The sequence below is a fragment of the Rhodanobacter sp. OK091 genome (assembly GCF_900142825.1).
Taxonomy (GTDB): domain Bacteria; phylum Pseudomonadota; class Gammaproteobacteria; order Xanthomonadales; family Rhodanobacteraceae; genus Rhodanobacter.
Window position 1 is genome coordinate 1,079,975 of sequence record NZ_FRCH01000001.1, and the last position, 57,671, is coordinate 1,137,645.

Consider the following 57,671-nt stretch of genomic DNA (forward strand, 5'->3'; position numbering starts at 1 on the left):
TCGTGGGCGCGCCGAGTTCAAATGCTCCGCGCTTGTGATCGTCGATGTAGTAGCGAACGCCGCTGATCAGATCGATCGGCAAGCCGCCCAGGCGTGCGGACTTCATGAATAGCCAGGCGGGCGTCGGCAGGACTTTGACCGATCGACCTACGGCCCGGCCAATCGCCTGTGCCATGTCCTTGGCATCGAGGAGTTCGGGCCCGGTGGGGTGATAGCTCTTCCCGGCGTGCCGTGCAGGGTCCATCAATGCCGCAACGGCTACCCGCGCGATGTCCTCGTTGGAGGCAGGCGCATTGCGGCTATCGCCGTAAACCCACGGAAATACACCGAGGTTTGCCGCATATCCCGTCAGCATCAAATACGAATCTGCGAAAAAACCCGGATTGACGATCGTATGCGCTATGCCGGGCGTCATGGCGAACAATTGATTCACCAGCCAGAGCTGGCGGGTCATGAGTGACGGATGCGAGGGGCTCGCCAGCCACTGAGTCAGTCCGACGATGTGTTCCAGTCGGGCCTCTCTGGCGGCAACTGCGAAAGCTACGGCGCCCTGGATCATGTACGGATCGAAAGGCGGGCAGAAATACGCCCCCTGGGCGTCCTTCAGTGCGTCGCCGACGCGCTCGACATCGCTCATGTCGGCGACAACGACTTCCGCGCCTTGCGCCCGCAGTCCCGCGCTGCGGCCATCTTCGCCGTGGACCATGGCGCGGACGCGATAGCCGGCCTTCAGCAATTCGGCAGCCACCACGCTACCCGTCTTCCCGGTCGCACCGGTCACGAAGATTCTGGGCTTGGTCGTCATCGTTTCCTCCTTAACAGGCTTGGCTGTTTTTGGTACGGTGGACCAATCAACCATTGGTACCGTTTGGTACCAAACAGCATGGTACCGCTTGGTACCAATGTCAAGAGGAACGAAATGACTACTCCATCGAGGTCGAAACGACCCCAACAAAGCGGCGATGAGGCCGCGGTACGCGGACGTATCCTCGAGGCCGCCTTCGCGGCATTCATGAAAAATGGCTACGCGGCGGCCAGCACGAACGAAATCGCCACACATGCGCGAGTTTCGAAGCGCGAGCTTTATGCACTGGTCGGCAACAAGCAGGAAATGCTGATCGCTTGCATCAGCGAGAGGGCCAAGCGATTGCAGGTACCCGCTGAGCTGCCGGTACCGCACGATCGTGAGACTCTCGCGCGCATTCTGTCTGCCTTCGGCACGCAGCTGGTTCGCGAAATTAGCGACCCGACGGTCATCGCGGTTTTTCGACTGGCAATCGCTGAAACGACACAAGCACCCGAAGTGGCGCGTACGCTCGATGCCATAGGAGGGGGAACCAGCCGTGCCGCCTTGCGTAAAATCATGACTCAGGCGCAAAAAGCGGGACTGCTCGATAGCCGTCCCACTGAGCTCGTCGAGCAGTTCTATGGGCTGCTTATGGGAAACCTGATGACGGGCCTGCTGCTAGGCGTCGTTGAGCGACCAAAGCCGCGGGAGATCGCCCTACGCGCTCGTCATGCGACGGATGCTTTCCTTCAACTCCATCCGGGCGCCAATAACGCCCCAGTTTGAATTCCGACTTTAGGGTGGAACCCGACATGGTCAGTGCGATCGAAAAGGTGCACACCGAGACGAACGATCGATGCCAAAAGCAAGGTGAAAGCGACCAGCTCGACGTCGGTGCCGACAAACCGGAACGTGACGCACCAATTGCCATTAACCCCATACATGCCGGTGGCTTTTCAGCACCCCGTTGAGGGGGTGAGGCTTGTAGCCAGGTTGGTGCAGTTCCCCCGGCGACATCGCTGCATCGGGCGCCGCCAAAATGCGGCCGGGCCTGGCAGCCAACTCGCCGCCAGATCCATCAGCGGTGCTGGTCAGCAATGGTTATTTCCAATCGGTGATCTGGTTGGGATGCCAAGGGGAAAATGTTCCTTGTCATAGTCCGATCCAATTCAACGGTGGGTTCTGCCATGGATGAAAAATAGCGAGTCAGCTTGAGTCAGCCCGAGTTTGCATGAACCGGCAACCACTGATTTCGGGGGTACTGTTCACGTTGCCGAGGTGCCTAAGATAGCTCAGCCTTCCTTGACCGGTGTCCGTCGCCCGGCCGCAAGGCGACCCATGCCCAGAGGCGCATATGAATGCTGTCGTCGCAAATCCAGAGGTCGCGCTGCTGTCTGCCTTCTTGCGCGAGAAACAAGTCGAGTCGATAGAGCCGATCCTGTTGGCCCAAGAGATTACTTCACTCAAGGCGCTGCAGGATCTCCTGGCGGACAAGTCGATGAAGAATGGCGTCATCAAGGAATGGCTGGGTGAGAAACCCACCTTCGGACGCAAGCTGCAAGCCGAGCGTTTCAGAAAACTCAAGGTCGACGATGTCGCAACCGCGATCATGGTCGCTCAGCAGAAGGCGGAAGATGCGGCCGAGGTCGCAAAGCGGGAAGCCGCAGCGGCGAACGAGCCTGAGAATGTAACGTCGAAGGCCAACGACGAGCTTAAGGCCTATCTGCAAAAAGAGGGCGTCCCACCCAGCCATGTCCCGGTATACGAGAAGCACGGCGTCACTTCGATGCAGGCCCTGCAAAGCCTGTGCAAGAAGCCGAACGCCCGCAAGAGCCTCGTCGACGACCTGCGTAACGGCTGTGTAATTGGCAAAAAGCGCTACCCGTCCGCACCGGCCAGCGCCGAGCAAGTCGAGAATCTTTCGCCACGCGATCTGCGCGATGCGATCAAAAACCAACAGCTGACCGAGAAAAATGGGCCGCTATCGGACGAATTCAAGCAACGGGAAGGTAAGTTGAAGGAAGCCGTCAGGCAGGTGGAGGAATTGCGCGCGACGTGTGCCAAGGACGCCAGCGCCAATGCCGAGGCCGTGCTGAAGCAGGCCATGACAAATCTGGAAACGGTGCTCAAGGAGAGCGACTCGGAGCCGGTGCTGAAAAAGCTCAAGGGCAGCTATTCCGACATCAAGAGCCTGGATGATGCGCTGGCCAACGCCAGCAAAGAGCTGAACGGAAAGGTCGCGCAGGAACTGGTGGCTTCGCTCAAGGACGTCAAGGAACTCGATGCCGCGCAGCTTGCCGATGCCAACGATCTATTCCGCGGTGTGCTGTGGAAGGCGGGCGAGATCGCCGACGTCAGCGGCTCTGATCTGGTCAGCCATACCTGCAAGCTGACCAAAGAACACACCAGGAAAGAAGACACCTTTTCATACGCGAGCCAGGAATCCTATGAATACGCGAGCAAGACCGTCGATCGTTCTGCTTCCACATTCAGCACTTCGAACAAGCTCAGCGGCGCCACGTTTCTTGGCAGCGGGATAGGCGCGATCAGCGCAGCCGGGGGACACGCACGGGCGAAATTGGACTATAACGCCACCGAGAAGGCCGCGAGCAGCAGCTCCGCCTGCCGCATCAAGTCACACAAGATATGGATGACCCGCGGATGCATAACCATTCCCAGGGACCAGGTACGGCTGAGCCACGAGGCGAGCGAAGCGCTGCATTTCATCGCAACGGCCGATGCCAGCGAGCAAGAGACGTACGCCCTCGCGTTCCTGGTTAACTTCGGCAGCCATTTCTACGCGAAGGCGTTACTTGGCGGTCGTTATGAGCTCATCGCGACGGCCACGGCAACCACCAGCGAACAACTGGAGGGCATCGACTCTGCAGTCAGTACGGTGTCGAACTGGCAGGTCTCTGCGGCCGGCAGTTATGTCGGGCTAGGCGGCATGTTTTCCGGTTCATCGGCCAACCAGGGTGGCCGCGATGCCGCCAGCGGCAGGTCTACCACCGAGCGGAAGTCGATGCGCACCGAAGACGTCCGCACCAGCACCGAAGTCTTCGGCGGCCTGGACCAGCTCTCCGTGGATCACTGGAAACAGAGCCTGGAGAAAAACACGCTCTGGCACGTCATCGACCGCGATGATCCCATGGCGGTTTGGTCCTTGCTGGCATTATCAACGCTCAGGGACGTGGCGCCGGATGCGAAAGCCGTGCTGACCAAACTGCTGGAGCGCGTGTGGGTGCAGCAGGTCTTCGTACCTTCGCTGGAGGACATCAATCCGCAGCTGCCCAAGGTGCCGGCGCTCGCCAAGGCCACTACGGTGCTGGAACTGGAACAGGCCCTGGCGGCGATCTGGGCACCGCCGGCGATGCAGGTGGCCTGCTTCCGCGAGCGATTCTCGCCGGCGAGTCATTTCCGCAAAACTTTTACGCTGCCGCAGGGCTATAAGATCCTATCCGGCGGCGTCACTTCGCTGAACCAGCACAAGGGTAACTTCCTTGTTTGCAGTTACCCCATCTACGAACCATCATCCAAGACCTGGTTCTGGCGCGCGGACATGAAAGACATCGACCATGTTTCCGCCGAAGAGCACGAAATTGCGGTGCTCGCCGTCTACGACCCGGATGATCGATGGGATGTGTGTCTTTTTGAGACCTCCAGCTCGCGGGCGGAAACCGCACACACGCTGGTGGCCGGCGAACGCACGGGCTACCTGATCACCGGCGGCGGGGCCAAGGTCGACGATTTCAGCAACGTCGTGATCACCGCGTGCGGTTTCGTCGCCGCATCCGCCGCCAAGGCCGGCGCTACGGCCCAACCGACGCCACGCGATGGCTTTCTGGCCAGCTCCGGCAGCTGTCGGACAAACAAGGCGCACGTGCTCACCGCCATCGCGATCGGCATACGGGCACGCGACGGCTCGCTCATCGAGCCAACCTATCTCACCAAGCTTCTGCCAAAGGGTGGGCATCAGGACGCCACGCTTACCGCCGGCGAGGGTGTCATTGGTGGGGGTGCTTGCCTCAGAGAGAGTGTGGCGAACTTCCTGACTGGCTCATGTCCCGTCATCGACGCCCGCGGCACGGCGATCGGCTGGATGGCCTCCAGCAAAGACCATATAGAAGCTTGCCACGCGGAAATGGAAATCGTCGCTGTGAAACTGAAAAACGTGAAGACGACTTACGTCAAGCCCATGCAGCCCGCGGTGGCGCAATAGCAGCGCCCGGCCGCCCGGTCACCGCACTGAACCATTAACCCGACAGCCACACGTTAACCCGACAACCACGGATACCTATCATGCCTACTCCTCTGCGCAATCTTCTCGAAGGATACGAAGGCAAACCGACTATGGGCCTCCAACACGCCGGCGATAGCCTGCTTAAAGTCGCGGTGGTGGCGGGCCGAGTCGACGACATCGAGGTCGCGAAAAGCTACTTCGATGAGGACGGCAAACCGCTGACAACCATTGTCAAAAGCATTCACGACTACTGGGGCAAGACCCACGGCAGCCTGAAAGGGCCAGTGCAAAACGGCAAGAACGCATTGGAGCCTTGGCTGACAGGCGCCATCATCGAGCGCTACAACCTGAGCAACGACAAGGTGGTCAGAAGTCTTGCCGATTTCGTCCTCAGTGTGGTCACGGACGGATTCGTCGGCAAGGACACCACCGGAACCCAAATGGGCAACTTCACCGAAAAATGGCGAGGTGGCGGCTTTGGCTAGTAAGCGTTCGCTCAGACCGACTTCAGACGGCGGCGCGGATAGCGACGCACCGGCCGCGGTATTTCGACCGAGTAGAGCTTTCCATCACCGAACTTGACGGACCGTATGACGAGCTTCTCGGGCTTCGTGATGCTTCCTGCTGGACTAAGTCGAGACAAAAGACGACGGTAGACAAACCCTTGTAAACCTCCAGCAAAAATTGCAACACCGGAACACAAGAAAAGCCCGCCAAATGGCGGGCTCTTTGGAAAAACGCAACACTACTTCTGACGGTGTTTCCTAGAACGGAATCTCGTCGTCCGCGAAGCCGCTGTCGGCCGGTGCCGGCGACGGCCGCGAACCACCACGGTCATCGTTGCCGCGCGACGGGCTGCCGTAGTTGCCGCCGCCCTGGCGCTGACCGCCAGCGCTGCTCGGCGGGCGCTCACGCTGTCCACCACCACCGCCACCACCGCCGCCTTCATTGCCACCGAGCATCTGCATCTCGCTGGCGATGATGTCGGTCGAATATTTCTCGACACCGCTCTTGTCGGTGTACTTGTCGGTGCGCAGCGAGCCTTCGATGTAGACCTGCCGGCCCTTCTTCAGGTACTCGCCGGCGATCTCGGCCAGCCGGCCGAACATCTTCACGCGGTGCCACTCGGTGCGCTCCTGCTTCTCGCCGCTCTGCTTGTCGGTCCAGCTTTCCGACGTGGCGATGCTCAGCGAGGCAATTGCCGTACCGCTGGTGGTGTAACGCACCTCGGGATCGTTGCCGAGGTTGCCGACCAGAATCACTTTGTTGATGCCGCGTGCCATGGGATGTCCTCTGTTGAGCCGGCCGTACGTAAGGGGTGGTTACGGCCGGAGTGGTGAATCTGGCTGACTATCATAACCTCGCCGGCCACCGAATCCACCTGCGGAAACCCCGCCCCGGCGTGGGCCGACTCCGACGCGGACCGTCTGCGCCGCAAGGCAGGTGCTGCAAGGATTCCGGCCACCGCCGGCGGCGGCCCCGGCCGCTTCAGGTGACGATGAAACGGTGGCCGACCCCCGGCTCGGTCTTCAGCCAGCGCGGATTGGCCGGGTCGTCGCCCAGTTTCTGGCGCAGCTTGCCGATCACGATGCGCAGATACTGGCTGTCGCTAGTGTGGGTCGGACCCCACACTTCGCGCAGCAGTTGCTGCTGGGTGACCACGCGGCCGGCGTGGCGCAGCAGCATCGCCAGCACAGCGAATTCCTTGCGCGTCAGCGCCAGCGGCGCGCCGTCCAGGCTCACTTCGCGGCGGGCCAGGTCGATGCTCAGCCGACCATCGTCGTAGCGCGGCGGCACCTCCGGTTCGCCCGACCGGTTGCGCAACAACGCGCGCAGCCGCGCCATCAGCTCCTGGATGCCGAACGGTTTGGTCATGTAGTCGTTGGCGCCGCGATCGAGCGCCCGCACCTTCTCGCTCTCGGCATCGCGCACCGACAGCATCAGCACCGGCAGCTGGCTCCACTGGCGCAGCTCGGCCAGCACGGCATGGCCTTCCATGTCGGGCAGGCCGATATCGAGGATGATCAGATCCGGTGTGCGCGTAGCCGCCAGCGCCAGGCCCTCGGCAGCCGTCGCCGCCAGCAGTACCTCATAGCCCTCGGCGCGCAGTCCGATGTCGAGGAAACGGCGGATCTGCGCCTCGTCGTCGATCACCAGGATGCGCGCAGCGGCTGAGGTCATAGGGGTGGCGTCATGGGATAGGCGTCAGGAGTTTGGCGTCACTGCTCGACATCGGGCGGCGGCGGCAACGGCAGGCTGATGCGGATGGTGGTGCCGATGCCGTCGCCGGGCAAGGCCTCCACGCTGCCGCCGTGCGCGCCGATCATGCCGCGGCAGATCGCCAGCCCCAGCCCGGTGCCCTGCGGTGCGCGGTCGCCGCGCGACACCGAGTAGAACATGTCGAAGATGCGCACCCGCTCATCCTCCGGAATGCCGGGGCCGCGGTCCTTCACGTCGATCAGCAGGCGTTCGCCGCTGCTGTGCACGGTCACCCGCACTGCTTCGCCTGGCGGTGAGAACCGCGCGGCGTTCTCCAGGATATTGAACAGCGCCTGCTCGATCAGCGCGGGATGCACGTAGAGAAGCACGGTATCCGGCGGACTTATCGTCTCCACCCGCAGCTCTGGGAACAGCTTGCGCAGGCGGGTCACTGCGGCGGCGACGATCTCGGCGCTGTCGGTCCAGTCGCGGTTGAGTTTCAGCGTGCCATGGCCGAGCCGGGTCATGTCGAGCAGGTTCTGGATGTAGCGATCCAGCCGCTGACCCTCGCCGAGGATGGCCTGCAACAGATCGCGACGTTCTTGCGGTGGAAGTTTTTCTTCGTAGCTGATCAAGGTGCCGGCGGCGCCGATCATCGAGGCCAGCGGCGAGCGCAGGTCGTGTGACACCGACGACAGCAGCGCGTTGCGCAGGCGTTCGGTCTCGCCCTGCACCCGTGCCCCTTCGAGTTCGTCGGACAGTTGTGCGCGTTCCAGCGCCTGACCGATGTCCTGCGTCATCGCCAGCGCGAGGCTGCGCCGGTCGGGATCGGGCTCACTCATCGCCGGATCGAAACGCAACGCCACCGCGCCCAGCGGACGGCTTTCGCTGCCCAGCGGCAGCACCCAGTAGGGCGCTGCGTTCAAGGTGTCGGTGAAACGGCCGGCCTGCTCGCCATGCCGGTCGCTCCAATCGGCCGCGGCCAGGTCCTGGGCTGACAACGCGCGTTCCGGTGGCGCGCTGGCCACCACCCTCAGCACCTGCTCCGCATCGCGGGCGAGGATAGCCGCCTCGCAGCGCAGCGCGTGCGCCAGCGCCTTGCTTCCGGCATCGCGGATGCCGTCGGCGTCGGTACTGGCAGTCAGCTGCTGACCGAGCACAAGTAGTGCACGCGCCTGCACGTGCGCACCACGCAATGATTCCACCTGGCTGGCCAGCCGCGTGGCCAGACGGCTGCAGACCAGTGCCGCCAGCAGGAACAATGTCACCGTCAGCACATCGTCGGGGCTGCTGATCTCCAGCGTGTAACGCGGCGGCGCAAAGAAAAAATTGTCGCCGAGAAAGCACAGAACAGCCGTATAGACGGCCACGGCCATGCGCGTGCGCACCGCCACCACCAATACCGCGGTGAGAAAGATCAACGACAGGTTAGCCACTGACAGGTAGCGGTCGGCGATGAATGCCAGACCGAACGCGATCAAGGTGGCAAGCGTGGCGTAGACGTATTCGCCACGCGAACCGCGCGTAGACAGCAGGCGCAACCGGCGGCGAGCTTTCGCCCGCTCGGTCGGTGTGGCGATGATGGTCAGCTCCATGTGTGCGCCACGGCGCAGCAGCAACTGGGTCAGCGAGCGACCCAGCATGCGCGCCACCACCCGTTCCCGGGTACGGCCAATGATGATCTGACCAACGCCTTCGCGGTCCGCGTGCGCCAATAGTTCGTCAGCGATTGCATGGCCGCGCAGGATGATCGTCTGGCCGCCGAGCCGGCGCGCGAGACGCATGGCCGCGTCCAGCTGTTCGCGCCGTGCAGGATCCATCCGGGCTCCGGTATCGACGTAGGCCACACTCCACGGCGCACCACGCCGCTCTGCAATGCGCCTTGCCACGCGCACCAGATACTCGCTCTGGCCATGCCCATCGATCGCCGCCAGCACCCGGCGGCGCACCGTCATCGCGCTGCCACGCGCCAGCATGTGCTCACGCAGATCGCTGTCTACGTGGCCGGCGATGGTCTCCAGCGCAAGCTCGCGCAAGGCGGCCAGATTGGTCGGCGAGAAGAACGCGTCGAGCGCGGCGGCGGCCGTCTCCGGCACATACACCTTGCCCTGCTTGAGGCGGCCGATCAGCTCTCGCGGCGGCAGGTCGACCAGTACGATGTCGCGCGCGCGGTCGAGGAACGCATCCGGCACCGTCTCGCGCACGGTGATGCCGGTGATACGCCGCACCTGGTCGTTGAGGCTTTCCAGATGCTGCACGTTGAGCGCGGTATACACCTCGATGCCGGCATCGAGCAGCTCCGCGATGTCCTGCCAACGCCGCTCATGGCGACCGCCCGGCAGGTTGCGATGGGCCAGCTCGTCGACCAGCAGCACGGCCGGCTTGCGCGCCAGCGCGGCATCGAGGTCGAACTCGGTGAAGTCGCGGTCGTGGTAACGCACGGGCCGGCGCGGCAGCACTTCCATGCCGTCCAGCAAGGCCGCGGTTTCGGCGCGGCCGTGCGTCTCGACTAGGCCGACCACCACGTCCACGCCTTGCCGCTTCAGCTCGCGCGCGGCGGACAGCATCGCGTAGGTCTTGCCGACACCGGGCGCGGCGCCGAGAAAGATCTTCAGTCGATGGTTGCGCTCACCGAGCCCGGTGCTCAGCAGGGCATCGGCACGCGCTTCGCGGGAAGGTTCGGTCATGTGCTGGCAGGTCCGGTGGATGGCGCTACGTTAGCGCGATCAGCTGCCGTGCGTGCGCGGCATATCCAGCGCGAGGTTGAGTCGCAGCACGTTGACGCGCGGCTCTCCCAGTATGCCGAGCTGGCGTCCGCTGGTGTATTCGTTCACCAGCGCCTGCACCTGCGCGCTGCTCAGCCCACGTGCCCTGGCGACGCGATCCAGCTGGTACTGCGCTGCCGCCTGGCTGATCTCCGGGTCGAGTCCGCTGCCCGAGGCGGTGACCAGATCCACCGGCACCGGCGCGGTGTTGCCCGGATCCGCAGCACGCAGCGCGGTGACGCGCTGCTTCACCGCATCGGCGAGGGCCGAATGGGTCGGACCTTGATTGGATCCGGATGACGCATTGGCGTTGTAAGGGTTCGGCGTGGTGGCCGACGGACGGCCCCAGAAATATTTCGGGTCGGTGAACGACTGGCCGATAAGCGCGGAGCCGACCGGCTTGCCGTCCCTCTCGATCAGGCTGCCGTTGGCCTGGTGGGGGAAAACCAGCTGGGACAGCCCGGTGGCGGCCAGCGGGTACAGCACGCCGGTGATCACGGTCAACACCAGCAACAGCATGAAGGATTGGCGCAACAGTTTGAACATGGGATTGCTCCGGTCAGAACGTGCCTTGCAGCATCACGAAACCGCGGGTACCGCCGACATTGCGGGTGTCGTTGGCGTTGAGGAAGCTGGACGTACGGCGGTAGAAGTCTGCGTTGGTGGCCCGGGTGATACCGCCGCTCAACGACCAGTGGCCATTCCACTGGTACTTCAAGGTGGCGCCGAAGTCGCTGTAGCTCGGGTTGCGCGCACCGTCGGCCAGTGGCACCGCCAGCGTGGTGGTGTAATGCGTGTGGCCCGCATGCAGGGCTACGCTCCACACGTCGTTCAACGGAATCGCGGCATCCAGCTGCAGATAGTCCGTACCCTTCGAATCGCCGGTATAGCCCTGCTCGGTATCGACGCCGAAGTAATCGGTGAGCGCACGGTTGTATTTCAGCGTGAACTGTTTCCAGGTCAGCGCGGCATTCGCCTCCAGCGTATTCAGCGAGCGCGCGGCCAGACCGGCCTGATCCAGATTGGCGCCCGGATACACATAGCCGTAGAGACCTGCGCGCCACGACCAATCGTTGTCGATGGACTGGCCGTAGCTCGCATACAGATCCAGCTCCATGGCGCCGCCGGGATAGCTCCGCTCACTGATGCTGGAACCCCAGAAACCGGCCGCGAAGCCGTTCGGGTTGGTGTAGTCGGCACCGCCCTGGATCGCCGGTCGGCCCCAGGTCTGGGTGAGGCCGCGGAACATGTAGTCGCTGGTCACCGCGACATTGCCGGTGACCGGACTGGCCGGCGCACCGTCAGCCTGTGCCGCCGTGATGCCGGCGAAGGAGAAAAGGGCTGCCGCAGCAACGAGGGAACGCAACTTCATCGTGATAACTCCGGCGTCTAACCCGCGGTGGGCGGCGCTCATCGTGGTAAAGGAAAACGGCATCAGATACCGGCGTAGCCGCCGAGGGTGTAGTCGTCGTCGCATGCGACGACGTCATCGACCACGGCACGCGGCAGTTGCACCACGTGCGCTGCGTGCGTTGCCTGCATCGGCAGCACGATCACCACGTCGCAGTCGGCATCGTTGGCACATAGACGCAGCTGCATCTCGGGATGGGTGTCGTCGGGGAGAGAGACGGATACTTTGAGGGTCCGCATGACTTGGCTTTCCGAAAGGGGGTTTCGCGCGGCCGACGCCCGCCGGCCACGCGATGGATCTACGCTCAGGCCAGGTGCAACACCACCAGCAGCAAGTCGATGAGCTTGATGCCGAGGAACGGCACCAGCACGCCGCCGAGTCCGTACACCAGCAGGTTGCGGCGCAGCAGCGCGCCGGCGCCGAGCGCGCGGTACTTCACGCCCTTGAGCGCGAGCGGGATCAGAAAAATGATGATCAGCGCGTTGAAGATCACCGCCGAGAGAATCGCGCTCTGCGGTGTGGCCAGATGCATTACGTTGAGCGCGTTCAACGCCGGATAGGTGGTGGCGAACGCGGCCGGGATGATCGCGAAATACTTGGCGATGTCGTTCGCGATCGAGAACGTGGTCAGCGAGCCGCGGGTGATCAGCATCTGCTTGCCGATCTCGACCACTTCGATCAGCTTGGTCGGGTTGGAATCGAGGTCGACCATGTTGCCGGCCTCTTTCGCTGCCTGCGTGCCGGTGTTCATCGCCACCGCCACATCGGCCTGCGCCAGCGCCGGTGCGTCGTTGGTGCCGTCGCCGCACATCGCTACCAGGCGGTTCTCGGCCTGGATGTCGCGGATCAGCTTGAGCTTGGCTTCCGGCGTGGCCTCGGCCAGGAAATCATCGACGCCGGCCTCGGCCGCAATTGCCGCGGCGGTGAGCGGGTTGTCGCCGGTGATCATGATGGTCTTGATGCCCATCTTGCGCATCTCGGCGAAACGCTCCTTGATGCCGCCCTTGACGATGTCCTTCAGCTCGATCACGCCCAGCGCAGTCGTGCCTTCGGTAACGATCAGCGGGGTGGCGCCGCGACGTGCGATGTCCTCGGCCGACCGCTTGATCAACGGCGGCAGGTGGCTCCCGATGGATGTCAGGTAACGCTCCACTGCGTCCAACGCACCCTTGCGGATCTGTCGGCCGTCCACGTCCACGCCGCTCATGCGGGTTTGTGCAGTGAATGGCACGAAGTGCGCGTGAAGCGCTTCGAGCTGGCGCTCACGCAGGCCGAACCTATCTTTCGCCAGCACCACCACGCTGCGGCCTTCAGGCGTTTCGTCGGCAAGCGAGGCAAGCTGCGCGGCCTCGGCCAGGACACTCTCCTCCACACCCGGCGCCGGATGGAAGGCCGTCGCCTGGCGGTTGCCCAAGGTGATCGTGCCGGTCTTGTCCAGCAGCAGCACGTCGACGTCGCCGGCCGCTTCCACTGCACGGCCGGAAGTGGCGATCACGTTGGCACGGATCATCCGGTCCATGCCGGCGATGCCGATCGCCGACAACAGCGCGCCGATGGTGGTGGGGATCAGGCATACCAGCAGCGCGATCAGCACGGTAAGCGTGATCGGGTTGCCGGCACCGGCCGCCTGCACGCTGTAGATCGAATACGGCAACAAGGTCGCGCAGGCCAGCAGGAAGATCAGGGTGAACTTGGCCAGCAGGATCGTCAACGCGATCTCATTCGGCGTCTTGCGGCGCTTGGAACCTTCCACCATCGCGATCATGCGGTCGAGAAAACTCTCGCCCGGATTGCTGGTGATGCGCACCACCAGCCAGTCGGACAGCAGCTGGGTGCCCCCGGTGACCGCACTGCGGTCGCCGCCGGATTCGCGGATCACCGGCGCGGACTCGCCGGTGATCGCGCTCTCGTTGACGCTGGCCGCGCCCACCACCACCTCACCGTCGCCGGGGATCTGCTCGCCGGCCTCGACCAGCACATGGTGGCCGGTACGCAGCTCGCTGGACGGCACGAAGGTGATCGCGGCATCGCGCTCGGGACTGGCCAGCTTCTTGGCGACCACATCCTTGCGCGAGCTGCGCAATGCATCGGCCTGCGCCTTGCCGCGCCCCTCGGCCAGCGCCTCGGCGAAGTTGGCGAACAGCAAGGTGAACCACAGCCACAGGCTGACCCAAAAGATGAAGCCGGTCGGCGCCTCGCCGTGACCGGCGAGTGCCTGCGCCCACAGCGCCGTGGTAAGCACGCTGCAGACGAACACCACGAACATCACCGGATTGCGGAACTGCATCCGCGGGGAAAGCTTGCGGAACGAATCGGCGACGGCCTTGAGCACCAGCTCGCGATGGAAGCCGCTAGCCGCTTGAGTATGCGAAGTCATGGATCAATGTCCCAGCGAAATCGAATGAACCGACATGAGTTGCTCGGCGATCGGCCCCAGCGCCAGCGCGGGCAGGAAGGTCAGCGCACCCACAACGATCACCACGCAAGCCAGCAGCGTGACGAACAGCGGCGTATGCGTGGGCAGCGTGCCGGCGGACTCCGGCACATGGCGCTTGGCGGCCAGCGCGCCGGCCATGGCCAGCATCGCCACGATCAGCGGGAAACGCGCCAGGAACATGCAAATGCCCAGCAGCACGTTCCAGAACGGCGTGTTGGCGGATAGCCCGGCAAACGCGCTGCCGTTGTTGTTGGAAGCCGAGCTGACCGCGTACAGCATCTCGCTGAAGCCGTGCGCACCGGGGTTGGCGATGCCTGCAACACCCGCCGGCGCCATCACCGCAATGGCCGTGCCGATCACCACCAGCGCGCACGGCAGCAGCACCGCGAGGCTGGCCATCTTCATTTCGTAGGCTTCGATCTTCTTGCCCAGGTATTCCGGCGTGCGGCCCACCATCAGGCCGGCGATGAACACCGCCACCACGGCGAAGGCGAGCATGCCGTAGAGACCCGAACCGACACCACCGAAGATCACCTCGCCCAGTTGCATCAGCCACATCGGCACCAGCCCGCCGATCGGGGTGAACGAGTCGTGCATCGCGTTCACCGAGCCGTTCGAGGCGGCGGTGGTGGCGGTGGCCCAGATCGTGGAATTGACGATGCCGAAGCGGGTCTCCTTGCCTTCCATGTTGCCGCCGGCCTGCAGCGCCGAGGCATGCTGGTCGACACCGAGATGGGCGAGCAGCGGATTGCCGGCCTGCTCGGCTGCCGTGCAGGCCAGCAGCAGCGGTATGAAGATCACCAGCATCACCGCCAGCAGCGACCAGCCCTGGCGACGGTCGCCGACCATCTGGCCGAAGGTGTAGCAGAGCGCGGCCGGGATCAGCAGGATCGCCAGCAGCTCGGCGAAGTTGCTCAGCGGCGTGGGATTCTCGAACGGGTGCGCCGAGTTCACATTGAAGAAGCCGCCACCGTTGGTGCCCAACTGCTTGATCGCGATCTGCGAGGCCGCAGGCCCCATCGGCAAGGTCTGCGTGCCGACCTGCACCGGTTTCATCAACGCGTTGCCGGCGGCATCCTTTTCCGGGTTGCCCGCCGCATCCAGCGCCGGCTCGCTGACCGTGGTGGCCTGCAACGCCGACACATCGAGATACGGCTTGAAGTTCTGCACCACACCCTGCGATACCAGCAACAGCGTCAGCAGCAGCGACAACGGCAATAGCAGGTAAAGCGTGCTGCGCGTCAGGTCGACCCAGAAGTTGCCGAGACCCGCCGCACTGCGGCGGCTGAAGCCGCGAATCACCGCGATCAGCACCGCGATGCCGGTGGCTGCGGAAACGAAGTTCTGCACCGCCAGACCCAGCATCTGGGTCAGGTAGCTCATCGTCGATTCGCCGCCGTAGCCCTGCCAATTGGTATTGGTGGCGAAGCTGATCGCCGTGTTCATCGACGAATCCGCCGACACCGCACCAAAGTGCTGCGGATTCAGCGGCAGCCACGGCTGCAGACGTTGCAGCGCGTATACCACCAGAACCCCGAGAATATTGAATAGCAGCACGGCCAGCGCATAGCGCTTCCAGCCCATGTCCTCGTCGGCTCGAATGCCGCAAAGGCGATAGATGAAACGCTCGCTGCCGGCGCCGATGCGGGTGACGCGGTTGGGCGTGTCGGAAAACAGCGCGGCGATGTAGCCGCCCAGCGGCTTCACCAGCAATACCAGCACGGCCAGATAGAGACCCATCTGGAGATAGTCGTTGGTAGTCATTCGAACCACTCCGGCTTGAGCAAGGCCACGCACAGATAGCCGGTCAGCGCCAGCGCGATCAGCGCGGCGAACACGTAAAGGACATTCATGGGCGGAAACTCACGCGGGAATGGCAGGAAGGAAAAGGCGCGGCAATCATTTGCGCGGGCCCAGCCGATCGCAGATCAGCGCAAAACCCAGCGTGGCCGCGCACAGCACCAGCAGGAACAGCAGATAGACGAAATCCATCGACGTCGACTCCGGAAGAGAACGACGCGCACTGTAGGAAGTGCCGTATAAGAACGGGGTATCGCGGCGGCGTCTACGCGTATAGAACGCGTAAAGTTTTTTGGACGCCGGGTTAGCCTGTGGATCAGGCGGTCATGTTCAGACGGCGATGTGCAGCCCGTCACCGCCGTCCGTCGTGGACTCCGACGGCAGCCGCTCGATCGCATAGCCGGCCGAATCCCACGCATCGAGCCCACCCAGCAACGGGCGCACGCGCCGGTAGCCGATCGCCATCAGCATCTGGGCGGCCTTCGCAGCGGAAACTTCGTTCGGGCAGCTGCAGTAGATCACCAGCTCGTGATCCGACGGGATGCCGCTCAAGACCTGATCGACGCTGTCCAGATCGGCCAGCAAGGCGCCGGGGATGATACGCGTGTCGAGCAGGCGCGCGGCCTGCGAACGCACGTCGACCACAATGGGAGTCTGGCCCGCGGCAATGGACTCGTTCAACTCGTCCACCGTGATGCGCGCCATGCGCAAGGCGATCAACAGGCGGCGGCGCTGCCACCATTTGGCGGCGATATAGAGCCCAAGCAAAACCAGCAGCAACTCGAACGCCAGCGTGCCGGCGCTTGCCAGCGCCGCCAGCACCACGTCGATCTGCGCGGCAAACGCGTAGCCCAGCCCCACCGCAAGGCCTGCCCACAACAGCGAGCCAAGCCCGTCCAGCAGCAGAAACGTAGGGACGCGCAGGCCCATCGCGCCCACCAGCGGCGGTGCCACCGTGGACAGACCCGGCACGAACTTGGCGACCAGCAGCACCCGTCCCCGCCAGCGCTGGAAGCGCAGCTCGGACTGCTTCACGCAGGAGTCGGGCGACAGCGAGATGCGGCAGAGCGTACGCATCACGCCGGCCCCGAAACGCCTCCCGGCCCAGTACCAGGCCAGGTCGCTGAGCAGGCATGCCAGTACCGCGGCCAGCACCACGGCAGACACCGGCAACTTGTCGTTGGCCGCCAGCGCGCCGGCCACAATCATGGTGGGCACCGCCGGTACGGGTACGCCGGCCTGCTCCACCAGCACGTTGAAGAACACCAGCAGCAAGCCGTATTGGGCGATCAACGCGATGATTTCATGGGCCATCGGAGCGGTACTCGATGCGTGTTCGCTAACTGCAGGACACTGATGATTGGGCCGGCGAATGGCTATTGCAAACCCCTGGCGAGACCGCCGCCGCGTTTGCGGCGACATACCGGGGCGCAATTTTTCGCACGGCCCTATAATCGCTACGATACGCCGCCTTGAAGCCCCCATGACCCTGATGCCCGCCGCCGCCAGCCGCCCTGCCGACTTCGCCCATGTGCGTGACCTCGCCGCTGCCGACATGCAACGCGTCGATGCACTGATCCGCCAGCGGCTGTCTTCCCACGTGGTGCTGATCAACCAGATCGCCGACCACATCATCGCCAGCGGCGGCAAGCGGCTGCGCCCGATGCTGCACGTGCTGGCCGCCGGTGCCGCAGGCTACACCGGCGAACAGCAGATCAAGCTGGCGGCGGTGATCGAGTTCATCCACACCTCGACCCTGCTGCACGACGACGTGGTCGACGAGTCCGACCTGCGCCGCGGCCGCAAGACGGCGAACGCGCTGTGGGGCAACGCTGCCAGCGTGCTGGTCGGCGATTTCCTGTATTCGCGCTCGTTCCAGCTGATGGTGGAACTGGACGATATGCGGATCATGCGCATCCTCGCCGACACCACCAACACGATCGCCGAGGGCGAGGTGCTGCAGCTGCTCAACATCGGTAACGCCGACGTCGGCGAAGCGGCTTATCTGGCGGTGATCGAGCGCAAGACCGCGGTGCTGTTTGCCGCCGCCACCGAACTCGGCGGCATCCTCGGCGGCCTGCCGGAAACCCAGGTGGCCGCACTGCGCCGCTACGGCATGGAGCTCGGCTACGCGTTCCAGATCGCCGACGACCTGCTCGACTACCTCAGCGATGCCGGCACCCTGGGCAAGAACATCGGCGACGACCTCGCCGAGGGCAAGCCGACGCTGCCGCTGATCTACGCGCTGGAAAAGGCGAATCCCGAACAGGCGCAGTCGCTGCGCCATGCGATCGAACACGGCGGGCTCGACTCGCTCGACCGCATCATCGCCTCGATCCGCGATTCCGGCGCGCTGGAGCGCACGCGCGACCGTGCGCTGCTCCACGCACAGGCCGCACGCGAGGCGCTGTCGGCACTGCCCGCTTCGGCCTACCGCGACGCGCTGGCCACGCTGACCGACTATTCGGTGCAGCGCACGTTCTGACCGCCGGAACGCGTTAAGGCGTACCCGCGAACGCCGCGCGCAGCCAGTCGTGCATCAGCCGGTAGCTGCGTGTGGCGGCGCGTTCGTCGTACCGGCAACCCGGCGAGTTCTCGCCCACCTCGGTGAAGCAGTGCACGGCATTGCCGATCACCACGAACTGCCAGTCGGCCGGGCTGGCGCGCATCTCATCCATGAATTTGTCCGCATCCGGCATGGTGCCCTTGTCGTCGGCACCGTTCATCGCCAGCACGCGGGCCTTGATGTGCTTCGCCAACGCCGGATCGTCGGTGGTCAGGCCGCCGTGGAACGACACCACCGCGGCGATGTCCGCGCCGCTGCGCGCGAGATCCAGCACCGCCGAACCGCCAAAGCAGAAACCGATCGCGCCCAGCTTGCCGGCATCGATCGGCGCACTGGCGGCCTGCGCCTTCAGCTGGGCCAGCGCTTCGTTGATACGTTTGCGCATCAGCGCACGATCGCCGTACAGCGGCTTCACTGCCGCCTGCGCCTGGTCGGCGTTGCCCTGCTGCGGACGCACGTCGGCTCCATACATATCGGTGAGCAGGATCACGTAATCCTTGCCCGCGATCATCTCGGCCTTTCGCACTGCCTCGTCGTTGATGCCGTACCAGTTCGGCACCATCACCAGGCCGGGCCGCTTCGCGGTGGCCGCCCCGTCGTAGACCAGCACACTGTGGAAGCGCATGCCGTCCAGGGTCCATTCCACCGGCCGGTGCACCATCTTCGCCTGGGCAGCGAAACTGGTGCCGGCAAACAACAGCAAACAGCAAAGTCGGGCGATGTGCATGATGAATCCTCCGATGAATCTGTGGGGTCTTCCCTGCCGCAGGGAAGAGGGGAAATTCAGAATCCGGCAGCGTGCTCCGAAAGGCGCCGCTTCAACGGCGCGAGGTGGTCGAGCAGGCGTACGCCGAATCCGCGAGCGGCGACCAGCGCCGGCGATTGCCACGCGTAGATGCGCGCCAGTGCATCGAAGCCCAGCGCATCCAACGTGTCGGCGCTGCGCCGACGGCGCGCGTAGCGGCGCAGCACATGCGCGGCGCCGATATCGCGGCCTGCAATGCGTGCGGCAACCAGCGTATCGCGCAGCTCAGTCACGTCGCGCAGCCCCAGATTGACACCTTGCCCGGCCAGCGGATGTACCGCGTGGGCGGCATCGCCCAGCAATACGAAGCGATCGGCCTGATAGCGTTCGGCCAGCTGCAGTTTCAACGGAAACGCCGCACGCTTTGTGCTGCCGACGATCCTTCCCAGTCGGAAATCGCTGGCGATGCCGAGTTCGTCGAGGAAAGCCTGGTCGTCCAACGCCAATACGCGTTGAGCTGCGGCCTCGGGCAGTGACCACACCAGCGAGCTGCGGCCGTCGGCCAGCGGCAGCAATGCGAGCGGCCCGCTAGACAAGAAGCGCTGCCAGGCCGTGTTCTCGTGCGGCCGTTCGGTGCGGACATGCGCGACCACCGCCCGCTGTGCGTAGTCGCGACCGCGTGTACCGATACCGGCCAGCTGGCGCAGCGGCGAAGCGGCGCCATCGGCGGCCACCAGCAACCGGGCAGCCAGCGTTTCGCCATCCGCCAGTTGGAGCTGGATGCGATCCTCGCGCGCCTCGAAACCCTTCACTTCGGCCGGGCACAGGCGGCGCACGCCGCACACGGATGTGGCCCTGGAGCCGCCGCCAGCCGCTTCCAGCGCCTGCCACAGCGTCCACTGCACCAGATTGTTCTCGACGATGTAGCCAAGCAGGTCGCGCCCCTCGCTGGCCGCATCGAAATCGATCGCCGCGCCGCTCTCGGCATCCCATACATGCATGTGCGCATACGGGCCGGCGCGTGCATCGCGAATGGACGTCCAGACGCCCAGATCGTCCAGCAGCGCCAGCGACGACGGCGCCAGGCCGACCACGCGCAAATCCACTTCGTCGCTCACATGCCACGCCGTCGGTGCACGCGCCTCCAGCAAGGCGGTGCTGAAACCGGCACGCGCCAGCGCCAGCGCAACGGCCGCACCGACCATGCCGCCACCGACCACAGCGACATCCAGTGCCGGCGCACGACGGCGGATCGAAACCTCTTGTGTCGTTGTGTTCATGGCAACCGCTCCAACACGGCGTGCGGCGGCTCGCCGCGAAAACCCATGCCGCGCCGCGCCAGTGCGCGCTGCAACGGCGGCATGCGATCGCAGGCCAGCAAGGCCAGCGAGCGCAAGGGCGCCAGCAGCGGTTGCCGCAGGCAGGCCAGCCGCACCAGGCCATGGCTCATCGCCATGGTGCCTTCGCGATCCGGCGCACGTCGTGCGGCGTAGCGTTCCAGCAGCTCGGCGGCACCCGGGTCGGGAGAGGCTGCCACCAGCTCGGCCAGCGTCAACGCATCGCGCAGACCCAGGTTGAAGCCTTGCGCACCGATCGGATGCACGGTCTGCGCGGCATTGCCCACCAGCACGGCGCGCGACCCGATCACCTGCCCGGCGGCAACGCGATGGATGGCGTATGGATGCCGTTTGCCGGGCCGGCTCAGTCGGCCCAGCCGCCAACCGAAGCGCCGTTGCGCCAGTTCGATGAAGGCCGCATCGCCAAGCGCGGCGACCGCCTCCGCCTCGTCGGACACCACGGTGAGCACCAGCCCGCAGCGGCGTTCGGCCAGCGGCAGCAGCGCGATCGGACCGTCGTCGGCGAAACGCTCGTAGGCACGGTTCGCATGATGGCGTTCCGGGGTGATCGTGCAGACGAACAACGTCTGCCGGTAATCGTGGTGTTCGGCCGCGATGCCGAGCTGCGTACGCACGAACGAGCCGGTGCCGTCGGCACCGACCAGCAGCGGCGTATCGAGACTGCGCTGGCCATCCGGCGTGTCGATCTGCGCACGCCAGCCGTCTGCAAGCGGCTCCAACGCAGCCAGGGTGGCCGGCGCAAACCTAGTGAGCCGGGTACATTCGTCGAGCCGGCGCAGCAAGGCCGTGCCCAGTTCGCGCGCGGGCAACGTCCAGCCCAATGCATCGACACCTTGCTTGTCCGCGTCGATGCGGGCACTGCCGAATTCGCCGGCGCGGCTGACATGGATATGCCGGATCGGGGTGGCTTGCGCGGCGGCATGGCGCCACACGCCGATCGCATCGAGACCGTTGACGGTAGCGCGCGCCAACGCCAGGTTGCGTTCGTCGTAACTGGGCTGGGCGTCGGCGCGCGGCGCGGCGGTTTCGACCAGGGTGGCGGCGATGCCGGCCGCATCCAGCGCGATCGCCAGACTGGCGCCGACCAGGCCACCGCCGACGATCAGGACACCGGATGGGTTCGAGGCGCGGGATGCGGGCACATTCATGCGCCGATGATACGCGGTGAGGCTGCCTGCGTTGCAGTGCATTGGGCTAGACTAGCGGTCTGTCCGGACACTTCCTATGGAACCCCTCATGGTCAAGACACTGGCCCAACGCCTCGGCATCCTTCTTGCGCTCGCCGTGGTGATGGCGGCCACCCGCATGCATCATTCGCTGCTGCATCATTTCGATGCATTGCCGGATGCGTCCTGGGGCATTTTCTTCCTCGCCGGCTTCTGGCTGCGCGGCGCCGGTCGCTGGGCGTTCCCGCTGCTAATGGCCGAGGCGGTGCTGATCGACTACCTGGTGATCAACGGCCAGGGCATCGACTTCTGGAGCCACTACTGCGTGTCGATCGCCTACTGGTTCCTGATCCCGTCGTACTTCAGCCTGTGGTTGGGCGGCAGCTGGCTGGCGAAGCATCAGGCCGGCCTGCGCCTGCAGACCTTGTTGATGGGAGCAGTGGCGCTGCTGGTGAGCTGGGCTGCCTGCTATCTGGTTTCCAACGGCAGCTTCTACTGGCTGAGCAACAGCGTGCCGCTGCCGCGCAGCTTCGCGGCATGGTTCGCCAATCTGGGCGACTGGTACCTGCCGTTCCTGCAGACCACCGCCTTGTATGTCGCTGTCGGCGCCGTGCTGCATGTGCTTGCGGTCCAGCTGACGCGGACCCTGAAGCACACCGGGCAAGCCAACCTGCCGCGCTGAACCGGCGCGCCGAATCGCGATGGGCAACCGTCTCTCGAAGATCTACACACGCACCGGCGACGACGGCAGCACAGGCCTCGGCGACGGCTCGCGCGTGGGCAAGGACTCGTTGCGGGTCAACGCCTACGGCACGGTGGACGAACTCAACAGCACGATCGGCATGATGCTGGCGGCCGATGGCGTCACTGACGACGTGCGCGAAGCGTTGACCCAGGTCCAGCACGACCTGTTCGACCTGGGCGGCGAGTTGTGCATCCCCGGCATGGCGATGGTCGAGGACAGCGACATCGACCGGCTGGAAAACATCCTGGACCGCCTCAACGAACCGCTGCCGCCGCTGAAGGAATTCATCCTGCCCGGTGGCGGCATGGCCGCGGCCTGCGGACACCTGGCGCGCACGGTATGCCGACGTGCCGAGCGCGAAGTGATTGCGCTGGCACGAATCGAAGACATCCGCAGCCAGCCGCAGCGCTATTTGAACCGGTTGTCCGATCTGCTGTTCGTGATCTCGCGCGTACTGGCGCGCGCCAGCGGCCATGGCGAAGTGCTGTGGCAGCATGAGCGCCGCCGCAAGCCCCAGGCTGCCGGGTAAGCCGCTGCATGCTGCGGCTATACACCCATTCCGCCTGCCTGCAGCACGATCCTGGCCAGGGACATGCCGAGCGCCCGGCGCGGCTGCGTGCCGTGCTGCAGGCGCTGGACCACGACCGCCATGCCGCACTGGACCGGGTCGAGGCGCCGCGCGCCACTCGCGAGCAACTGCTGCGGGTGCACAGCAGTGCCCACGTCGAACACATCCTGGGTAGTGCCCCGCCGGAAGATGGCACGTATCGGCTGGACGAGGACACCGTGATGTCGCCCGGCTCCGTCGAGGCCGCCCTGCGCGCCGCCGGCGCCACGGTGGCCGCCGTGGATGCCGTACTGTCCGGCGCGGTCCAGCGCGCGTTCTGCGCGGTGAGGCCGCCGGGGCATCACGCCACCCGCGATCAGGCCATGGGCTTCTGCCTGTTCAACAACATCGCGGTGGCTGCCGCCCACGCGCTGGCCGCGCACGGGCTGAAGCGGGTCGCGATCGCCGACTTCGACGTGCACCATGGCAACGGCACGCAAGCCATCTTCGAGCGCGAACCCCGCGTGCTGTTCCTTTCCAGCCACGAGTCGCCGCTGTATCCGGGCAGCGGACGCGAGGACGAGCGCGGTGTCGGCAACATCGTCAACGGCACTTTGTCGCCCGGCGCCGGCTCGGACGAGTTCCGTGCACTGTGGGATGACGTATTGCTGCCCCGCCTGCATGCGTTCAAGCCGCAACTGGTGCTGGTTTCGGCCGGTTTCGACGCACACCGCAACGATCCGCTGGCGAATATCCGGCTGGGCCAGGAAGACTATGCCTGGATCACCGAACGGCTGGTGGCCCTGGCCAACACGCACGCCGAAGGCCGACTGGTTTCCACCCTGGAAGGCGGCTACGACCTCGCCGCGCTGGCCGCCAGCGCGGCAGCCCATGTCCATTCGCTGATGGCCTAGTTTTTTGATGACCCGGGCTTTTTGGCCACGCCTTCGCGCGCCATTCTGGTCAATTTCTGCCCAACCACGCTGAACCTTTGCCCCGACCTGCAACGTTTGCCTGCCGTATCACGGGTCTTTCTGCTAGCTTAACGAGCCTTCAAAGTCGGCAGATTTCCATAGTGATGCCCAAGCTACCTCCACGCCGCCTGTTGGCGGTTGCCGCAGCACTTGCCCTGATCAGCGGCCAGGCCGACGCCAAGGGTGGCCACAGCCATCCCAAAACCTCGCTCGACGGCGCCGAACAGGCGTGTCCGCTGGGCTCGTTTCACTGCGCGCCGCGGCCGTACAACTACGCGATGTGCCGGCCCAATGCGCTGCTGGAATTCTACGATCCCAGCCTCGGCAAGGACCCCAGCTTGCGCGAGACCAGCCCCACGCAGGTACATGCGCAGCACGTGGACAGCTCCAACCAGTCGGTCTACCACCTGACCGGCGACGTGAAGCTGCAACGCGCCGACCAGCAGCTGCAAGCCGATACCGTCGACTATAACGACAGCAATACCGACTACGATGCCCGCGGCAACGTGCGCTACCAGGAGGCAGCCCAATTACTGGCCGCCTCGCACATGCGCGGCAACACCGATGCCAGCCGCGGCATCGCCGACGATGTGCGCTACCAGATGCTCGACGCGCGAGGCAACGGCGTAGCCAAACAAGGTCAGATGCTGGACGCGCTGCATACCCGCTATTCGGGGGCGACCTACTCCACCTGCGACGTCGGCCACCACCTGTGGGAGTTCCGCGCCAAGTCGATCACCATCGACAAGGACACCGGCGTCGGCGTGGCGCGCAACGCCACCATGCGGCTCGGCAACGTGCCGTTCCTGTACCTGCCGTATTTCAGCTTTCCGACTGACGACCGACGCAAGAGCGGCTTCCTGTATCCGACCATCGGCAACACCAGCCGCTCCGGCTTCGAGGTCAGCACCCCGTATTACCTGAACCTGGCGCCGAATTACGACGCCACGCTGGATCCGCGCATCTACAGCGATCGCGGCGTGATGCTGGCAGGCGAATTCCGCTATCTGGTACCGGGCAGCAACGGCCAGCTCAACGTGGAATATGTGCCGCACGATCACGGCGACAACGATGGCCTGGCCGATACCAAGGGCGATTCGCGCTACCTGGTCAACTTCTCCGACCGCACGGCGCTGTGGCAAGGCTGGCAGTTCGTGGGTTCGTACAATCACGCCTCGGACAGCAGCTATCTGTACGACTACGGCAATGCGCTGTCCCACGCCGCGGTCTATACGTTGACATCCAATGCCGCGATCATGGGTGGCGGCAAATGGTGGAATGCCTCGGTCGGCGGCACCATCTACCAGAACACGAACCCGTTCGTGAACGCCAACGGCTTGCCGTACAAGCAGCTGCCGTATGCGACCTTCAGCATGAACCTGCCACTGTCGCGCTGGCTTGAGGTCGGCATGGACACCTCGGCGGCAGCGTTTCGCAAAGCCGGGTTCGTCGAAGGCCAGCGCGAGGATATCTATCCCTACCTGGCGGCGGATTTCGGCAGCTCGGCGTGGTTCGTACGGCCGAAACTGGCGTACCGCTATACCGCCTATCAGTTGAACAGCGGCTACCAGAATTACGGCGATTTCGGATTGCTCGGCAGCGGCGGCGTCACCCCGTTCGACCAGAAGTCGCCCAGCCGCTCGCTGCCGATAGTCAGCCTCGACAGCGGGCTGGTGTTCGATCGCAGCACTTCGCTGTTCGGCGACAACTACACGCAGACCCTGGAGCCGCGGCTGTACTACCTGTACGTGCCGTACCGCAACCAGAACAACCTGCCGCTGTTCGACACCAACCTGATGTCGTTCGACTACTGGCAGCTGTTCTCGACCAACCAGTTCTCCGGCGCCGACCGCCAGATGGACGCCAACAACCTCACCGCCGCGCTGACCACCCGCCTGCTCGACGACAGCGGCGTGGAGCGGGTGTCCGCCAGCATCGGCCAGATCCACTATTTCAGCCCGCAGAAAGTGCTGGGCACCGACTGGACCGGCTCGGCCTACGTGGCCCAGCTCGACGTGCAGCTCAGCGACCGCTGGCGCCTGAACAGCTCTTACCAGTGGAGTCCGAATACCCGCCTCACCGACATGGCTGCGGTGGAATTACAGCGCCGCCTGGGCACCGACGGCATCGTCAACTTCTCGTACCGCTATCGTCGCGGGCTGCTGGAACAATACAGCGCATCCGCGGTCTACCCGCTATCCGAACGCTGGCGCCTGGTGGGATCGTGGACTTACTCGGTCATGGACCGCGAGACCATTGATGCCCTGGCTGGCGTGGAATATGACAGCTGCTGCGTGTCGCTGCGGCTGGTCGATCGCAACTACGTCAACCAGAGCTACTACGGTTTCGGCCCGGTTCCCACTGGCAGCAATATCAACCATCGCGACAACGCGATCATGTTCGAAGTGGTTTTCAAGGGGCTCGGCTCCTCGGGCGGCCAAATCGATCCACTGCTGCGCCGTGATATTCTCGGCTATCAATAAACGCATTCGCCCCGGCGATTCAGGCTTTCCATCGATGAAGCAATCCATTGCATCTCTCCTGCTCGCGCTCGCGATCATGCTCCCCGCCCATGCCCAGATGCTGACGCCGGCCGCGCCGGCCAGCCAGTCGCTGGACCGCATCGTGGCCGTCGTCAACGAAGAGGTGATCCTGCAGAGCGAGCTGAACGACGCCGTGGCCTCGGTGCAGCAACAATATGCCGGCCACACCGAACAGCTGCCGCCGATGAATGTGCTGCAGCAGCAGGTGCTCGATCGTCTGGTGCTGATGCGCCTGCAGATCCAGAAGGCGCAGGATCAGGGTATCCGCGTCTCCGATGCCGATGTCGACCAGGCGATCCAGGGCGTGGCCCAGCAGAACAAGCTCACCCCCGAGCAGCTGCGCGCCCAGGTGGAGCAGAGCGGCGCCAGCTTTGCCGCGTTCCGCCAGCAGTTGAGCGACCAGATCACCGTACAGCGCCTGCATCAGAGCGTGGTGCAGGATTCGGTCTCGGTCACCGACAGCGAGATCGACAACCTGCTCAGCAGCCCGACCTACAAGGCCGGCGAGGTGCATCTGGCGCATATCCAGATCAGCATCCCCGGCGGCGCCGACGCGGCCGCGATCCAGGCCAGCCAGACCAAGGCCGAGCAGGCGCTTGCCGCGATCAAGGGTGGCATGGACTTCAACGCCGCGGCGATCCGCTACTCCGATGCATCCGATGCACTGGACGGCGGCGACCTCGGCTGGCGGCGGATGGACGAGATCCCGGCCGCCTTCGCCGACACGATCGGCTCGATGAAGCCCGGCGAAGTCAGCCCGGCGCTGCGCGGTCCGACCGGTTTCCACATCCTCAAGCTGATCGACCAGCGCCAGAGCAGCCGCAAGGTGGTCACCGAATTCCATGCGCGGCAGATCCTGATCAAGCCGAGCGAGCTGGTGACGCCGGCACAGGCCGAACAGAAAGCGAAGGATCTTTACAACCGCATCACCAACAAGCATGAGGACTTCGCCACCTTGGCGAAGGAAAATTCCAAGGACGACACCACCGCCAACGTCGGCGGCGACATGGGCTGGTTTCAGCCGCAGGCATGGGGGGCGACCATCAGCAAGGAGCTGGGTGAGCTGAAGGACAATGAAGTGTCGCAGCCGTTCCAGAGCGAAGCCGGCTGGCACATCCTGCAGCGCCTTGGCTCGCGCGAAAGCGACCAGACTGTGCAGATCGGGCGCGACCAGGCCCGCCAGGCGATCGGTACCCGCAAGTCGGAGCAGGTCTACGACGACTATCTGCGCGACCTGCGCTCCAACGCCTATATCAACGTCCTGGTGCCTGAGTTGCGCGATACGGACCAGGCTGCCGCCGGCACCTCGCCGTAAGCTGATTGAACACCATGCCACTGCCCCGGCTCGCGGTCACTGCCGGTGAGCCGGCGGGCATCGGCCCGGAACTGCTGATCCGACTGGCCGCCACCTCGCTGGCGGCCAGTCTGGTGGCGATCACCGACCGCCATCTGCTGGAACGCGCAGCTGCGCGTTGCGGCGTAGCCATCGAACTGATCGACGACGACGGCAGCGTGCAGACCGAACGCCGCCCCGGCAGCCTGCGCCTGCGACACACGCCGCTGGCCGCCGACGAGGTGCCCGGCCGACCCGATCCACGCAATGCCCGGCACGTGCTCGATACACTGGCCGAAGCGGCCGATGGCTGCGTGGCCGGTCGCTACGACGCGGTGGTCACCGCGCCGCTGCAGAAATCCTCGATCAACGACGCCGGCATCCGTTTCAGCGGTCACACCGAGTTCTTCGCCGAACGCGCGCACGCCGATGTGGTGATGATGCTAGCGAGCCCTGAGCTGCGCGTGGCGTTGGCCACCACGCACCTGCCGCTGGCGGCGGTTTCCGCCGCGATCACCCGCGCTTCGCTTACCGGCACGCTGCGCATTGTGCATGCCGAGCTGCGTGCGAAGTTCGGCATCGCCGAGCCGCGCATCGCCGTGCTGGGCATCAACCCGCATGCCGGCGAAGGTGGCCATCTCGGCCACGAGGAAATCGACACGCTGATTCCCGCATTGGACGCGCTGCGAAGCGAAGGCATGCTCCTGCTCGGCCCGCTGCCTGCCGACACGGCATTCGTGCCGGCCCAGCGCCGCCACTACGACGCCGTACTGGCGATGTATCACGACCAGGCGTTGCCGGTGCTGAAAAGCGAGGCGTTCGACCGCACCGTCAACCTCACTTTGGGCCTCCCGTTCATCCGCACGTCGGTCGATCACGGCACCGCACTGGACCTTGCCGGCACTGGCACTGCCGATCCGGCCAGCCTGATTGCCGCGGCGGACATGGCGCTCGCGCTGATTCGGCGTAGAAATGAAATGAGTGATGAGGAGTGATCAATGAGTAGAAGCAAGGGCACCCCTCTCATTCCTCACTCCTCTCCACTCACGTCTGCCCTATGAACGCCCGCCCCAAGAAAAGCTTCGGCCAGCACTTCCTGCACGATCGCCGCTACATCGAACGCATCGTCAGCGCCGTGGCACCGCGGACGGAAGATTTCGTGATCGAGATCGGTCCCGGTGAAGGTGCGTTGACGCTGCCGTTGCTGACGGCCGCCGGCAAGCTCACCGCGATCGAGCTGGATACCGATCTGATCCCCGGCCTGCAGGCGCGTGCCGCCAGCGTCGGTGAACTGCACATCATCCACGCCGATGTGCTGAAGGTGGACTTCAGCGCACTGGCGCATAGCCACGGCGTGCCGCGGCTGCGCATTGCCGGCAACCTGCCCTACTACATCTCCAGTCCGATCCTGTTCCACTGCGTCGAGCACGCCGCGGCGATCCAGGACATGCATTTCATGCTGCAGAAGGAAGTGGTCGACCGGATGGCGGCCGAGCCGGGCAGCAAGGTATATGGACGGCTATCCGTGATGCTGCAGCTGGCCTGCCGGGTCGAGCCGCTGTTCAACGTGCCGCCGGAAGCGTTCCGGCCGCCGCCGAAAGTGGAGTCCTCGGTGGTGCGGCTGCTGCCGCTGGAACCGCATGAACTGCATGATGCGCGACCCGAGCATGTCTACGCGGTGGTCAAGGCCGCGTTCGGCCAACGGCGCAAGACGCTGGCCAACGCACTCAAGCAATTGCTAGACAGCGATGCGATCCGCCGCGCCGATGTCGACCCCAAGGCCCGCGCCGAAACGCTAGCGCCAGCCGACTTCGTGCGGCTGGCCAAGGTCTACGGCAGTCGTTGACGGCGAACATGCACCCTATTCACCGCCGCCCCGCCCCATTCATGGCGGCAGGCCTTACAATCCGAGCATGACTGAAAAATCTTCCTACACGATCGACGTGCAGGTCGAAACACGCTTCGTCCCCGATCAATCGAAGCCCGGTGACAATCGCTACGTTTTCGCCTACACCGTCACCCTGCGCAATGCCGGCAAGATGCCGGCGCGCCTGCTCACCCGTCACTGGATGATCACCGATGCCAATGGCAAGGTGGAGGAAGTGACGGGAGACGGCGTCGTCGGTGAGCAGCCATGGATGCGTCCCGGCGACGATTACCAATACACCTCGGGCGCCGTGCTGGAAACCCCGGTAGGAACCATGGGCGGCAGCTACCAGATGCTGGCCGACGACGGCACGGAGTTCGAGGCACCCATTCCGACCTTCACCCTGTCCATTCCGCGCACGCTGCACTGATGGTCCTGCGCTGACATGGCTACGTACGCGATCGGCGACGTGCAGGGATGCTATCCCGAATTGCAACGCCTGCTCGACAAGCTGCGTTTCGATCCGGCACAGGATCAGCTGTGGTTCTGCGGCGACCTGGTCAACCGCGGCGGCCAGTCGCTGGAAACGCTGCGGCTGATCCACAGCTTGCGCGAGAACAGTGTCGTCACGCTGGGCAACCACGACCTGAGCTTGCTGGCGATCGCGCAGCGGCGTCAGGACGCGCAGGCGCGGGTGAATCCCGAACTGCGCGAAGTGCTGTTCGCCGACGATGCGCCGGTGCTGTTCGAATGGCTGCGCTCACAGAAACTGCTGCACCACGACGAGCGGCTCAACTGGACTATGGTGCATGCCGGCTTGGCGCCGATGTGGACCTTGCGGCAAGCCCAGAGATCTGCCGAAGACGTCGAGCGCGAACTGTCCAGCCCGCGTCATCCGCGCCTGCTGCGCAACCTGTTCGGCAACCGGCCGGCAGTATGGTCGACCCGCCTGCAGGGACTGGACCGTCAGCGCGCCACGATCAACACGATGACCCGGATGCGCTATTGCGACGTCAACGGTCGAATCGACTTCGAGGCCAAGGGCATTCCCGGCACGCAGAAGCCGGGGCTGTATCCGTGGTTCTCGGTGCCCGGCATGCGTCGGCGCGACACCCGCATCGTCTGCGGCCACTGGTCCGCACTCGGTCGCTTTGCCGGGCTCGGCGTGTATGCGATCGACACCGGCTGCGTGTGGGGCGGCCAACTCACTGCATTGCGGCTCGATAGTGAAGAGCTGCAATACATTGCGGTGAATGCCGAACCACACCGCAAGCGACCGCCGGGCGGCGAGGACTGAACAGCAGGAACGAGCGAAGAGGAGTGAGAAAAGAGAGAAGGCTGTGCGGCTTTCTCTCTCTTTTCTCACTCCTCTCCACTCATTCCTCGCTTTCCGCTCAGGCCAGCTGGCCGTGGCAGTGCTTGTACTTCTTGCCCGAACCGCAGGGGCACGGCTCGTTACGGCCGACCTTGGGGCCATCATGCTGTGCCGGAGACTGCGCAAAGCCGATGCCGGTGCCGACGACCGGTGCTTCCGCATCGCCGCCGAAGCCGCCCACCGGCGCACCGCCGCCAGTCGCCAGCATCTGCTTCTGCAGGCGATCCGCCAGGCGCTGCTGCTCGGCCTCCATGGCGGCAACCTCCTCTTCGCTGCGAATGCGGATCCGCGCCAGCATCTGCACGACCTCGGCCTTGATCCGGTCGAGCATCTCGGAGAACAGCTTGAACGACTCGCGCTTGAATGCCTGCTTCGGATCCTGCTGCGCGTAGCCGACCAGGTAGATGCCCTGGCGCAGGTAGTCCATGTTGGACAGGTGATCCTTCCAGGCGTTGTCGACCACGGTCAGCATGATGTGCTTTTCCAGCTGACGCATGGTATCGGCGCCGATCTGCGCCTCCTTCGCCTGGAACAGCCCGTTCACTGCATCGCGCACGTGATCGAGGATCATTTCGGCGTCGAGCTCGTGCTGCTGCTCGACCCAGTGTTTCAGGTCCATCTGCAGACCGAACGAACTTTCCAGCTCGCGATCGAGGCCGGCCAGATCCCATTGCTCGTCGATGCTCTCGGCCGGCACGTAGGCACGTGCCATGGTCTGCACCACATCCTCACGGATATCGGCAACGGTAGCCGACACATCGTCTCCCTCGAGGAGTTCGTCGCGCTGGCGATAGATCACCTTGCGCTGGTCGTTGGCAACGTCGTCGAATTCCAGCAGGTGTTTGCGGATGTCGAAGTTGTGCTGCTCGACCTTGCGCTGTGCCTTCTCGATCTGCCGGCTGATCATGCGATCTTCCAGCGCGTCGTCGTCCTTCATGCCGAAGCGCTTCATCCAGCGCACCAGGCCTTCGCCACCGAAGATGCGCAGCAGATTGTCTTCCAGCGACAGGTAGAAACGCGAGGAGCCGGGATCGCCTTGACGGCCGGAACGGCCGCGCAGCTGATTGTCGATGCGCCGCGATTCGTGCCGCTCGGTACCGATGATATGCAGGCCGCCGGCAGCGAGAACCTGTTCGTGCAGCTTCTTCCACTCGGCCTTGACGCGCTGGCGATCCATTTCGCTGGCGTCTTCCGGCAATGCCGCCAAAGCGACGTCCAGGCTGCCGCCGAGCACGATGTCGGTACCGCGACCGGCCATGTTGGTGGCGATGGTGACCTGTCCGGGCGCACCGGCCTGGGCCACGATGTGCGCCTCACGCTCATGCTGCTTGGCGTTGAGCACTTCGTGCGCCACGTTCGCTTTCTTCAGCATGCCGGACAGCAGCTCGGACACCTCGATCGAGGTGGTGCCGACCAGTACCGGCTGACCGCGCTTGTGGCAGTCCTTGATGTCCTCGATCACCGAACGGTATTTCGGATCCTGGGAGAGGAAGATCATGTCCGAGTTGTCCACCCGGATCATCGGCTTGTGGGTGGGAATCACCACCACTTCCAGGCCATAGATGCTCTGGAATTCGAACGCCTCGGTATCGGCCGTGCCGGTCATACCGGCCAGCTTCTTGTACATGCGGAACAGATTCTGGAACGTCACCGTGGCCAGGGTCTGGTTCTCGCGCTGAATCGGCACGCCTTCCTTGGCCTCGACCGCCTGATGCAGGCCGTCGGACCAGCGTCGACCCACCAGGGTGCGGCCGGTGAACTCGTCGACGATGATCACTTCGCCATCGCGCACGATGTAATCGACATCACGCTGGTAGATGCCGTTCGCACGCAGTGCGGCGTTGAGATGATGCACCACCGCCAGATTCTTCGAGTCGTACAGGCCGCTGTCCTGTTCGATCACGCCGGCCTCGCGCAGCAACTCGTCGGCGTGCTGCATGCCTTCTTCGGACAGGTGCACCTGCTTCTGCTTCTCGTCGACCCAGTAGTCGCCGCTGCCGTCTTCCTCGGTCTGCCGGATCATCCGCGGCACGATCTTGTTCACCGCCATGTACAGCTGCGGCGAGTCCTCGGCCGGCCCGGAGATGATCAGTGGCGTGCGCGCCTCATCGATCAGGATCGAGTCGACCTCGTCGACGATCGCGTAGTGCAGGCCGCGCTGATAGCGCTGCTCCTTGCTCAACGCCATGTTGTCGCGCAGGTAATCGAAACCGAACTCGTTGTTGGTGCCGTAGGTGATGTCGGCGGCATACGCCGCATGCTTGTCGGCGTGATCCATGCCGGGATAGACCACGCCCACGTCCAGCCCAAGAAAGTTGTACAGCTTGCCCATCTGCGTGGAGTCGCGCCGGGCCAGATAGTCGTTGACGGTGACCACATGCACGCCTTTGCCGGCCAATGCATTGAGGTAGACCGGCAAGGTACCGACCAGGGTCTTGCCCTCACCGGTGCGCATTTCGGCGATCTTGCCCTGATGCAACACCATGCCGCCGATCATCTGCACGTCGTAATGGCGCATGCCCAGCGTGCGCTTGGCTGCCTCGCGAACCACCGCAAACGCTTCCGGCAGCAGCTTGTCCAGCGACTCGCCGTTGACGACCCGCTGCTTGAACTCGTCGGTCTTGCCACGCAACGCCTCGTCGCTCAGCTTCTCGAACTCGGGTTCCAGCGCATTGATGCGGTGAACGGATCGGGAAAGCTGGCGCAATACGCGCTCGTTGCGGCTACCAAACAAGCTCGTCAGGGCACGATTGAACATCGGTCTTCCGGATTGGGGAACAGAATGCCCGCAACAGACACGGGCCAATCGGGCATATTACTACATGCCCAATAAAGGCACGCCCGGGAAGGCACGGCCGATCAAGGCGCGCCGTGCCAGGCATTCTGCATGGCGTCGGCCAGGGCCGGATTCAAGGGATTGCCAGCGGGAAAGGCGCGGCGTTACCTGTGGTTGCGTACGAAGGCCAGCGGATTGACCACGCGGCCGTCGTACCAGACTTCGAAATGCACATGCGAGCCGGTCGAACGGCCGGTAGAGCCGGCCTGGGCAAGCACGTCGCCTACCTGCACATGCTGACCCGGGTGCACGTCCAGCGCGCTGTTGTGGGCATAACGGGTCATGTAGCCATTGCCGTGGTCGATCTCGATCACGTTGCCGTAGCCGCTGCGCACGCCGGCGAATGTCACCATGCCCTCCGCGACCGCGTGTACCGCGGTACCGAACGGAGTGGCGATGTCGATGCCGGTATGCCGCGCCGAACGGCCATCGAACGGATCCGCACGCACGCCGAAATAGGATGAAATATAGCCCGGCACCGGCATCCCGGTCGGCTTCAGATTCGATTCGATCTTGGCATCCAGCAGCAGACTCTGCAGCGCCGACAACTGTGCCTGCTGCAGGTCGAACTGGCTGGCCAGCTGGCTGATGCTGCTGTCCAGTGTCTGCGGCAATGTATAAGACGTGCCTCCGATGTCCTCGACGCCGCCAACCGCAGGCTGCTGGTCGAAATTGAACTCGCCATCATCGAGCTTGCCGACCTGGATCAGTCGTTCGCCCAGCGCGTTCAATCGGGTCGACTGCGCCTGCAACTGCCCCAGTTTCATCGCCAGCGCATCGAGGTCACGCTGGGCATCCCGGCGCACGCCACCCAGCTGGCTGTTCTGCTGTCGGATCTGCTGCTGCAGATCGTGGATCTCAGCCAGTGCCCGATCACGCGGACTGGCCACCACCAGCGCCAGCGCCACGCCCGCACCGATGCAGCCGAGCACGCCCAATGACAACAGTGACAGTAACTTCCAGCGTAGCCGTCGATCCGCCAGATCGAGGGTTTTCGGCAGTTTCCTGGCACGTGATACGAGTATTATTTGCATGTCTTTCCAGAATCAATGTCGGCACCATGCAACGCGCCGCCCCAGCCACTTCCCGCCGCACCGGCAACGGACCGAAGTCCCTTGTCGAATGTGGCTCCTTCGCGACGCTGGCCCGAAAGGCTGGCGCGCTGGAAGCGCTGGATCGCGCACTGCGTCAGACGTTGCCATCGCCGTTGCGCGAGCAGGTGCGATTCGCCAACCTGCGCAACGACCGCCTCGTCTTCCTGGCGTCTTCACCGGCTTGGGCGTCGCGCCTGCGGTTAATGCAGACACAGATCCTTGCCACCGCACATGCCATCGGCACACGCGCCAGTTCAGTCACCGTGAAAGTGGCCCCCCAACCACCGGTTGCAACAGCGCCGGACCGGTCGAAACCGCTTTCGCTCGCGGCAGCCACCCATCTCCGGGCCGCTGCCGCGTCATTCACAGACCCCGAATGGCGGGCACTGTTCCTTGAGCTGGCGTCCCTCGCCGAAACCACTGATTCCCCGGACTCCGAAGCGGATTGAATCCCGCTGCTGGCTCCGTCGGTACGTACCAGCACGTCGCGCCGACGCCGCTGACTTGTACAACAAGGGTGGGTTTATAGCATGCAGAAAGTTAAGAAATAGCCCGGAATGTCATCGGGGCGTGAAGCAAGGCGCGTTCAAGATGCCTTGCTCATCACAAAAAAAAGCGGCCGTATCGAGAGATACGGCCGCTTTGCTGTGCTGCGGGGATGACAGGCGGTGCTGTTTTCAGATCGCCTGAGCCGGATGCGCATAGGAGATCGGCGAAGTGGCCGGATCGTCCTGATAGCTGACTTCTTCCCATGCCGAGGCATCGGCCATCAGCGTGCGCAGCAGCTTGTTGTTCAATTCATGACCCGACTTGTGCGCGTGATAGGCGCCGATCAGGCTGTGGCCGAGCAGGTACAAGTCGCCGATCGCATCGAGGATCTTGTGCTTGACGAACTCGTCCTCGTAGCGGAGGCCGTCCTCGTTCAGCACGCGGTAGTCATCCAGCACCACGGCGTTATCCATCGAGCCGCCTAGCGCCAGATTGTTTTCGCGCAGCATCTCGATGTCGCGCATGAAGCCGAAGGTGCGTGCGCGGCTCACTTCCTTGACGAAGGAGGTGGTGGAAAAGTCGATCTCGGCGCGCGAGGTGCGCTTGCTGATGATCGGATGATTGAAGTCGATCGAGAAGCCTACCTTGAAGCCCTCGAACGGTTCGAAGCTGGCCCACTTGTCGCCTTCCTGTACTTTCACCGGCTTCTTGATGCGGATGAAGCGCTTGGCCACGTTCTGCTCTTCGATACCTGCCGACTGCAGCAGGAACACGAACGGACCGGCACTGCCGTCCATGATCGGCACCTCCGGCGCAGACAGGTCGACATAGGCATTGTCGATACCGAGCCCGGCCATCGCCGAGAGCAGATGCTCGACCGTGGAGACGCGCGCGTCGCCATCGACCAGTGTGGTCGACAATCGCGTATCACCGACGTTGTCCTGGCGAGCGCGAATGTCCACCGGCGGATCGAGATCCGTGCGGCGGAATACGATGCCGGTATTCGGCGCCGCGGGACGCAAGGTCATGTACACCTTGTCACCCGTATGCAGACCCACGCCGGTCGCCCGGATGATGTTCTTAAGCGTACGCTGCTTGATCATTGTTGTTGGTACCTGTGTAGGCAGCAGCCAATCAGGGGCGGATGCTAACACAGTTTTAACCTGTGATAAAAGCAAACCGTACCGTACAGTCTGATTAAACCTTCATGTTTCTTTCATCCTTGAAAGAGATGGGCATCCGAAGCCATTTCTCCCGACAATCCGGCGAATCGACACAATGCCCCGTACCTGGGACGGGAGTCCGGCACGGGGCATCGGGCTGGTCGATACGGGCGGAACCCGCAACGGCCGGCCATGCGCCATCCTGACGCACAGTCTTGCTGCTACACCTGCGAACGGCTTGCCGATCAAGTCAGTTCACCCAGGACAACCTATCCGCTTCGCGCCCTCATGACCCGGCAACGCGGCACCGACCCTCCGGTGGACCGCCTGTAGGGCGCGCTGGATAGAGTGACCTGCCTAACGGGCATTCGTTCAATATTTTCGCATCTCCTTAACTTGGACCATTTGCCATCAGTCGGCCTGGCGGCGCAGGAACGCCGGAATATCCAGGTAATCGAAGCCCGGCTCGGCATTCTTCGCCGGTGCAGAAGGCTCGGCACGGCTATGGCTGCTGATCGTCATCTCCGGCTGTGCATAGTCGACTACCTCGTTGCCGGTACCGGTACGCAGCACCACCGGACGAGGACGCATCTGCACCTGCTGCGTCTCGACCATGCGGATCGGCGGCTGCTGGCGCGAAGCGTTGGCACGGTTGAGGCCGGTGGCCACCACCGTGACGCGGACATCGTCCTTCATTTCCGGATCGAGCGAGGTACCGATCACCACAGTAGCGTCTTCGCTGGCGAAGTCATGGATGATACGGCCGATTTCGTCGAATTCGCGCATGGTCAGGTTCGGACCGGCCGTGACGTTGACCAGGATGCCGCAGGCGCCGTTGAGGTTGACGTCCTCCAGCAGCGGGTTCTTGATCGCCGCCTCGGCCGCCGCCTGCGCACGGTCGTCGCCGCGGGCGGTGCCCGAGCCCATCATTGCCAGGCCCATTTCGGACATCACGGTGCGCACGTCGGCAAAGTCGACGTTGATCAGGCCTGGGGCGGTGATCAGGTCGGCGATGCCCTGCACGGCACCCTGCAGCACATCGTTGGCCGCCTTGAACGCGTTCAACAATGTCACGTCGCGGCCCAGCACGCTGAGCAGCTTCTCGTTCGGCACGGTGATCAGCGAGTCGACATGCTGCGACAGGTCTTCGATGCCCTTCAAGGCGACCTGCATGCGCCGGCGTCCCTCGAACGGGAACGGCTTGGTCACTACCGCCACGGTGAGGATGCCCTTCTCCTTGGCCAGCTGCGCCACCACCGGCGCCGCGCCGGTACCGGTACCGCCGCCCATGCCGGCGGTGATGAACACCATGTCGGCGCCCTCGAGCATGGCCTCGATCCGCTCGCGATCCTCCAGCGCGGCCTGCCGGCCGACCTCGGGATTCGCGCCGGCGCCGAGACCCTTGGTCACGTTGCCACCGAGCTGCAGGTGGGTACGCGAGCCGCAGCTGGTCATCGCCTGCGCATCGGTATTGGCGACGATGAACTCGACGCCTTCGATATTGGAATTGAGCATGTGTGCCACGGCATTGCCGCCGCCGCCGCCCACGCCGATCACCTTGATGACTGCATTGGGTGCGAGTTTATCAATCAGTTCAAACATTTCCCGTCCTCCGTAGAGTTGTTGTCGTTGTAACCAAGGATCGCGACTCCTGTCGGTCCATGGTGGTGGGCGGATGTCCCTCCGCCCGAGGCAACGCGTCCTGCGTCGCCCAAAAAATCAGAAACCGGCCATCAAAAATTCTTGGTGATCCAGCCGCGCAACTTGCCGACCAGGCCACCGACACTGCCGCCCGCCGGTCCGCCGACCCGCGCGCTGCCGGCGCGCGCGCCATGCAGCAGCAGGCCCACGCCGGTGGCGTGCAGCGGACTGGAAACGACTTCGCCCAGACCATCGATCTGCTGCGGCACCCCGATACGCACCATCTTGTGGAAGATCTCCTCGGCCAGCTCGAGCGCGCCTTCCATCTTCGAAGCGCCACCGGTCAACACCACACCGGCCGCGACCAGGCTCTCGTAGCCGGAGCGGCGCAGTTGGTCCTGCACCATTTCGAAAATTTCCTCGTAACGCGCCTGCACGCTCTGCGCCAGCGACTGCCGTGCGAGCCGGCGCGGCGGACGGTCGCCGACACTGGGCACCTGGATGGTTTCCTCAGCATGCGCCAGCCCCGTCTGCGCGCAGGCGTACTTGATCTTGATTTCCTCGGCGTGCGCGGTCGGCGTGTGCACGCCGTAGGCAATGTCGCTGGTGACCTGGTCGCCGCCGACCGGCAGCGAGGCGGTGTAGCGGATCGAACCTTGCGTATAGATCGCGATGTCGGTGGTGCCGGCGCCGATGTCGACCAGGCACACGCCCAGCTCGCGCTCGTCGTCGGTCAGCACCGCCTTGGCACTGGCCAGGGCCGACGGCACCAGTTCGTCGACGGTCAGGCCGCAGCGCTGGATGCACTTGCTGATGTTCTGCACCGCCGCCGCCGCACCGGTGACCAGGTGCACGTTCGCCTCCAGCCGCACTCCGCTCATGCCGACCGGCGAGCGGATGCCATCCTGGCCGTCGATGCGATATTCCTGCGACTCCTTATAGAGCACCTTGCGATCGGCCGGGATCGCCACCGCGCTGGCCGCCTCCAGCACCTGCTCCAGGTCGCCGGCGGTGACCTCGCGGTCGCGGATCGCCGCGTTGCCGTGCGAGTTGCGGGTTTCCAGATGGCTGCCGGAAATCGATGCATACACCGAACGGATGTCGCAGCCCGCCATCAGCTCGGCCTCTTCCACCGCTCGCTGGATCGAGTGGACGGTCGACTCGATGTCGACCACCGAGCCTCGCTTCATGCCGCGCGAGACGTGGGTGCCGATGCCGATCACCGTGATCGGTTCGCCCGGTTCGTACTCGCCGACGATCGCCACCACCTTCGAGGTGCCGATATCGAGACCGACCACCAGCTGCTTGTCGTTGCGCGATTTCATAGGGCGGCCTTCAATAGGCAGATCGTCTTCATGAGCGGGGCGAGCCTCCAGCGTTGGCGGCGGCCGCTTGCGGCCAGCGCACGGCGAATCCGTTGGTGTAGCGAAGATCGGCGTAGGTGAAGCCATCGGCATGGCCGGCGATCAGCTGCGGATAGACATCGAGGAAACGATGCAGCCGGCGGCCGGCCTGCTCGCGATCGCCGATCACGATCTGCGCGCCATTGGCGGTGCTGACGCTCCAGCTGCCGCGCTCGGTCAGTGCCACACCGCTGATCTGCAAGTGAGTGCCGGCGAATGCCTTTTGCGTTTCGGCGTAAAAGCTCACAACTTCGGCCAGCCGTGCATCCGGGCCGCGCAGGTCGGGCAATGTGCTGGTGTCGGTCGCGCCCGGCGCATCGAACACCAGCCCTTGCCGGCTGATCAGCTGCTTGTCGTTCCAGCGCGCAAACGGCTGCCGTTCGTAAATGCGCAGTTGCAAGGTGTCCGGCCAGCGCTTGCGCGCCTCGGCCGATTCCACCCACGGCAAGGCGGCGACAGCCTTCTGCACGGCGTCGAGATCCAGCGCGAAAAAGCCCCTGCCCAACCGCGGCCGCACCGCGGCGCGAATCTCGTCCGCACTGACATGCTTGAACTCGGCCTGCACGGTCAACTGGGTCACCGGCCAGCGGCTGGCCGCGAACCATCCGCGCAGTACGCCGACGATCGGCAGCGCGACCAGCGCGATGGCCAGACACCAGGCGACGAGGCGGATGGTTCCTTTCACGAGCCCTCCCGGAAACTGGTTTCGAGCACGCGCCAGCACAGCTCCTGGTAATCGATACCGGCGGCGGCTGCGGCCTTGGGCACCAGCGAGTGCGAGGTCATGCCCGGCGCGGTGTTCACTTCCAGCAGCCAATTGCGGCCGGTGCGATCCCGCATCACGTCGACGCGGCCCCAGCCGGCGCAAGCGAGCGCATCGAACGCGGCCAGCGACAGCGCCGACAACTCCTCGCCCGCCACGCCTTCGAGGCCAGGACAGATGTACTGGGTGTCCTCGGCCACGTATTTCGCGTTGTAGTCGTAGAACGCCGCCTTCGGCACGATGTGGATGCTCGGCAGCACCTGCCGACCGAGGATCGCGACGGTAAGCTCGTCGCCCTCTATCAGCGTTTCCATCAACAGGTCGCCCGGATACTTCGCGGCGAGCTTGACCGCTTCATCCAGATCCTTCTCCGCGAACACACGGGTCACGCCGACACTGGAACCTTCGCAGGCCGGCTTCACGATCAACGGAAAACCGATCTGGCGGGCCGCCACGTGCACATCCGCGCCGCGCGGCAGTGCCGCGAACGTCGGCGTCGACAAGCCCAGCGATTGCCACACGCGCTTGGAGCGCGTCTTGTCCATCGACAAAGCGGAGCCGAGCACGCCCGAACCGGTGTACGGAACATTCAGCGACTCCAGCGCGCCCTGCAGTACGCCGTCCTCGCCGCCACCATGCTGGCCATGCAGAATGTTGAACACGCGGGCGAAATGGCCGGCGCGCAGCGCATCGAGCAGCGCGGGGATACCGTCGATCGCATGCGCGTCGATGCCGCGTGCCTGCAGCGCGGCCAGCACATTGCGACCGGAATCGAGCGACACTTCACGCTCGGCCGAACTACCGCCCATGACCACGGCGACGCGACCGAACTGAGCGGGATCCTTGATCTTGCTGACGCTGATCGGGTTCACGGTGGTTTTCGTACTCACTTGCTTGTCCTCAGATGACCGGTATGGGCCAGCTCCACCGCCGCCGCGCCGATGTCGCCGGCGCCCAGCAACAACAACAGGTCGCCGTCGCGCAGCAGCGCAGGCAAGGTGTCCTTGAATTCGCGCGGATGCTCGATCAGCACCGGATCGACCTTGCCGCGGGCACGCACGGCGCGCGCCAGAGCGCGACCGTCGGCACCGGCGATCGGTGTCTCGCCGGCGGCATAGACGTCGGTCAGCACCAGCACGTCGGCATCGGCCAGCACGTTCGCGAAATCGTCCAGCAGATCGCGGGTGCGGCTGTAGCGATGCGGCTGGAAGCCGACCACCAGACGGCGGTCGGGCCAGCCGCCGCGCGCGGCGGCGAACACCGCCGCAAGCTCACGCGGGTGATGGCCGTAATCATCGACCAGCAGCACGCTGCCCTGATCCAGCGCGATCTCGCCACGCCGATGAAAGCGGCGGCCGACGCCCTGGAAATGCTCCAGCGCGTGGGCCATCGCCTCGGCTTCCACGCCCAGTTGCCAGCCGATCGTGGCGGCAGCCAGTGCATTGAGCACGTTGTGCCGGCCCGGCAGATTGAGCTTCACCGGCAGCACATCGGCGCGGCCCGGCAGCACCAGATCGAAATGCATTTCGAAGCCGTGCTGGGTCACATTCAACGCGCGCACATCGGCGTCCGCCGTGTCGATGCCGTAAGTCATCACGCGGCGTGTGGTGGATTTCGCCAGCGCGGCCACCTCGGCATCGTCCACACACAGTACGGCCAGACCGTAAAACGGTAGCCGATGCAGGAATTCGCCGAAGGCCTTCTTCACCTGGGCGAAGTCGCCGCCATAGTTTTCCAGGTGATCGGCGTCGATATTGGTGACCGCCGCGATCACCGGCGACAGCAGCAGGAACGACCCATCGGATTCATCGGCTTCCGCGACCAGATACTGGCCGGTGCCGAGCCGCGCATTGGCGCCGGCCGCGTTGAGCTGACCGCCGATGACGAAGGTCGGGTCATAGCCGGCCTCGGCCAGCACGCTGGCGGTGAGGCTGGTTGTGGTGGTCTTGCCATGCGTGCCGGCGATCGCGACGCCGCGGCGGAAGCGCATCAACTCGCCCAGCATCTCCGCGCGCGGGATCACCGGGATGCGTGAGGTACGCGCGGCGACCAGCTCCGGGTTGTCCTGCCTGATCGCGCTGGAAGTCACCACCACGTCGGCCTCGCCGATGTGTTCGGCGGCATGCCCGACATGCACGGTGATGCCCATTTGCTGCAGACGCTGCGCGATCGGCGAGTTGGCCCGGTCAGAACCGGATACCGCGTAACCGAGGTTGTGCAGCACCTCGGCGATGCCGCTCATGCCGACGCCGCCGATACCGATGAAGTGCACCCGACGGAACGTGCTCATCAAGTCCTCGTGCGCATGCAGGCGTCGCGGCGTCATGCGGCCACCTCCATGCATGCACGCGCAATGACCTGCGCCGCGTCGGGTTTCGCCAGCGTTCGCGCCGCCTCGGCCATCGCCAGCAGGAGGCCGCGATCACCCAGCAGCGACTCCAGTCGCTGCGCCAGAATCTGTATGTCCAGCTCACTCTCCTGCATTACAACGGCGGCGCCGATCGCCACCAGAGCTTCGGCATTGCGCGTCTGGTGGTCGTCCACCGCGTGCGGGAACGGCACCAGCACGGCACCGAGCCCGGCCGCGGTCAGTTCGGCCAGGGTCAGCGCACCGGCGCGGCAGACGGCCAGGTCGGCCCATTCGTAGCTGCCTGCCATGTCGTCGATGAATGCCACCACCTGCGCCTCGACGCCGGCTTTCGCATACGCCGCGCGCGCCTCGTCGAGGCCGCGCGTGCCGCACTGGTGCACCACTTCGGGACGCTGTGCCGGAGTCAGCTGGGCCAGCGCCTGCGGCACGGTCAGATTCAAGGCCCGGGCACCGAGGCTGCCGCCGAGTACCAGCAGGCGCGGCCTGCCGCTACGATCCGCCATGCGCTGCGCGGGCAACGGCAACGCGGCGATCGCGTCGCGCACGGGGTTGCCGACCCACTCGGCCTGCGGCAGCACGTCGGCGAAACCGGCCAGCACGCGCTTGGCGAGTCCGGCCAGCTTGCGGTTGGTGAAACCGGCGACGCGATTCTGTTCGTGCACCAGCAGCGGCCGCCGCAGCAGCCACGCAGCCAGACCACCGGGACCGGCCACGTAACCGCCCATCGACAGCACACTGCGCGGCTTGACCTGACGCAGCACCGCCAGCGAGGCGAACAGCGCGCGCAGCAGCATCAGCGGCGCCAGCAGCCGGGTCTTGATGCCCTTGCCGCGCAAGCCGCCCACCGCCACGGTATGCAGTTCGATCCGCTGCGCCGGTACGACCTTCGTTTCCATCCCGCCGACCGCGCCCAACCACACCACCGGTACGCCTTGCGCGCGCAGACATTCGGCCACGGCCAGGCCGGGGAAGATGTGGCCGCCGGTACCGCCGGCCATGATCAGCACGGGCGCCTGAGTCTTCATGCGGCCACCGCTTCGCGCGGCTTCACCGCGACATTGGCATCGGCCACCGCGGCGGCCGGCATGCGCCGGGTCACTTCGCGGGCATCCAGCGCTCGGTTGATCTCGAACGTGGCGCGCAGCAGCACGCCAGCCATGGCGCAGGTCAGCACCATCGACGAGCCGCCGTAGCTGATCAGCGGCAGGGTCAGCCCCTTGGTCGGCAGTGCGCCGAGGTTCACGCCGACCGACACGATCGCCTGCATCGCCAGCATCAGCGAGACACCGAATGCCACGTAACCGGCAAAGCGCTGCCCTACTTCGACACCTTTCAGACCCAGATACAGGCCGCGCCCCACCGCCAATCCGAACAGGCCGACCACCAGCACCACGCCGGCCAGGCCCAATTCTTCTCCGATCACCGCAAAGATGAAGTCGGTATGCGCTTCCGGCAGATAAGACAATTTCAGTACGCTGGAACCCAGCCCGACACCGGTCCACTCGCCGCGACCGATCGCCATCAGCGACTGGGTCAGCTGGAAGCCGTCGTTGAACGGGTCCTTCCACGGATCCATGAACGTGGTCAGACGCTTCATGCGGTAGCTCTCGCCGGTGGCCGCGATATACAGCAGCGGCATCAGCGGCAACCCCATCAGGAACAGGAAGATCGGCCGCGCCCCGCCGAGCCAGACCATCGCTATGGTCACCGCGATCACCAGCGTGGCCGAGCCGAAGTCCGGCTGCGCCAGCAGCAGCAGCACGATCACACCGGCCACCATCACCGGTTTGAACAAGCCGAGGAAGCGCGTCTCCACACTCTCGCGGTGGCGCACCAGATAACTGGCGATGTACACCACCAGAATGAGCTTTACGGCCTCGACCGGCTGGAACGTGGTCACCAGCAGATTCAGCCAGCGCCGTGCGCCGTTCAGGCGCATGCCCACATGCGGCACGAACACCGCCAGCAGCAGCACGAACGCCAGCAGCATCAGGTGGAAGGCGTACTTCTCGAACAGCTTCAGTTCGGTGCGCATCGCCATGGCGGCCGCCAGCGCGCCAAGACCGAGAAAGATCAGGTGCTTCCTGAGGAAGTAGAACGCGCCCATGTGCTGGCTGTCGGCCACCGCGATCGAACTGGAGGTGACCATCACCACGCCGACGCTGACCAGTCCGATCAATCCGACCAGCAGCCACAGATCGAAGCTGCCGCGCGGACCTTGCCGGCGTTTGGCCTGAGTGCTGTCGAAGTCGAACATCAGCGCACCTTCAACGTGGCAAGGCCGACCAGCACCAGCACGACGCTGATGATCCAGAAGCGCACGATCACCCGCGGCTCCGGCCAGCCCTTCAATTCGAAGTGGTGATGGATCGGCGCCATCCGGAACACGCGTTTGCCGGTCAGCTTGAAACTGGCGACCTGGATCATCACCGACGCGGTTTCCATCACGAACACGCCGCCCATCACCAGCAGCACGATTTCCTGGCGCACGATCACCGCCACGCAGCCAAGTGCGGCGCCCATCGCCAGCGCGCCGACATCACCCATGAACACCTGCGCCGGATAGGTGTTGAACCAGAGGAAGCCGAGACCTGCACCGGCCAATGCGCCGCAGAAGATCGCCAGCTCGCCCGCACCGGGAATCGACGGAATGCCCAGGTACTCGGAAAACACCTTGTTGCCGGCCAGGTAGGCGAACACGCCCAGCGCGCCGGATACCAGCACGGTCGGCATGATCGCCAGGCCATCCAGGCCGTCGGTCAGGTTCACCGCGTTGGAGAAACCCACGATCATGAAATAGGTGAGCACCACGAAGAACAGCCCCAGCGGCACCGCGACGTGCTTGAACAGCGGCACGTACAGCGCGGTCTCCGCCACCGGCAGGCCGGCAACCGCCGACGGTGCGGCGTAGTACAGGAACAGCGCCGCACCGAGACCGAACACCGACTGCCAGAAATATTTCCAGCGGCTGGCCAGGCCGCGGCTGTCCTTCAGCACCAGCTTGCGGTAGTCGTCGTAGAAGCCGATCGTGCCGTACGTCAGCATTACCGCCAGCACCACCCATACGTAGCGGTTGTGCAGATCGGCCCACAGCAGCGTGGCGATGCTGACCGAGAGCAGGATCATCACGCCGCCCATGGTCGGCGTGCCGGCCTTGACCAGATGCGTCTGCGGGCCGTCGCTGCGGACCACTTGGCCGGCCTTCAGCGCGGCCAGCTTTCGGATCAGCGCCGGGCCCAGCAGCAGCGACACTGCCAGCGCGGTGAGCGCGGCCATGATCGTGCGGAAGGTGATGTACTGGAAAAGATGCAGCGCGGTGAAATGCCGTGCCATCCAGTCGGCCAGTTCAAGCAGCATCGGATGCGCCCCCTTTGTTCTTGTCTGCGTGGCCCGGATGACCACCGAGCGCCGCCACGACCTGTTCCATGCCGGCCGAACGCGAGCCCTTCACCAGGCAGGTGACGCCTGCATGCAATTGCGCATGCAGCGCTGCGATCAGCGCCGCCTTGTCGCCGAAATGCTGACCCCGCACGCCGAACGCCTCGACCGTGGCCACGCCTAGCGGACCCACCGCGAACAGCCGCTCGACGCCGCGCTCGCGAGCGAGCGTGCCGATGCCCGCATGCAGCGCACGCGCCTCCGTACCCAGCTCGGCCATGTCGCCCAGCACCAGCCAGCGCTCGCCGTCGGCGAGCAGCAAGGTGTCGATCGCCGCCGCCATCGAGCTGGGATTGGCGTTGTAGCTGTCGTCGATCAGCGTCCAGCCACCCGCCATCACTTCGCGGCGCAACCGGCCGGCCGCGCCCGCCGCGTGTTCCAGCCCGGCGACGATGGTGTCCAGCGGCACCTCCAGCGCCAGCGCGATCGCGGCCGCCGCCAGCGCATTGGCAATGTTGTGGCGCCCCGGCAGCGGCAACCTGACCTCGGCATCGCCATGCGGCGTGCTGAGCACGAAACGCGAACCGTCCACGCGCTGTTCGATGACGTCGGCGCCGATATCCGCCGGATGGTCGAGGCCATAGCGCAGTACCTTGCGCGCGCCAGCCAGCCCGCCAAAGAAACTGGCGAACGCGTCGTCGGCGTTGATGACCGCGATGCCGTCGGCCGGCAACGCCTGATACAGCGCACCCTTGGTCTCGGCCACGCCTTCGATGCTGCCCATGCGCGCAAGATGCGCCGGCGCGATGAGTGTGACGAGGCCGATATCGGGCCGTGCGATGGCAGCCAGATACGCGATGTCGCCCGGCTTGCCGGCGCCCATTTCCAGCACCGCGTATTCGGTGTCCTGCGGCATCGCCAGCAAGGTCAGCGGCAGGCCGAGTTCGTTGTTGAAGTTGCCGGCGCTGACATGGGTGCGGCCGTGCCGCGACAGGATCGAGGCAACCAGTGTCTTCACCGTGGTCTTGCCGTTGGAGCCGGTGATGCCGACTACCCGCACGTTGCGCTGCGCACGCACCGCGCTGGCCAGATCGCCCAACGCCAGCTCAGCGTCATTGACCAGCAGCTGGGGCAGATCGCTGTCGAGCTTGCGTGTCACCATGGCGGCAACGGCACCGCGCATGGCAGCCTCGGCCAGATAATCGTGACCGTCCACCCGCTCGCCCTTGATCGCCACGAACAGGTCGCCGGGCTGCAACTTACGCGTGTCGATCGCCACGCCCGTGACCTCGGCGTCGGCGCCGAGCAGGCGTCCGTGGGTCCACACCGCGATAGCGCTCAGCGGCATCATGCGCGCGGCTCCCGGCTCATCCGTTCCAGCGCGGCGTGCGCCACCGCCAGATCGTCGAATGGACGCTTGCCTGCCGCGCCTTCCTGGTAGGTTTCGTGCCCCTTGCCGGCGATCAGCACCACGTCGCCCGATTGAGCCAGTTGCAGCGCATGGCCGATCGCCGACGCGCGATCGCGCTCGACCGTCATCGCACGTGCCGACGCCATGCCGGCGACGATCTGCGCCACGATCGCATCGCCGTCTTCGCCGCGCGGATTGTCGTCGGTGACGATCGCGATATCCGCCAGCCGTGCGGCGATCGCCCCCATCAAGGGACGCTTGCCGGCGTCGCGCTCGCCGCCGCAACCGAACACGCAGATCAGCTTGCCGGCGCAGTGCGCACGTATGGCGTTCAACGCCTGTTCCAGCGCATCCGGGGTATGCGCGTAATCGACTACCACCAGCGGCAGGCCGTGCAGGCCGCCCAGCCGGTTCATCCGACCGTTGACCGGCTGCAGTTGCTCGATCGCCACCACGATGCGCGAAAACGGTTCGCCCAGCGCGCCGAGGCAGCCCACCACCGCCAGCAGGTTCGCTACATTGAAGCGGCCCAGCAGATGGCTGTTGATTGCCCGCACGCCCCATGGCGTACGCAGCCGGAACGCCAGCCCCTCGGCCGACGTGACGATGGCGCTGGCTGCAATCTCCGCGTCGTGGTCGTCGGTCGTGCTGAAGCGCAGCGGCTGCACGCCGGCGGGCAGCTGCGCCGCCAGTTCGCGGCCGAACGTATCGTCGATATTGATCACCGCGCTCTGCAGCCCGGGCCACGCGAACAGTTTCGCCTTGGCCGCGCCGTATGCCTGCATGCTGCCGTGATAGTCGAGATGGTCGCGGGTGAGATTGGTGAACGCCGCCACCTCGAAATCCACCGCACCCACGCGACCCTGCTCCAGCGCATGCGACGACACTTCCATCGCTACGTGGCTGACGTCGGCATCGCGGAAATCCGCCAGCAAAGCCTGCACACTGATCGCATCGGGCGTAGTGCGCTCGCCGTCGCGCAATTGGCCATGCATGCCGGCACCGAGCGTACCGATCGAGGCCGCGCGATGACCGAGCAGAGTCAGTGCCTGTGCCAGCAGTTGCACACAGGAAGTTTTGCCGTTGGTGCCGGTGACGCCGACCATCCGCATCGATTCGCTGGGGCGCTCGTAGAAGCGGGCGGCGATTTCACCGACCTGCGCATGCAGGTTGTCGATCCACAGCAGAGGTACGTCCAGCGGCGCCACATCGTCGACCGCCGGCGCCTCGGCCAATATCACCTGTGCGCCACGCTGTACCGCGCCGGCGGCAAACTCGATGCCGTGAGCCCGGCTGCCGCGCAGCGCGAAAAATGCATCGCCGCGGCGCACCCGACGCGAGTCCAGCGTCAGTCCCGACACCACGATGCGCCCGGCGCCCGGCGCCGCGGCGACCTGTGCGTCGGCAATCCCCAGCAGCAGCTGATCGAGGTGGCCGGTGCTCATGGCGTGCCCTCCTCGACCGGCGCTTCTTCGATGTTCGGCGCTACCGGCGGAGCGCTGCCAGTCAGCCCGTTCTCGACCTGCAAGGGACCGCCCACGTACCAGCGGCCGATATTGTCCGGCGGAATATCCAGCAGGCGCAGCGCGCCGCTCATGACCTTGGCGAACACCGGACCGGAGACCAGGCCGCCGTAGTAGCTGCCCTTGCGGGGATTGTCGACCACCACCGCGGCAACCAGCCGCGGATTGGTCGCCGGCACCATGCCGGCGAACGCGGCGCCATAGTTGTCCTTCGAATATCCGCCGGCCACTGCTTTATGGGCCGTGCCGGTCTTGCCTGCCACGGTGTAATTGGCGATCCACGCATAAGGCGCCGCGGTACCACCCGGCTGAGTGGTGGTCTCCAGCATGTCCACCAGTTCGCGCGCCACTTTCGGCTCGATGATGACCTTCGCGTCGCTGTCGTTGCCCTTGATGAACGTCGGCGAATGCATGACGCCACCATCGGCGATGGTGGCGTAGGCGTTGGCCAGCTGCAGCGGCGTCACGTTGAGGCCGTAGCCATAGCCCAGGATCGCCTTTTCCAGCGGCCGCCAGTCGCGCCCCACCCGCAGCAGGCCGGCCGATTCGCCGGGAAAGCCGCTGTTGGTGCTGTTGCCGAAGCCGAATGCGCGATAGGTGTCGTACATCAGCGCGGTATCGAGCTGCATCGCGATGTGCGCGGCACCGACGTTGCTCGACTTGGTGATCACGCCGGTGGGCGTCAGCAATCCCCAATTGTGGGTGTCGTGGATGTCGTGACCCTGGAAATACCAATGCCCGCCGGTGGTATCGATCACCGGACTGGTCGGCGTGAATTTGCCGCTGGACAGCGCCGCCGCAAGCAGGATCGGCTTGATCGTCGAGCCCGGCTCCAGCAAGTCGGTCATCGCACGATTGCGCCGCTCCGCGGGCTTGCTGCTGTTGACCGCATTGGGGTTGTAGGTCGGCAGGTTGACCATCGCCAGTACTTCGCCGGTCTTCACGTCGAGTATCACCATCGAGGCCGAATCGGCCTGCGACTTTTCCAGCGTGCTTTTCAGCTCGTTATAGGCGAGAAACTGAATGCGGCGGTCGATGCTGAGCGTGAGGTTCTGCCCCGGCTTCGGCGCGCGAATCTGCTCGACGTCTTCCACCACATGACCCATGCGGTCGCGGATGACGCGCTTGGAACCCGGCTTGCCGGACAGCCAGTCGTCGTACGCCAGCTCCAGGCCTTCCTGGCCGTGGTCGTCGATGTTGGTGAAACCGAGCACGTGCGAGGTGACTTCGCCGGACGGGTAGTAGCGCTTGAACTCGCGCTGCCCATTGATGCCGGGAATGCCCAGATCCAGCACGGCCTGCGCAGCCTCCGGCGCCATCTGCCGGCGCAGATAGACAAATTCCTTGTCGGAACGCTGCGCCAGCTGCTCCTTCAATTCGCCCGCGTCCACACCCAGCGCCTGCGCCAGCTGCGGAATGCGATCGTCGTTTTCAAGCACTTCGGGCGGATTCGCCCAGATCGACATCACCGGTGTCGACACCGCCAGCGGCTCGCCGTTGCGGTCGAAGATGGTGCCGCGCGACACCGGGATCGGCATCACCCGCAGGAAGCGCGCGTCGCCCTGGCTCTGATAGAACTGCTTGCGCACCACCTGCAGATCGAACGCACGCGCCACCAGTCCGATGGAGGCCAGCCCGAGCAGGCCGACCACCACCATCATGCGCTTGCGCGAGCTGGGCCCGGCACTGCGGCGGCGGCCGTGCTGGGGAGGCGTGATGTGCTGGCGCCAGCCCATCAGCGCAGCAACCGGATGTCTTGCGGACGCGGATCGAGCATGCCCAGCTTCTGCCGGGCCTCATCGTCGATGCGCCGCGGTTCGGCATAGGTGGCCTGCTCCAATTCGAGCCTGCCGTATTCAATGTTCAATTCGTCGCGCTGGTTCTGCAGTGCGGTCAGGTTGACGAACAGCACGCGGCTCTCGTGGCGCGTCCACACCACACCGATCGCACTGGCCAGGACCGCCGCGAGCAGGATCAGCATGAACAGGGCGCCGATCGTCTTCACGCGCGGCCTCCTTCCGGTAATTTTTCCGCCACGCGCAGCACGGCCGAGCGCGAACGCGGGTTCGCGGCCTGCTCGGCAGCGGACGGAAACTGCGCCTTGCCGACGGCAACCAGACGCGTCGGCGCAGCCTGCACCGGCGGTCCGCGGCGGCTGTTCTGCACACGGCCGGAGTGGTCGCGGATGAACAGCTTCACCGCGCGATCTTCCAGCGAATGGAAACTGATGACCGCCAGCCGGCCACCCGGCTTGAGCCGCTCCAGCGCTGCATTCAGACCTTGCTGCAACGCGTCCAGCTCACCGTTCACGCGGATGCGCAACGCCTGGAAGCTGCGCGTAGCCGGATGCTTGCCCGGTTCGCGACGACCGACCACGCGCTCGATCAGCGCAGCCAGCTGACCGGTGCGGGTGAACGGGGTGGCTGTGCGATCCGCGACGATAGCGCGGGCGATGCGCCGGCCGTGACGCTCCTCGCCGAAGTTCCACAACACTTCGGTGATCTCGCGCTCGCTGGCATGCGCCAGGAAATCGGCGGCGCTTTCGCCCTGGGTGGTGTCCATGCGCATGTCCAGCGGCGCATCGGCCATGAAACTGAAACCGCGGGCGGCCTCGTCCAGCTGCGGCGAGGACACGCCCAGATCCAGCAGCACGCCGTCCAGGCCGGCGGCGGTTTCGTCCCATTCGGCCAGGCTGGAAAAATTGGCATGCCGGATCGACACGCGCGGATCGCCGGCAAATTCGGCCTGAGCCGTGGCGATCGCCGTGGGATCGCGGTCCATCAGCAGCAGCCGGCCATTGGGACCGAGGCGCGACAGTACGGCGCGAGCGTGACCGCCGCGACCAAACGTTCCATCGAGATAGCGCCCGCCACCCTGCACGGCGAGTCCCTCCACTGCTTCACCCAGCATCACCGGGATGTGCCGCAAAACTTGCTCGGCCATGCCGCACTCCCGCTCCCGTCCCACGTCTGTCGCTGCGCCCGCTTACAGGCGCAGTACGGCCATTTCGTCAGTGATCTCGTCTTCGCCGATGCTCTGGCGGATCTTGGCCAGATGAGCCTGTTCGCTCCAAAGCTCGAACTTGTTGCCCATGCCCAGCAGCACCGCCTTCTTCTCGATACCTGCAGCGGCCCGCTGACTGGCCGGCAGCAACACCCGCGCCGCGCCATCGGGCTCGACCACGGCGGCGGCGCCGACCAGCTTCATCTGCATGTCGCGATGGGCGGCCTTGACCTTGGGCAGCGCATTCACCTGATCGCGCACCTGCTCCCACTCGGCATGCGGGAACAGCCAGAGGCAGCCCGGTTCGAACGGGTTGTAGGTGATCACCAGACGATTCGCGCACTCGCCCGCCACCAATTCGCGATACGCGGTTGGAATGGCCAGGCGACCCTTGTCGTCTACGGTGATGGCGGTTTCGCCCTGGAACACAGTCGTTGAACTCCACTAAAACCCACGATTTCACACTGGAACCCACGATAGTCTCGGTTCATGAGACTGTCAAGGGAATTTCGCTTGTGAATCAAGGAGAAAGGCGAAGTTGTGGCGGTAATTCCAGCGTTTTCTCACGAACCATTGCAAGGTGTTTGAAAGCAAGGGATTTTTTAATTCCGAATCAGTGCCAGCGCGGCGTCTGACAGGGATCGATTCGGGATGGCCGGCCACGTCGCGATGAACCGGCGTTCATCCGCCCGCACTCTCACATATCACTCCCGACGGGGACGCTTGCCGCGCCGGGAGTGAATTCATGGAAGAGGTGGAGTCGGCCTGTAAGCCGGGTTCTGTACGTCTTGCGACGCGACAGTCATTCCTCTCGGCCAGACGTCGCCGTCTGGCTCCAGCAACCTACCCGGGAACAACGCGGGCCGCGTTATCGTTCCCCTATTTGGTCTTGCTCCGAGTGGGGTTTACCGTGCCGTACGGCGTTAGCCCCGTACGCGGTGCGCTCTTACCGCACCCTTTCACCCTTACCACGCACATCCGAAGATGCCGTTCGGCGGTCTGCTCTCTGTTGCACTGGCCGTCAGCTCACGCTGCCCAGGAGTTACCTGGCACTCTGCCCTATGGAGCCCGGACTTTCCTCGATGCACTTGCGTGCGACGCGACTGCCCGGCCGACTCCGCCTCCTAGTCTAGAGTGAAGAGGAGTGAGAAACGAGAGAAAAGCTCGCCCATCCATGCTTTCTCTCATTTCTCACTTCTCTTCACTCACTCCTGTAAAGCTCCTTGCGCGGCGCGCCGGTGATCGCCGCCGCCATCTTCGCCGCCTTCGCCGGCGGCAGTTCCTCGCGCAGGATCGCGAAGATGCGCCGACCCTCGACCAGCTTCGCATCAGCTTCCTCGCCACGCCCGGCCACCAGGATCACGCATTCACCGCGCTGCTGATCGGGATCGGCCGCGACTCGCGCCGCCAGCTCCGCCAGCGGCTCGCCCAGCACCGTTTCGAACATCTTGGTCAGCTCGCGCGCCAGCACCGCTTCCCGGGTGGCGCCGAAGATGTCGCGCATGTCGGCCAGACTCTCGGCGACCCGATGCGACGACTCGTAGAAGATGAGCGTGCGTGCATCGCCGCCAAGCTCCTGCAGACGGCTGCGTCGTGCCGCCGCCTTGGGTGGCAGGAAACCTTCGAACACGAACCGGTCGCTGGGCAGTCCGGCCACCGACAGCGCAGCGATCGCCGCGCAGGCACCCGGTACCGGAATGCAGCGAATGCCGGCCGCGCGCGCAGCGCGCACCAGCCGGAAGCCCGGATCACTGATCAGCGGCGTGCCGGCGTCCGAGATCAGCGCTACCGAATCGCCTGCCTCCATTCTCCGTACGATCGCGTCCACCGCATCGCGCTCGTTGTGGTCGTGCAGGGCGATCAATGGCGTGTCGATATTGTGATGCACCAGCAACGGCCGACTGTGCCGGGTGTCTTCGGCGGCGATCACCGCGACCTCACGCAACGTCACGATAGCGCGGGCAGACAAGTCGTCGCGATGACCGATCGGGGTGGCAACCACCCACAGACAACCTGGCTGAACTGATGACATCGTCATACTCCTGCGCCGTGAGCCGGCGATCCGATCGGCTATGATCGCGCATTGACGACCATGACGAACAAGGGATATCCCATGCGCCTCATGCGCCTCTCGCGCGCCGCCGCGACCGGACTGTTTTTTTCCGTGGTTCTGGCTGCCTGCGTGCCGATGAACGCGCCGCGCTCGCCGGCCGAAATCGCCGCCGCACAGAGCGCCGATGCACTGGCGCAACAAGGTCAATTCACTCAAGCTGCGCAAGCCTACCAGGCGCTGGCGGACCAATCGCCCGGCCATGCCGACAGCTACCGTCTGCAAGCTGCCGAAGCCTGGCGACAGGAAGGCCAGATCGAACGTGCAGCCCCGTTTCTTGCCGGCATCAAGCGGCAACGCCTTAGCGACGATGAGCCGTTGCGCCTCGACCTGCTGCAGGCCGAACTGGCGCTCGACCAGCATGACGCGGCCACCGCGCTGCGGCTCACCACCCAGCCGAACGTCACGGTGCCGGCAGCGCTGCAGCTGCGCCTGCTGGAACTGCGCTCGCGTGCGATGGCCGCGAGCGACGACAACTGGGGGGCCGCACGCACCCGCGTGCAGATGGACGACCAGTTGAGCGGTTTCGATCACACCCAGAACCGTCGGCAAATCCTCGACCTGCTCGGCAAACTCGGCGTCGACCCGCTCAAGCAACGCGCTGCCGCGATGAAGCCGGGTGATCGCATGCTGCCCTGGGTCAACGAAGCATTGACTCAGCTCGGTGTCGTCGTGGCGCAACCGCAACCGGAATTGCAGCAACCTGTTGGCACCCTGCTGCCGGGCGCGAATGCCAATGTGCGCGAAGGCTACAAAGTGCCGGCCCAGGTGGCCCTGCTGTTGCCCAACGACGGCAATTACGCAGCCGCCAGCACGTCGATACGCGAGGGTTTCTTCGCCGCCTATCTCGATGCGGGGCGCAATCATGCGCCACGCCCATCCGTGCGCGTGTACGACAGCAAGGGCACCGGCGACGGTGCGATCAAGGCCTATCAGCAGGCGGTCAGCGACGGTGCCAGGCTGATCGTCGGCCCGCTGACTCGCGGCGAAGTCGCCGCCGTGTTCGGCCAGGCACAACTGCCGGTACCGGTGCTGGCGTTGAACCATCCCGACGACAAGCAACTGCCCGCCAGCGACGCCAGCGAATTCGGCCTGCTGCCGGAAACCGAAGGTGCCCAAGCCGCCGACCACATGGTCGAGCGCGGCCTGCGTCAGGTCTACCTGGTGACTTCCAACGATGACTTCGCCCACCGCGCCGCGGGTGCCTTCAAGGCCGAGCTTGCGGCCCGCGGCGGTCAGCTGCTTGGCGCGGCCACCCTGCCGGCTGGCACCACCACCAGTTACGCCGACACCATCGCGGGGCTGCACTTTCCCGCATCCGCATCCGCGCCTGCACCCGCCGCCACTACTGCCGACAACACCGCGACGCCGGCCAGCGCTGCCGGCGACACCGGCATCTTCATCAGCATGCGCCCGGCGCAGGCGCGACTGCTGTTGCCGCAGCTGCGCATCGCGCGGGTCAGCCTTCCTGTGGTCGCCACCTCGCACGTCTACGAAGGTAGCGACGACGCTTCGGCCAATCGCGACCTGGATGGCGTGGAATTCTGCGATTCACCGTGGCTGTTCAATGCCCAGCCGGGCCTGCCCAATCATGACGACATCGCCGCCCAGCTGCCGTCGGCCCGTGGTGCTGGTGCGCGGCTGTTCGCGTTCGGCATGGATGCATGGAACCTGGTGCCCTACCTCGACTGGCTGCGCGCCCATCCGGGCAGCTACGTTCCGGGCGCCAGCGGGCAGCTCACCGCCGACCAGTTCGGCCGCATGCGCCGCGTGCTGATCTGGGCACAATTCCAGGATGGCCTGGCGCACCCGCTGAGCGGCAACCTGCAGACCGACGACGTGCCGACCAGCACCTCGCCTGCGGACAACTCCTCGGCACCCGCCACCAGCTTCAACAAACCCGCCGACACCAGCCAGCCCGTCAGCCACTGATGCGCGCCGCCGGCGACGTCTTCGAGCAACGCGCCTGCGCCGAACTCGAGCGCGCCGGCCTGAAACTTCTCACGCGCAACTACAGCACACGCTATGGCGAACTCGACCTGGTGATGCTGGAGCGCGACACCGTCGTCTTCGTCGAAGTGCGGCATCGACGTAACGCCGTCTACGGTGATGCCGCCACTTCGATCACAGCGAGCAAACAGGCCAAGCTGATCAAGGCCGCCGCGCTGTGGGGGATCGCCTACACCAAATGGGCGCATTTCAACTGCCGATTCGACGTAGTCGCGTACGACGGTCCAGCCACCAACGCCCGTATGATATGGCTCCGTAGCGCATTTGAGACACAGTAGGCAAAATCGACGCGACGTGTTGTTCAATCATACGTCCAGTCAGCAACGCGTCAGAATGCGTTCAGGGGCAAGCCGAAACATTGCATATCCTGGAGTGGAGTTACTCCAGTGACTGTTTCGGTATATCAATCGATATTGCAGGTATCAGAGACGGCCATCGCGGCCAGTCTTAGACAGGGAGAGTGAATGGAATCGAAGTTCTGTACCGTGCGGGAAACTGTGTCCCCGCTGCAAAGGGCGCCGAGATCAGGGAAACATGCGGACATTCCGCTGACTTTATTTCTCCTTATTCTCAAGCCAAACCATGAGGCGTCGCCTCTCTAATTTGCATTAAGCCGTCTCCACCGATCGCGGTGGATGCTTTTTGGTGTGCTCTATCAATCAGAGCGCCCGTAGGCAAGCTTTGTGCGCGATTCAGCTATTTCCATTTCACCTACTGGGTACGACGTGAAAAAGCTTTTCTTGAACAAGGCCCTCAAGGGATTTTCGATGCTCGCGGTGATCGCGCTCGCAGGATGCGCAACACCTGCAGCAAAAGATTTTGGCGGCACCTGGAAATCGGTCAACCGATTTCAGAGTGCGCCCACCGAAATACCGCTCGCACAGCCCTATACGTTCTTTGCCGCGCCCATGGATGGAACCCTGAAAACCATGCTGACACGGTGGTCGAAGGACTCGGGCATGACACTTTCCTATCAGCTCCATTCTGATTTCACGCTGTATACGCCGGTATCGGGAATCCACACACCGAATGTCCGGGAAGCTGCCGAGCAACTGAGTTCCATCTACGCCGCGGAAGGCGTGGCCGTCACCGTGGATGGCCAGCAGATTGTGGTTCAGCCCGCCAGCCCAACCGCTCCTGCCGCGACGACGAATCCACGCACAACCGGCGCGTTGAAGCCCACTGCAACAGCGGCGCCGAAACGATGAAGACGATGCTCCACGTTGTAATGACCGATCCGGGTTCCCGCTGATGCTCAACAAGAAATCATCTGCCCAGAAAATTGACGACTCGATCGCCAGGTCGGTCAATTTCGAATTGACCATTGCAGACCTGGCCAGGCGCAGCGAACGCCGTGCGTGGTGGGTTGCCTTCAGCGCGATCGCGGTAGCGCTTATTCTCGCCGGCGGCTACTTCTACATGCTTCCCCTCAAGCAAAAGGTTCCGTACCTCGTCATGGCAGATGCCTATACCGGCACCGCCACGGTCGCACGTCTGGACGGCGATTTCGCCATGCGCGGGATAACTACCCGAGAAGCAGTGAACCGCAGCAATGTCGCTCACTTCGTGCTGGCCAGAGAGTCCTACGATTTGGCCCTGGTAAACCTGCGCGATTGGA

General features: G+C 64.7%; 51 protein-coding genes and 1 other RNA gene (2 of these 52 running past the window's edge). 19 read left to right on the forward strand and 33 right to left on the reverse strand.

Annotation, left to right across the window (positions count from 1 at the left end; all coding sequences use genetic code 11):
* Positions 1-859, reverse strand: partial view of an NmrA family NAD(P)-binding protein gene (locus tag BUA26_RS05085; protein WP_218587778.1) — the 5' portion only. Its footprint begins 302 nt before the window's first position; 859 of the gene's 1,161 nt are visible here — the first part of the coding sequence; it begins with the start codon at positions 857-859; its stop codon lies off the left edge, out of view.
* Between the two features lie 60 nt (positions 860-919).
* Between BUA26_RS05085 and BUA26_RS05090 the strand changes: the two genes are divergently transcribed.
* The 4 genes from BUA26_RS05090 (at position 920) to BUA26_RS05100 (ending at position 5,512) form a co-directional block, all read left to right on the forward strand.
* Positions 920-1,573, forward strand: a complete 654-nt coding sequence (locus BUA26_RS05090; RefSeq protein ID WP_072760076.1) for a TetR/AcrR family transcriptional regulator — start codon at positions 920-922, stop codon at positions 1,571-1,573.
* A gap of 26 nt (positions 1,574-1,599) precedes the next feature.
* Complete coding sequence (locus tag BUA26_RS20415) at positions 1,600-1,758, forward strand: hypothetical protein (RefSeq protein WP_178368539.1); 159 nt, start codon at positions 1,600-1,602, stop codon at positions 1,756-1,758.
* 383 nt (positions 1,759-2,141) lie between these two features.
* Positions 2,142-5,006, forward strand: coding sequence for an MAC/perforin domain-containing protein (locus tag BUA26_RS05095; protein ID WP_072758418.1), 2,865 nt, complete (start codon positions 2,142-2,144; stop codon positions 5,004-5,006).
* Positions 5,007-5,086: 80 nt separating this feature from the next.
* Complete coding sequence (locus tag BUA26_RS05100; protein ID WP_143154179.1) at positions 5,087-5,512, forward strand: hypothetical protein; 426 nt, start codon at positions 5,087-5,089, stop codon at positions 5,510-5,512.
* Positions 5,513-5,791: 279 nt separating this feature from the next.
* On the opposite strand, the gene ssb is transcribed toward BUA26_RS05100, so the two are convergent.
* The 10 genes from ssb to BUA26_RS05150 all read right to left on the reverse strand — a co-directional run bounded on the left by ssb (position 5,792) and on the right by BUA26_RS05150 (position 16,953).
* Complete coding sequence (gene ssb, locus BUA26_RS05105; RefSeq protein WP_072758420.1) at positions 5,792-6,310, reverse strand: single-stranded DNA-binding protein; 519 nt, start codon at positions 6,308-6,310, stop codon at positions 5,792-5,794.
* A gap of 205 nt (positions 6,311-6,515) precedes the next feature.
* Positions 6,516-7,208, reverse strand: coding sequence for a response regulator (locus BUA26_RS05110; RefSeq protein ID WP_072758421.1), 693 nt, complete (start codon positions 7,206-7,208; stop codon positions 6,516-6,518).
* A 38-nt stretch (positions 7,209-7,246) separates the two neighbouring features.
* Positions 7,247-9,913: a sensor histidine kinase gene (locus BUA26_RS05115; protein WP_072758422.1), complete on the reverse strand. Its 2,667-nt coding sequence runs from the start codon at positions 9,911-9,913 to the stop codon at positions 7,247-7,249.
* Positions 9,914-9,952: 39 nt separating this feature from the next.
* The gene (gene kdpC / locus BUA26_RS05120) at positions 9,953-10,537 is read right to left on the reverse strand and encodes a potassium-transporting ATPase subunit KdpC (protein WP_072758423.1); all 585 of its coding nucleotides are present in this window, start codon (positions 10,535-10,537) and stop codon (positions 9,953-9,955) included.
* A gap of 13 nt (positions 10,538-10,550) precedes the next feature.
* Positions 10,551-11,363 carry a TorF family putative porin gene (locus BUA26_RS05125; protein ID WP_072758424.1) on the reverse strand — a complete coding sequence of 271 codons (813 nt, stop codon included), beginning with the start codon at positions 11,361-11,363 and terminating at the stop codon, positions 10,551-10,553.
* Between the two features lie 62 nt (positions 11,364-11,425).
* Complete coding sequence (locus BUA26_RS05130) at positions 11,426-11,641, reverse strand: hypothetical protein (RefSeq protein WP_072758425.1); 216 nt, start codon at positions 11,639-11,641, stop codon at positions 11,426-11,428.
* 65 nt (positions 11,642-11,706) lie between these two features.
* Positions 11,707-13,779, reverse strand: a complete 2,073-nt coding sequence (gene kdpB, locus BUA26_RS05135) for a potassium-transporting ATPase subunit KdpB (RefSeq protein WP_072758427.1) — start codon at positions 13,777-13,779, stop codon at positions 11,707-11,709.
* Positions 13,780-13,782: 3 nt separating this feature from the next.
* The gene (gene kdpA / locus BUA26_RS05140; protein ID WP_072758429.1) at positions 13,783-15,603 is read right to left on the reverse strand and encodes a potassium-transporting ATPase subunit KdpA; all 1,821 of its coding nucleotides are present in this window, start codon (positions 15,601-15,603) and stop codon (positions 13,783-13,785) included.
* Complete coding sequence (gene kdpF, locus BUA26_RS05145; protein ID WP_072758432.1) at positions 15,600-15,692, reverse strand: K(+)-transporting ATPase subunit F; 93 nt, start codon at positions 15,690-15,692, stop codon at positions 15,600-15,602. Before kdpF ends, kdpA begins: the two co-directional genes overlap by 4 nt.
* A gap of 277 nt (positions 15,693-15,969) precedes the next feature.
* A complete protein-coding gene (locus BUA26_RS05150) occupies positions 15,970-16,953 on the reverse strand; it encodes a DedA family protein/thiosulfate sulfurtransferase GlpE (protein ID WP_072758434.1) in 984 nt (327 codons plus the stop codon).
* Between the two features lie 169 nt (positions 16,954-17,122).
* On the opposite strand from BUA26_RS05150, the gene BUA26_RS05155 reads away from it, so the two are divergent.
* A complete protein-coding gene (locus tag BUA26_RS05155; protein WP_072758436.1) occupies positions 17,123-18,124 on the forward strand; it encodes a polyprenyl synthetase family protein in 1,002 nt (333 codons plus the stop codon).
* 13 nt (positions 18,125-18,137) lie between these two features.
* Here the strand turns inward: BUA26_RS05155 and BUA26_RS05160 are convergent, their stop codons facing one another.
* The 3 genes from BUA26_RS05160 to ubiH are packed head-to-tail and all read right to left on the reverse strand — an operon-like array spanning position 18,138 to position 21,456.
* Positions 18,138-18,932: a dienelactone hydrolase family protein gene (locus BUA26_RS05160; RefSeq protein ID WP_072758438.1), complete on the reverse strand. Its 795-nt coding sequence runs from the start codon at positions 18,930-18,932 to the stop codon at positions 18,138-18,140.
* 56 nt (positions 18,933-18,988) lie between these two features.
* Entirely contained in the window at positions 18,989-20,230 is a 1,242-nt protein-coding gene (locus BUA26_RS05165) for a UbiH/UbiF/VisC/COQ6 family ubiquinone biosynthesis hydroxylase (protein WP_072758440.1), read from the reverse strand.
* Complete coding sequence (ubiH, locus tag BUA26_RS05170; protein WP_072758442.1) at positions 20,227-21,456, reverse strand: 2-octaprenyl-6-methoxyphenyl hydroxylase; 1,230 nt, start codon at positions 21,454-21,456, stop codon at positions 20,227-20,229. The genes BUA26_RS05165 and ubiH overlap by 4 nt, the downstream gene beginning before the upstream one ends.
* Positions 21,457-21,544: 88 nt before the next feature.
* On the opposite strand from ubiH, the gene BUA26_RS05175 reads away from it, so the two are divergent.
* From BUA26_RS05175 to BUA26_RS05215, 9 genes are all read left to right on the forward strand, one after another.
* Positions 21,545-22,156, forward strand: a complete 612-nt coding sequence (locus tag BUA26_RS05175) for a hypothetical protein (protein WP_072760078.1) — start codon at positions 21,545-21,547, stop codon at positions 22,154-22,156.
* A 19-nt stretch (positions 22,157-22,175) separates the two neighbouring features.
* On the forward strand, positions 22,176-22,748 hold the full coding sequence (locus BUA26_RS05180; protein WP_072758444.1) for a cob(I)yrinic acid a,c-diamide adenosyltransferase: 573 nt from the start codon (positions 22,176-22,178) through the stop codon (positions 22,746-22,748).
* An 8-nt stretch (positions 22,749-22,756) separates the two neighbouring features.
* Positions 22,757-23,680, forward strand: coding sequence for a histone deacetylase family protein (locus BUA26_RS05185; protein WP_072758446.1), 924 nt, complete (start codon positions 22,757-22,759; stop codon positions 23,678-23,680).
* A gap of 161 nt (positions 23,681-23,841) precedes the next feature.
* A complete protein-coding gene (lptD, locus tag BUA26_RS05190; RefSeq protein ID WP_072758448.1) occupies positions 23,842-26,223 on the forward strand; it encodes an LPS-assembly protein LptD in 2,382 nt (793 codons plus the stop codon).
* Between the two features lie 34 nt (positions 26,224-26,257).
* Positions 26,258-27,598 (forward strand): peptidylprolyl isomerase, encoded by a 1,341-nt coding sequence (locus BUA26_RS05195; protein WP_072758450.1) that lies wholly within the window; start codon positions 26,258-26,260, stop codon positions 27,596-27,598.
* 14 nt (positions 27,599-27,612) lie between these two features.
* Positions 27,613-28,611 carry a 4-hydroxythreonine-4-phosphate dehydrogenase PdxA gene (gene pdxA, locus BUA26_RS05200; protein WP_072758452.1) on the forward strand — a complete coding sequence of 333 codons (999 nt, stop codon included), beginning with the start codon at positions 27,613-27,615 and terminating at the stop codon, positions 28,609-28,611.
* Between the two features lie 62 nt (positions 28,612-28,673).
* Complete coding sequence (gene rsmA / locus BUA26_RS05205; RefSeq protein WP_072758454.1) at positions 28,674-29,462, forward strand: 16S rRNA (adenine(1518)-N(6)/adenine(1519)-N(6))-dimethyltransferase RsmA; 789 nt, start codon at positions 28,674-28,676, stop codon at positions 29,460-29,462.
* Positions 29,463-29,529: 67 nt separating this feature from the next.
* Positions 29,530-29,913: a Co2+/Mg2+ efflux protein ApaG gene (gene apaG, locus BUA26_RS05210; RefSeq protein ID WP_072758456.1), complete on the forward strand. Its 384-nt coding sequence runs from the start codon at positions 29,530-29,532 to the stop codon at positions 29,911-29,913.
* A 15-nt stretch (positions 29,914-29,928) separates the two neighbouring features.
* A complete protein-coding gene (locus BUA26_RS05215; RefSeq protein ID WP_072758458.1) occupies positions 29,929-30,780 on the forward strand; it encodes a symmetrical bis(5'-nucleosyl)-tetraphosphatase in 852 nt (283 codons plus the stop codon).
* Positions 30,781-30,877: 97 nt separating this feature from the next.
* On the opposite strand, the gene secA is transcribed toward BUA26_RS05215, so the two are convergent.
* Positions 30,878-33,616, reverse strand: a complete 2,739-nt coding sequence (gene secA, locus BUA26_RS05220) for a preprotein translocase subunit SecA (protein ID WP_072758461.1) — start codon at positions 33,614-33,616, stop codon at positions 30,878-30,880.
* Positions 33,617-33,798: 182 nt separating this feature from the next.
* Positions 33,799-34,728, reverse strand: coding sequence for a M23 family metallopeptidase (locus tag BUA26_RS05225; RefSeq protein WP_072758463.1), 930 nt, complete (start codon positions 34,726-34,728; stop codon positions 33,799-33,801).
* A 26-nt stretch (positions 34,729-34,754) separates the two neighbouring features.
* Here BUA26_RS05225 and BUA26_RS05230 point away from each other — a divergent pair, with 26 nt between their 5' ends.
* A complete protein-coding gene (locus BUA26_RS05230) occupies positions 34,755-35,237 on the forward strand; it encodes a DciA family protein (protein WP_072758465.1) in 483 nt (160 codons plus the stop codon).
* A gap of 228 nt (positions 35,238-35,465) precedes the next feature.
* Here the strand turns inward: BUA26_RS05230 and lpxC are convergent, their stop codons facing one another.
* The 17 genes from lpxC to rsmI all read right to left on the reverse strand — a co-directional run bounded on the left by lpxC (position 35,466) and on the right by rsmI (position 53,965).
* Positions 35,466-36,380, reverse strand: a complete 915-nt coding sequence (gene lpxC / locus BUA26_RS05235) for a UDP-3-O-acyl-N-acetylglucosamine deacetylase (RefSeq protein WP_072758467.1) — start codon at positions 36,378-36,380, stop codon at positions 35,466-35,468.
* Between the two features lie 471 nt (positions 36,381-36,851).
* A complete protein-coding gene (ftsZ, locus tag BUA26_RS05240; protein WP_072758469.1) occupies positions 36,852-38,042 on the reverse strand; it encodes a cell division protein FtsZ in 1,191 nt (396 codons plus the stop codon).
* A gap of 131 nt (positions 38,043-38,173) precedes the next feature.
* Positions 38,174-39,406 (reverse strand): cell division protein FtsA, encoded by a 1,233-nt coding sequence (gene ftsA, locus BUA26_RS05245; RefSeq protein WP_072758471.1) that lies wholly within the window; start codon positions 39,404-39,406, stop codon positions 38,174-38,176.
* Between the two features lie 28 nt (positions 39,407-39,434).
* Positions 39,435-40,169, reverse strand: coding sequence for a cell division protein FtsQ/DivIB (locus BUA26_RS05250; RefSeq protein WP_072758473.1), 735 nt, complete (start codon positions 40,167-40,169; stop codon positions 39,435-39,437).
* Positions 40,166-41,137 (reverse strand): D-alanine--D-alanine ligase, encoded by a 972-nt coding sequence (locus BUA26_RS05255; RefSeq protein ID WP_304442116.1) that lies wholly within the window; start codon positions 41,135-41,137, stop codon positions 40,166-40,168. The genes BUA26_RS05250 and BUA26_RS05255 overlap by 4 nt, the downstream gene beginning before the upstream one ends.
* Positions 41,134-42,573 (reverse strand): UDP-N-acetylmuramate--L-alanine ligase, encoded by a 1,440-nt coding sequence (gene murC / locus BUA26_RS05260; protein ID WP_072758475.1) that lies wholly within the window; start codon positions 42,571-42,573, stop codon positions 41,134-41,136. Before murC ends, BUA26_RS05255 begins: the two co-directional genes overlap by 4 nt.
* Complete coding sequence (gene murG, locus BUA26_RS05265) at positions 42,570-43,643, reverse strand: undecaprenyldiphospho-muramoylpentapeptide beta-N-acetylglucosaminyltransferase (protein ID WP_072758476.1); 1,074 nt, start codon at positions 43,641-43,643, stop codon at positions 42,570-42,572. Before murG ends, murC begins: the two co-directional genes overlap by 4 nt.
* Entirely contained in the window at positions 43,640-44,875 is a 1,236-nt protein-coding gene (gene ftsW, locus BUA26_RS05270; RefSeq protein ID WP_072758478.1) for a putative lipid II flippase FtsW, read from the reverse strand. The genes murG and ftsW overlap by 4 nt, the downstream gene beginning before the upstream one ends.
* Positions 44,875-45,975: a phospho-N-acetylmuramoyl-pentapeptide-transferase gene (gene mraY / locus BUA26_RS05275; RefSeq protein ID WP_072758480.1), complete on the reverse strand. Its 1,101-nt coding sequence runs from the start codon at positions 45,973-45,975 to the stop codon at positions 44,875-44,877. The genes ftsW and mraY overlap by 1 nt, the downstream gene beginning before the upstream one ends.
* Positions 45,965-47,347 carry a UDP-N-acetylmuramoyl-tripeptide--D-alanyl-D-alanine ligase gene (gene murF, locus BUA26_RS05280; RefSeq protein ID WP_072758482.1) on the reverse strand — a complete coding sequence of 461 codons (1,383 nt, stop codon included), beginning with the start codon at positions 47,345-47,347 and terminating at the stop codon, positions 45,965-45,967. The genes mraY and murF overlap by 11 nt, the downstream gene beginning before the upstream one ends.
* On the reverse strand, positions 47,344-48,852 hold the full coding sequence (locus BUA26_RS05285) for a UDP-N-acetylmuramoyl-L-alanyl-D-glutamate--2,6-diaminopimelate ligase (RefSeq protein ID WP_072758484.1): 1,509 nt from the start codon (positions 48,850-48,852) through the stop codon (positions 47,344-47,346). The genes murF and BUA26_RS05285 overlap by 4 nt, the downstream gene beginning before the upstream one ends.
* Positions 48,849-50,666: a peptidoglycan D,D-transpeptidase FtsI family protein gene (locus tag BUA26_RS05290; RefSeq protein WP_072758485.1), complete on the reverse strand. Its 1,818-nt coding sequence runs from the start codon at positions 50,664-50,666 to the stop codon at positions 48,849-48,851. Before BUA26_RS05290 ends, BUA26_RS05285 begins: the two co-directional genes overlap by 4 nt.
* Positions 50,666-50,926 carry a cell division protein FtsL gene (ftsL, locus tag BUA26_RS05295; protein WP_178368573.1) on the reverse strand — a complete coding sequence of 87 codons (261 nt, stop codon included), beginning with the start codon at positions 50,924-50,926 and terminating at the stop codon, positions 50,666-50,668. The genes BUA26_RS05290 and ftsL overlap by 1 nt, the downstream gene beginning before the upstream one ends.
* Before the next feature lie 5 nt (positions 50,927-50,931).
* A complete protein-coding gene (gene rsmH, locus BUA26_RS05300) occupies positions 50,932-51,873 on the reverse strand; it encodes a 16S rRNA (cytosine(1402)-N(4))-methyltransferase RsmH (RefSeq protein ID WP_072758487.1) in 942 nt (313 codons plus the stop codon).
* 42 nt (positions 51,874-51,915) lie between these two features.
* Positions 51,916-52,362, reverse strand: a complete 447-nt coding sequence (gene mraZ, locus BUA26_RS05305; RefSeq protein WP_072758489.1) for a division/cell wall cluster transcriptional repressor MraZ — start codon at positions 52,360-52,362, stop codon at positions 51,916-51,918.
* Between the two features lie 323 nt (positions 52,363-52,685).
* Positions 52,686-53,052, reverse strand: an RNA gene (gene rnpB, locus BUA26_RS05310) — RNase P RNA component class A.
* Positions 53,053-53,134: 82 nt separating this feature from the next.
* Positions 53,135-53,965, reverse strand: a complete 831-nt coding sequence (gene rsmI, locus BUA26_RS05315; protein WP_072760084.1) for a 16S rRNA (cytidine(1402)-2'-O)-methyltransferase — start codon at positions 53,963-53,965, stop codon at positions 53,135-53,137.
* A gap of 81 nt (positions 53,966-54,046) precedes the next feature.
* On the opposite strand from rsmI, the gene BUA26_RS05320 reads away from it, so the two are divergent.
* The 4 genes from BUA26_RS05320 to BUA26_RS05335 all read left to right on the forward strand — a co-directional run.
* Complete coding sequence (locus BUA26_RS05320) at positions 54,047-55,975, forward strand: penicillin-binding protein activator (protein WP_072760086.1); 1,929 nt, start codon at positions 54,047-54,049, stop codon at positions 55,973-55,975.
* Positions 55,975-56,331 carry a YraN family protein gene (locus BUA26_RS05325; protein ID WP_072758491.1) on the forward strand — a complete coding sequence of 119 codons (357 nt, stop codon included), beginning with the start codon at positions 55,975-55,977 and terminating at the stop codon, positions 56,329-56,331. Before BUA26_RS05320 ends, BUA26_RS05325 begins: the two co-directional genes overlap by 1 nt.
* A gap of 489 nt (positions 56,332-56,820) precedes the next feature.
* Complete coding sequence (locus tag BUA26_RS05330; RefSeq protein WP_255368237.1) at positions 56,821-57,261, forward strand: toxin co-regulated pilus biosynthesis Q family protein; 441 nt, start codon at positions 56,821-56,823, stop codon at positions 57,259-57,261.
* Between the two features lie 43 nt (positions 57,262-57,304).
* Positions 57,305-57,671, forward strand: partial view of a VirB8 family type IV secretion system protein gene (locus tag BUA26_RS05335; RefSeq protein ID WP_072758495.1) — the 5' end (the start) only. The gene runs 506 nt beyond the window's last position; the window shows 367 of its 873 coding nt (coding positions 1-367); its start codon is at positions 57,305-57,307; the stop codon falls past the right edge of the window.

Bases quoted from the DNA above. Each gene is read 5' to 3' on its own strand.
- BUA26_RS05195 (WP_072758450.1), top strand. From the start codon at position 26,258: ATGAAGCAATCCATTGCATCTCTCCTGCTCGCGCTCGCGATCATGCTC.
- ftsW (WP_072758478.1), bottom strand. From the start codon at position 44,875: ATGTTCGACTTCGACAGCACTCAGGCCAAACGCCGGCAAGGTCCGCGC.
- ftsA (WP_072758471.1), bottom strand. From the start codon at position 39,406: ATGAAATCGCGCAACGACAAGCAGCTGGTGGTCGGTCTCGATATCGGC.
- BUA26_RS05165 (WP_072758440.1), bottom strand. From the start codon at position 20,230: ATGAACACAACGACACAAGAGGTTTCGATCCGCCGTCGTGCGCCGGCA.
- BUA26_RS05110 (WP_072758421.1), bottom strand. From the start codon at position 7,208: ATGACCTCAGCCGCTGCGCGCATCCTGGTGATCGACGACGAGGCGCAG.
- BUA26_RS05130 (WP_072758425.1), bottom strand. From the start codon at position 11,641: ATGCGGACCCTCAAAGTATCCGTCTCTCTCCCCGACGACACCCATCCC.
- BUA26_RS05160 (WP_072758438.1), bottom strand. From the start codon at position 18,932: ATGCACATCGCCCGACTTTGCTGTTTGCTGTTGTTTGCCGGCACCAGT.
- BUA26_RS05090 (WP_072760076.1), top strand. From the start codon at position 920: ATGACTACTCCATCGAGGTCGAAACGACCCCAACAAAGCGGCGATGAG.
- BUA26_RS05185 (WP_072758446.1), top strand. From the start codon at position 22,757: ATGCTGCGGCTATACACCCATTCCGCCTGCCTGCAGCACGATCCTGGC.
- BUA26_RS05225 (WP_072758463.1), bottom strand. From the start codon at position 34,728: ATGCAAATAATACTCGTATCACGTGCCAGGAAACTGCCGAAAACCCTC.
- BUA26_RS05330 (WP_255368237.1), top strand. From the start codon at position 56,821: ATGCTCGCGGTGATCGCGCTCGCAGGATGCGCAACACCTGCAGCAAAA.
- BUA26_RS05155 (WP_072758436.1), top strand. From the start codon at position 17,123: ATGACCCTGATGCCCGCCGCCGCCAGCCGCCCTGCCGACTTCGCCCAT.
- BUA26_RS05180 (WP_072758444.1), top strand. From the start codon at position 22,176: ATGGGCAACCGTCTCTCGAAGATCTACACACGCACCGGCGACGACGGC.
- kdpC (WP_072758423.1), bottom strand. From the start codon at position 10,537: ATGTTCAAACTGTTGCGCCAATCCTTCATGCTGTTGCTGGTGTTGACC.
- lpxC (WP_072758467.1), bottom strand. From the start codon at position 36,380: ATGATCAAGCAGCGTACGCTTAAGAACATCATCCGGGCGACCGGCGTG.
- rsmA (WP_072758454.1), top strand. From the start codon at position 28,674: ATGAACGCCCGCCCCAAGAAAAGCTTCGGCCAGCACTTCCTGCACGAT.
- kdpB (WP_072758427.1), bottom strand. From the start codon at position 13,779: ATGACTTCGCATACTCAAGCGGCTAGCGGCTTCCATCGCGAGCTGGTG.
- BUA26_RS05230 (WP_072758465.1), top strand. From the start codon at position 34,755: ATGCAACGCGCCGCCCCAGCCACTTCCCGCCGCACCGGCAACGGACCG.
- secA (WP_072758461.1), bottom strand. From the start codon at position 33,616: ATGTTCAATCGTGCCCTGACGAGCTTGTTTGGTAGCCGCAACGAGCGC.
- BUA26_RS05125 (WP_072758424.1), bottom strand. From the start codon at position 11,363: ATGAAGTTGCGTTCCCTCGTTGCTGCGGCAGCCCTTTTCTCCTTCGCC.
- murF (WP_072758482.1), bottom strand. From the start codon at position 47,347: ATGATGCCGCTGAGCGCTATCGCGGTGTGGACCCACGGACGCCTGCTC.
- kdpA (WP_072758429.1), bottom strand. From the start codon at position 15,603: ATGACTACCAACGACTATCTCCAGATGGGTCTCTATCTGGCCGTGCTG.
- mraY (WP_072758480.1), bottom strand. From the start codon at position 45,975: ATGCTGCTTGAACTGGCCGACTGGATGGCACGGCATTTCACCGCGCTG.
- apaG (WP_072758456.1), top strand. From the start codon at position 29,530: ATGACTGAAAAATCTTCCTACACGATCGACGTGCAGGTCGAAACACGC.
- BUA26_RS05100 (WP_143154179.1), top strand. From the start codon at position 5,087: ATGCCTACTCCTCTGCGCAATCTTCTCGAAGGATACGAAGGCAAACCG.
- BUA26_RS05320 (WP_072760086.1), top strand. From the start codon at position 54,047: ATGCGCCTCATGCGCCTCTCGCGCGCCGCCGCGACCGGACTGTTTTTT.
- BUA26_RS05115 (WP_072758422.1), bottom strand. From the start codon at position 9,913: ATGACCGAACCTTCCCGCGAAGCGCGTGCCGATGCCCTGCTGAGCACC.
- murG (WP_072758476.1), bottom strand. From the start codon at position 43,643: ATGAAGACTCAGGCGCCCGTGCTGATCATGGCCGGCGGTACCGGCGGC.
- ssb (WP_072758420.1), bottom strand. From the start codon at position 6,310: ATGGCACGCGGCATCAACAAAGTGATTCTGGTCGGCAACCTCGGCAAC.
- murC (WP_072758475.1), bottom strand. From the start codon at position 42,573: ATGACGCCGCGACGCCTGCATGCGCACGAGGACTTGATGAGCACGTTC.
- kdpF (WP_072758432.1), bottom strand. From the start codon at position 15,692: ATGAATGTCCTTTACGTGTTCGCCGCGCTGATCGCGCTGGCGCTGACC.
- BUA26_RS05325 (WP_072758491.1), top strand. From the start codon at position 55,975: ATGCGCGCCGCCGGCGACGTCTTCGAGCAACGCGCCTGCGCCGAACTC.
- rsmI (WP_072760084.1), bottom strand. From the start codon at position 53,965: ATGTCATCAGTTCAGCCAGGTTGTCTGTGGGTGGTTGCCACCCCGATC.
- BUA26_RS05150 (WP_072758434.1), bottom strand. From the start codon at position 16,953: ATGGCCCATGAAATCATCGCGTTGATCGCCCAATACGGCTTGCTGCTG.
- ftsZ (WP_072758469.1), bottom strand. From the start codon at position 38,042: ATGTTTGAACTGATTGATAAACTCGCACCCAATGCAGTCATCAAGGTG.
- rsmH (WP_072758487.1), bottom strand. From the start codon at position 51,873: ATGGCCGAGCAAGTTTTGCGGCACATCCCGGTGATGCTGGGTGAAGCA.
- BUA26_RS05175 (WP_072760078.1), top strand. From the start codon at position 21,545: ATGGTCAAGACACTGGCCCAACGCCTCGGCATCCTTCTTGCGCTCGCC.
- BUA26_RS05290 (WP_072758485.1), bottom strand. From the start codon at position 50,666: ATGGGCTGGCGCCAGCACATCACGCCTCCCCAGCACGGCCGCCGCCGC.
- BUA26_RS05095 (WP_072758418.1), top strand. From the start codon at position 2,142: ATGAATGCTGTCGTCGCAAATCCAGAGGTCGCGCTGCTGTCTGCCTTC.
- BUA26_RS05215 (WP_072758458.1), top strand. From the start codon at position 29,929: ATGGCTACGTACGCGATCGGCGACGTGCAGGGATGCTATCCCGAATTG.
- BUA26_RS20415 (WP_178368539.1), top strand. From the start codon at position 1,600: ATGGTCAGTGCGATCGAAAAGGTGCACACCGAGACGAACGATCGATGC.
- BUA26_RS05285 (WP_072758484.1), bottom strand. From the start codon at position 48,852: ATGAGCACCGGCCACCTCGATCAGCTGCTGCTGGGGATTGCCGACGCA.
- ubiH (WP_072758442.1), bottom strand. From the start codon at position 21,456: ATGAATGTGCCCGCATCCCGCGCCTCGAACCCATCCGGTGTCCTGATC.
- pdxA (WP_072758452.1), top strand. From the start codon at position 27,613: ATGCCACTGCCCCGGCTCGCGGTCACTGCCGGTGAGCCGGCGGGCATC.